This is a genomic window from Bradyrhizobium sp. MV1.5 (assembly GCF_055807615.1).
This window is the reverse complement of sequence record NZ_JBVVPL010000040.1, coordinates 1-55452: the sequence shown is the minus strand read 5'-3', so window position 1 is coordinate 55452 and position 55452 is coordinate 1. Positions and strand designations below refer to the sequence as shown.

51 protein-coding genes and 1 tRNA gene are annotated in these 55452 nt (G+C 64.6%); 25 read left to right on the top strand and 27 right to left on the bottom strand.

Features of this window, described 5'->3' with window-relative positions:
• Nucleotides 1-233 precede the first annotated feature (233 nt).
• From phnE (AC0L2J_RS28375) to phnC, 4 genes are all read right to left on the bottom strand, one after another.
• Entirely contained in the window at nt 234-1082 is an 849-nt protein-coding gene (gene phnE / locus AC0L2J_RS28375; RefSeq protein WP_007615544.1) for a phosphonate ABC transporter, permease protein PhnE, read from the bottom strand.
• On the bottom strand, nt 1079-1963 hold the full coding sequence (gene phnE / locus AC0L2J_RS28370) for a phosphonate ABC transporter, permease protein PhnE (RefSeq protein ID WP_035974504.1): 885 nt from the start codon (nt 1961-1963) through the stop codon (nt 1079-1081). Before phnE (AC0L2J_RS28370) ends, phnE (AC0L2J_RS28375) begins: the two co-directional genes overlap by 4 nt.
• Nucleotides 1964-2038: 75 nt before the next feature.
• Nucleotides 2039-2974 (bottom strand): phosphonate ABC transporter substrate-binding protein, encoded by a 936-nt coding sequence (gene phnD / locus AC0L2J_RS28365; RefSeq protein ID WP_063994193.1) that lies wholly within the window; start codon nt 2972-2974, stop codon nt 2039-2041.
• Between the two features lie 63 nt (nt 2975-3037).
• On the bottom strand, nt 3038-3847 hold the full coding sequence (gene phnC / locus AC0L2J_RS28360) for a phosphonate ABC transporter ATP-binding protein (RefSeq protein WP_473395191.1): 810 nt from the start codon (nt 3845-3847) through the stop codon (nt 3038-3040).
• A 183-nt stretch (nt 3848-4030) separates the two neighbouring features.
• Between phnC and AC0L2J_RS28355 the strand changes: the two genes are divergently transcribed.
• The 3 genes from AC0L2J_RS28355 to AC0L2J_RS28345 are packed head-to-tail and all read left to right on the top strand — an operon-like array spanning nt 4031 to nt 6621.
• Entirely contained in the window at nt 4031-4714 is a 684-nt protein-coding gene (locus tag AC0L2J_RS28355; protein ID WP_473395190.1) for a transferase hexapeptide repeat family protein, read from the top strand.
• Nucleotides 4711-5904, top strand: a complete 1194-nt coding sequence (locus tag AC0L2J_RS28350) for an alpha-D-ribose 1-methylphosphonate 5-triphosphate diphosphatase (protein WP_473395189.1) — start codon at nt 4711-4713, stop codon at nt 5902-5904. The genes AC0L2J_RS28355 and AC0L2J_RS28350 overlap by 4 nt, the downstream gene beginning before the upstream one ends.
• An 18-nt stretch (nt 5905-5922) precedes the next feature.
• Complete coding sequence (locus AC0L2J_RS28345; RefSeq protein WP_473395188.1) at nt 5923-6621, top strand: DUF1045 domain-containing protein; 699 nt, start codon at nt 5923-5925, stop codon at nt 6619-6621.
• Between the two features lie 203 nt (nt 6622-6824).
• Here the strand turns inward: AC0L2J_RS28345 and AC0L2J_RS28340 are convergent, their stop codons facing one another.
• The 11 genes from AC0L2J_RS28340 to AC0L2J_RS28290 all read right to left on the bottom strand — a co-directional run bounded on the left by AC0L2J_RS28340 (nt 6825) and on the right by AC0L2J_RS28290 (nt 22120).
• On the bottom strand, nt 6825-7766 hold the full coding sequence (locus AC0L2J_RS28340; protein ID WP_473395187.1) for a dihydrodipicolinate synthase family protein: 942 nt from the start codon (nt 7764-7766) through the stop codon (nt 6825-6827).
• Nucleotides 7767-7890: 124 nt separating this feature from the next.
• Nucleotides 7891-9972: a methyl-accepting chemotaxis protein gene (locus tag AC0L2J_RS28335; RefSeq protein ID WP_473395186.1), complete on the bottom strand. Its 2082-nt coding sequence runs from the start codon at nt 9970-9972 to the stop codon at nt 7891-7893.
• 126 nt (nt 9973-10098) lie between these two features.
• On the bottom strand, nt 10099-10869 hold the full coding sequence (locus AC0L2J_RS28330; protein WP_473247438.1) for an enoyl-CoA hydratase: 771 nt from the start codon (nt 10867-10869) through the stop codon (nt 10099-10101).
• 11 nt (nt 10870-10880) lie between these two features.
• Entirely contained in the window at nt 10881-11366 is a 486-nt protein-coding gene (locus AC0L2J_RS28325) for a MarR family winged helix-turn-helix transcriptional regulator (RefSeq protein ID WP_007615571.1), read from the bottom strand.
• A gap of 49 nt (nt 11367-11415) precedes the next feature.
• Nucleotides 11416-13077, bottom strand: a complete 1662-nt coding sequence (locus tag AC0L2J_RS28320) for a tannase/feruloyl esterase family alpha/beta hydrolase (protein ID WP_007615573.1) — start codon at nt 13075-13077, stop codon at nt 11416-11418.
• A gap of 82 nt (nt 13078-13159) precedes the next feature.
• Nucleotides 13160-14404 carry a phosphoglycerate dehydrogenase gene (serA, locus tag AC0L2J_RS28315; RefSeq protein ID WP_007615575.1) on the bottom strand — a complete coding sequence of 415 codons (1245 nt, stop codon included), beginning with the start codon at nt 14402-14404 and terminating at the stop codon, nt 13160-13162.
• 244 nt (nt 14405-14648) lie between these two features.
• Nucleotides 14649-15881, bottom strand: coding sequence for a rhodanese-like domain-containing protein (locus AC0L2J_RS28310; RefSeq protein ID WP_473395185.1), 1233 nt, complete (start codon nt 15879-15881; stop codon nt 14649-14651).
• Between the two features lie 143 nt (nt 15882-16024).
• Complete coding sequence (locus AC0L2J_RS28305) at nt 16025-17314, bottom strand: DUF1963 domain-containing protein (RefSeq protein ID WP_473395184.1); 1290 nt, start codon at nt 17312-17314, stop codon at nt 16025-16027.
• A 137-nt stretch (nt 17315-17451) separates the two neighbouring features.
• Nucleotides 17452-18639, bottom strand: a complete 1188-nt coding sequence (locus AC0L2J_RS28300; protein WP_473395183.1) for a PepSY-associated TM helix domain-containing protein — start codon at nt 18637-18639, stop codon at nt 17452-17454.
• A 63-nt stretch (nt 18640-18702) separates the two neighbouring features.
• On the bottom strand, nt 18703-21030 hold the full coding sequence (locus tag AC0L2J_RS28295; protein WP_063994201.1) for a TonB-dependent siderophore receptor: 2328 nt from the start codon (nt 21028-21030) through the stop codon (nt 18703-18705).
• Between the two features lie 205 nt (nt 21031-21235).
• Complete coding sequence (locus AC0L2J_RS28290) at nt 21236-22120, bottom strand: dihydrodipicolinate synthase family protein (protein WP_063994202.1); 885 nt, start codon at nt 22118-22120, stop codon at nt 21236-21238.
• Between the two features lie 179 nt (nt 22121-22299).
• Between AC0L2J_RS28290 and AC0L2J_RS28285 the strand changes: the two genes are divergently transcribed.
• A complete protein-coding gene (locus AC0L2J_RS28285; RefSeq protein ID WP_473395182.1) occupies nt 22300-23712 on the top strand; it encodes an FAD-binding oxidoreductase in 1413 nt (470 codons plus the stop codon).
• Nucleotides 23713-23720: 8 nt separating this feature from the next.
• Nucleotides 23721-24386 carry a GntR family transcriptional regulator gene (locus AC0L2J_RS28280; RefSeq protein WP_473395181.1) on the top strand — a complete coding sequence of 222 codons (666 nt, stop codon included), beginning with the start codon at nt 23721-23723 and terminating at the stop codon, nt 24384-24386.
• A gap of 6 nt (nt 24387-24392) precedes the next feature.
• On the opposite strand, the gene AC0L2J_RS28275 is transcribed toward AC0L2J_RS28280, so the two are convergent.
• Entirely contained in the window at nt 24393-24557 is a 165-nt protein-coding gene (locus AC0L2J_RS28275; protein ID WP_007615599.1) for a hypothetical protein, read from the bottom strand.
• 266 nt (nt 24558-24823) lie between these two features.
• Here AC0L2J_RS28275 and AC0L2J_RS28270 point away from each other — a divergent pair, with 266 nt between their 5' ends.
• On the top strand, nt 24824-26845 hold the full coding sequence (locus AC0L2J_RS28270; protein ID WP_473395180.1) for a YgiQ family radical SAM protein: 2022 nt from the start codon (nt 24824-24826) through the stop codon (nt 26843-26845).
• Nucleotides 26846-27143: 298 nt separating this feature from the next.
• On the opposite strand, the gene styB is transcribed toward AC0L2J_RS28270, so the two are convergent.
• Nucleotides 27144-27629 (bottom strand): styrene monooxygenase NADH-dependent flavin reductase subunit StyB, encoded by a 486-nt coding sequence (styB, locus tag AC0L2J_RS28265; protein ID WP_473395179.1) that lies wholly within the window; start codon nt 27627-27629, stop codon nt 27144-27146.
• Between the two features lie 45 nt (nt 27630-27674).
• A complete protein-coding gene (gene styA, locus AC0L2J_RS28260) occupies nt 27675-28925 on the bottom strand; it encodes a styrene monooxygenase subunit StyA (protein ID WP_473395194.1) in 1251 nt (416 codons plus the stop codon).
• Between the two features lie 107 nt (nt 28926-29032).
• Between styA and AC0L2J_RS28255 the strand changes: the two genes are divergently transcribed.
• The 5 genes from AC0L2J_RS28255 to AC0L2J_RS28235 all read left to right on the top strand — a co-directional run bounded on the left by AC0L2J_RS28255 (nt 29033) and on the right by AC0L2J_RS28235 (nt 32716).
• A complete protein-coding gene (locus AC0L2J_RS28255; RefSeq protein ID WP_473395178.1) occupies nt 29033-29962 on the top strand; it encodes a LysR family transcriptional regulator in 930 nt (309 codons plus the stop codon).
• Between the two features lie 30 nt (nt 29963-29992).
• Nucleotides 29993-31015 (top strand): LLM class flavin-dependent oxidoreductase, encoded by a 1023-nt coding sequence (locus AC0L2J_RS28250; RefSeq protein ID WP_473395177.1) that lies wholly within the window; start codon nt 29993-29995, stop codon nt 31013-31015.
• 130 nt (nt 31016-31145) lie between these two features.
• Entirely contained in the window at nt 31146-31610 is a 465-nt protein-coding gene (locus tag AC0L2J_RS28245) for a DUF2846 domain-containing protein (protein WP_063994212.1), read from the top strand.
• A 28-nt stretch (nt 31611-31638) separates the two neighbouring features.
• Complete coding sequence (locus AC0L2J_RS28240; protein ID WP_473395176.1) at nt 31639-32478, top strand: M48 family metallopeptidase; 840 nt, start codon at nt 31639-31641, stop codon at nt 32476-32478.
• A gap of 4 nt (nt 32479-32482) precedes the next feature.
• Entirely contained in the window at nt 32483-32716 is a 234-nt protein-coding gene (locus tag AC0L2J_RS28235) for a hypothetical protein (protein WP_473395174.1), read from the top strand.
• Between the two features lie 8 nt (nt 32717-32724).
• Here AC0L2J_RS28235 and AC0L2J_RS28230 read toward each other — a convergent pair whose 3' ends face one another.
• From AC0L2J_RS28230 to AC0L2J_RS28215, 4 genes are all read right to left on the bottom strand, one after another.
• A complete protein-coding gene (locus tag AC0L2J_RS28230) occupies nt 32725-34293 on the bottom strand; it encodes a hypothetical protein (protein WP_473395173.1) in 1569 nt (522 codons plus the stop codon).
• Between the two features lie 78 nt (nt 34294-34371).
• A complete protein-coding gene (locus AC0L2J_RS28225; RefSeq protein WP_473395172.1) occupies nt 34372-35436 on the bottom strand; it encodes a glycoside hydrolase family 5 protein in 1065 nt (354 codons plus the stop codon).
• Between the two features lie 101 nt (nt 35437-35537).
• On the bottom strand, nt 35538-37691 hold the full coding sequence (locus AC0L2J_RS28220; RefSeq protein WP_473395171.1) for a GumC family protein: 2154 nt from the start codon (nt 37689-37691) through the stop codon (nt 35538-35540).
• 267 nt (nt 37692-37958) lie between these two features.
• A complete protein-coding gene (locus AC0L2J_RS28215; RefSeq protein WP_007615614.1) occupies nt 37959-38444 on the bottom strand; it encodes a hypothetical protein in 486 nt (161 codons plus the stop codon).
• 235 nt (nt 38445-38679) lie between these two features.
• Here AC0L2J_RS28215 and AC0L2J_RS28210 point away from each other — a divergent pair, with 235 nt between their 5' ends.
• On the top strand, nt 38680-38904 hold the full coding sequence (locus AC0L2J_RS28210; protein WP_245313502.1) for a hypothetical protein: 225 nt from the start codon (nt 38680-38682) through the stop codon (nt 38902-38904).
• 259 nt (nt 38905-39163) lie between these two features.
• On the opposite strand, the gene AC0L2J_RS28205 is transcribed toward AC0L2J_RS28210, so the two are convergent.
• A complete protein-coding gene (locus AC0L2J_RS28205) occupies nt 39164-39712 on the bottom strand; it encodes a TetR/AcrR family transcriptional regulator (RefSeq protein ID WP_473395170.1) in 549 nt (182 codons plus the stop codon).
• A 152-nt stretch (nt 39713-39864) separates the two neighbouring features.
• Here AC0L2J_RS28205 and AC0L2J_RS28200 point away from each other — a divergent pair, with 152 nt between their 5' ends.
• Both AC0L2J_RS28200 and AC0L2J_RS28195 read left to right on the top strand, forming a co-directional pair.
• The gene (locus AC0L2J_RS28200; RefSeq protein WP_007615617.1) at nt 39865-40836 is read left to right on the top strand and encodes a quinone oxidoreductase family protein; all 972 of its coding nucleotides are present in this window, start codon (nt 39865-39867) and stop codon (nt 40834-40836) included.
• Nucleotides 40837-40841: 5 nt separating this feature from the next.
• Nucleotides 40842-41366, top strand: a complete 525-nt coding sequence (locus tag AC0L2J_RS28195) for a PaaI family thioesterase (RefSeq protein ID WP_473251203.1) — start codon at nt 40842-40844, stop codon at nt 41364-41366.
• Between the two features lie 192 nt (nt 41367-41558).
• Here the strand turns inward: AC0L2J_RS28195 and AC0L2J_RS28190 are convergent.
• Together AC0L2J_RS28190 and AC0L2J_RS28185 are read right to left on the bottom strand one after the other, a co-directional pair.
• A tRNA-Arg gene (locus tag AC0L2J_RS28190) sits at nt 41559-41635 on the bottom strand.
• A gap of 163 nt (nt 41636-41798) precedes the next feature.
• Nucleotides 41799-43298 (bottom strand): ATP-binding protein, encoded by a 1500-nt coding sequence (locus AC0L2J_RS28185; protein WP_007604696.1) that lies wholly within the window; start codon nt 43296-43298, stop codon nt 41799-41801.
• Nucleotides 43299-43681: 383 nt separating this feature from the next.
• Between AC0L2J_RS28185 and rpmH the strand changes: the two genes are divergently transcribed.
• The 11 genes from rpmH (at nt 43682) to dapE (ending at nt 53465) form a co-directional block, all read left to right on the top strand.
• Complete coding sequence (rpmH, locus tag AC0L2J_RS28180; protein ID WP_008542748.1) at nt 43682-43816, top strand: 50S ribosomal protein L34; 135 nt, start codon at nt 43682-43684, stop codon at nt 43814-43816.
• A gap of 27 nt (nt 43817-43843) precedes the next feature.
• Complete coding sequence (gene rnpA, locus AC0L2J_RS28175) at nt 43844-44284, top strand: ribonuclease P protein component (protein ID WP_007604695.1); 441 nt, start codon at nt 43844-43846, stop codon at nt 44282-44284.
• 13 nt (nt 44285-44297) lie between these two features.
• Nucleotides 44298-46145 carry a membrane protein insertase YidC gene (yidC, locus tag AC0L2J_RS28170; protein ID WP_007604694.1) on the top strand — a complete coding sequence of 616 codons (1848 nt, stop codon included), beginning with the start codon at nt 44298-44300 and terminating at the stop codon, nt 46143-46145.
• A 109-nt stretch (nt 46146-46254) separates the two neighbouring features.
• Nucleotides 46255-46908 carry a ribosome biogenesis GTP-binding protein YihA/YsxC gene (gene yihA / locus AC0L2J_RS28165; RefSeq protein WP_473395169.1) on the top strand — a complete coding sequence of 218 codons (654 nt, stop codon included), beginning with the start codon at nt 46255-46257 and terminating at the stop codon, nt 46906-46908.
• The gene (locus tag AC0L2J_RS28160; RefSeq protein ID WP_007604692.1) at nt 46908-47273 is read left to right on the top strand and encodes a DUF423 domain-containing protein; all 366 of its coding nucleotides are present in this window, start codon (nt 46908-46910) and stop codon (nt 47271-47273) included. The genes yihA and AC0L2J_RS28160 overlap by 1 nt, the downstream gene beginning before the upstream one ends.
• Before the next feature lie 177 nt (nt 47274-47450).
• Nucleotides 47451-48338: an acetylglutamate kinase gene (gene argB / locus AC0L2J_RS28155; RefSeq protein ID WP_007597683.1), complete on the top strand. Its 888-nt coding sequence runs from the start codon at nt 47451-47453 to the stop codon at nt 48336-48338.
• A gap of 155 nt (nt 48339-48493) precedes the next feature.
• The gene (locus tag AC0L2J_RS28150; protein WP_473395193.1) at nt 48494-49480 is read left to right on the top strand and encodes a DUF1036 domain-containing protein; all 987 of its coding nucleotides are present in this window, start codon (nt 48494-48496) and stop codon (nt 49478-49480) included.
• A 196-nt stretch (nt 49481-49676) separates the two neighbouring features.
• Nucleotides 49677-50366, top strand: coding sequence for a pyrimidine 5'-nucleotidase (locus AC0L2J_RS28145; protein ID WP_063994220.1), 690 nt, complete (start codon nt 49677-49679; stop codon nt 50364-50366).
• Between the two features lie 194 nt (nt 50367-50560).
• Entirely contained in the window at nt 50561-51406 is an 846-nt protein-coding gene (gene dapD, locus AC0L2J_RS28140; RefSeq protein WP_007604689.1) for a 2,3,4,5-tetrahydropyridine-2,6-dicarboxylate N-succinyltransferase, read from the top strand.
• 230 nt (nt 51407-51636) lie between these two features.
• Nucleotides 51637-52290 carry a DUF805 domain-containing protein gene (locus tag AC0L2J_RS28135; protein WP_473395168.1) on the top strand — a complete coding sequence of 218 codons (654 nt, stop codon included), beginning with the start codon at nt 51637-51639 and terminating at the stop codon, nt 52288-52290.
• On the top strand, nt 52287-53465 hold the full coding sequence (gene dapE / locus AC0L2J_RS28130) for a succinyl-diaminopimelate desuccinylase (protein WP_473251205.1): 1179 nt from the start codon (nt 52287-52289) through the stop codon (nt 53463-53465). The genes AC0L2J_RS28135 and dapE overlap by 4 nt, the downstream gene beginning before the upstream one ends.
• 157 nt (nt 53466-53622) lie before the next feature.
• Here the strand turns inward: dapE and truA are convergent, their stop codons facing one another.
• Together truA and fmt are read right to left on the bottom strand one after the other, a co-directional pair.
• A complete protein-coding gene (truA, locus tag AC0L2J_RS28125; RefSeq protein WP_473395192.1) occupies nt 53623-54360 on the bottom strand; it encodes a tRNA pseudouridine(38-40) synthase TruA in 738 nt (245 codons plus the stop codon).
• Nucleotides 54361-54480: 120 nt separating this feature from the next.
• Nucleotides 54481-55404, bottom strand: coding sequence for a methionyl-tRNA formyltransferase (fmt, locus tag AC0L2J_RS28120; RefSeq protein ID WP_473395167.1), 924 nt, complete (start codon nt 55402-55404; stop codon nt 54481-54483).
• Nucleotides 55405-55452: the final 48 nt, after the last annotated feature.

The window sequence follows — 55452 nt, the reverse complement described above, 5'->3', positions numbered from 1 at the left end:
GGGGTCCACCATTCTTGCGCGTTTGGCGGGGGGGGGGGTGTTGTTTGGGTGGTGGGGGGGGGGCGGGGGGCCCCCCCCCCCCCCCCCCGTGGGGGGGGGGGGGGCCCCGCCCCCCCCGCGCCCCCACGGGTGAGGGGTATGTCTCTGCACCCACCGATCTGAATGTGAGGATGCAGACCCCTCATCCGGCGCTTCGCGCCACCTTCTCCCACAAGGGGAGAAGGGAAGAAGACCTACGCGACTGCCCTTCGGCCGATGATGGCGAAGCGCAGTTTTCCCGAGACGAAATCGATCGCGGCGACCGCGACCAGGATCATCAGGATCAGGAACGACACCTTCTGCCATTCCAGCACGCGGATCTGCTCGGCGAGCTGGAGGCCGATGCCGCCGGCGCCGACGATGCCGATGATGGTGGCCGAGCGCGTGTTCGACTCGATGAAATAGAGCACCTGCCCCGCGATCACGGGCAGGACCTGCGGCAGCAGACCGAAGCGTATCTCGTGCAGCGCGCTGCCGCCGGAGGCGCGGATGCCCTCGACCTGCTTCTGGTCGGCGCCCTCGATCGCCTCCGAGAACAGTTTTCCGAAGGCGCCGAAATCCGACACGGCAATGGCGAGCACGCCGGCAAACGGGCCGAGCCCGACCACGTTGATCCACACCAGCGCCCAGATCAGCGTGTCGACGCCGCGGATCGAATCCAGGAAACGTCGCACCGGAAAGCGCAAGATTTTCGACGGCACCACGTTACGCGCGGCAAGAAGACTGACCGGCAGCGCGAACACCGCAGCCAGCGTCGTGCCGAGCAGCGCGATCGAGAGCGTCTCGCCGAGCGCCTTCAGATAGATCGGCAGCGACGAGCCGGGATCCGGCGGGATCATCAGCAGACTGATCCAGCCGAGCTGATTGAGCCCGTTGATGAAGCGCGACGGCGAAAAATCGAGATCGACGAGGCCGTAGATGAAGATGGCGAACGCCGCGACGATCATCGCGGGGACGGCAACCCGCGCCGAGGCGGGGCGGTGGAACACGTCCGGATAGCGCGCGCGAAGCGCCACGGTATCGATCTGCTGCGGTGCCGTCACGACCGCGCCTCCTTGCCGAACAGCCGGCCGCGCAGCCAGCCAGTGCTGATGTCGATGATGAAGACCGTGACGATGATGGTGAGCAGGATGGCGCTGACGTCCGAGTAATAGAACTTGCGGATGGCGACGACGAGCTCCTGGCCGATGCCGCCGGCGCCGACGAAGCCCATCACGGAGGCCTCGCGGACATTGATCTCGAAGCGCAGCAGCGCATAGCTGGCATAACCCGCGGTGACCTGCGGCAGGATGGCGAAGCGCATGCAAGCGAGCCAGCTCGCGCCGGTCGAGCGGATGCCTTCGACCGGCTTCATGTCCGCGTTCTCGACGATCTCGGAGAACTGCTTTCCGAGCGCGCCGGTGGAGTGAATCGCAATGGCCAGCACGCCCGCCATCGGTCCGAGTCCGAAGGCGATCACGAAGATCAGCGCAAACACGATGCCGGGCACCGTGCGGGCGAATTCGAGCAGGCGCCGCACCACGAAGCGCAGCCAGGGCGCGGGCGAGGTGTTTTCAGCCGCGAGGAAATTCAGGCAGAATGCAAAAGTCGCGCCGATCAGCGTGCCGACATAGGAGATCAGCAGGGTCTCGCCCAGCATCTTCAGCCATTTGCGCCAGCCCCAGAGCCATTCGCCGACATCGGTCCAGACCCGCTGTCCGCTGTCGAGTGTGAGGATGCGGTCGAAATAGCTGAGGAAGTTGCCGAAATACGTGAAGAGCGTACGCAGGTTCACTTCCGCGCCGATCGCGGCGAGAACCAGCGCTGCAGCAAACAGCGCGGCACCGAGCAGAAGGCGCAACCGCTTTCGCGCGACCGCCCGGCCATAGGCGGCATTGAGCACGGCCAGCTGCTGCTCGGGGAGGATAGAAACCGCGACTGTCATCTTATCAGGGAAGTGGTCGATCAAAAGAGAAAGAGCCGGGTCCATCGACCCGGCTCCAGTGAAATCGCCCCGAGATCAGGACGCCTTCTTCTTACGCAGCGCATCGACGAACTTGATCAGTTCGATCGTGCCATCCCAATCCTTGGTGGTGGCGGGGTGAAAGCCCTTCTTCTGGCCGTCGGAGAGACGGTCGAAGGCGGCCTTGTCCTTGGCCGGCGCATCGAAGAACGCCTTTGCGATCGCAGCTTTGGCGTCTTCCGGCAGATCGGAATTGTAGGCATAGGGGCCGTTGATGATCGGCGCCGACTTGTGGATGATGCGGAAATCGTCCTTCTTCATCGCCGAGCCGTCGGCGTTCTTCAGCATGTGCTTGGTCAGCATCTGCGCCAGCGTGGAATCGTCGTCGCTGGTCCACTGGTTGGCGGCAACGTCGACCGTGCCCTGTGCCAGCGCCAGGATCGCGTTCTCGTGGCTGCCGGTGAAAACGACCTTGCCGAAATAGCTGTCGGCGTCCGCGATGCCCATCTTGTCGAGCTCGAAGCGCGGCACGTTGTTGCCGGAGGTCGAATTCGGGTCGACCAGGCCGAGGTTCTTGCCCTTGAGCTGATCGACGCTCTTGTAGGGACTGTTCGCCTTGACGAAGAACACCGAGTAGTAGCCGGTCGAGCCGTCCGCGTTGATATCGTTGGCGAAGGCGTCGGTCTTGACGCCGGTCAGGCGGGCGCGGGCGAACGACGCCGAGCCGTAGCTGGCGATGTGGATGTTGCCGGCGCGCTGGCCTTCGATCACCGCGGCGTAGTCGTTGGCGATCCGCAGCGTGACCTTCACGCCGAGCTCCTTGGAGAGATAGCTCACGAAGGGCGCCCAGCGCTCGGTGACCCCGGAGGCGTTTTCGGCCGGGACGACCGCGAAGGTCAGTTCGGGATATTTGGCCTTCCAGTCCTCGGCGGAGGCTGACGTCGTGAACGCGAGCGCGGCGGCGCCGGCAAGAATCAATCTGCGAGTGATCATGATACCCTCTTCATCGGTTGGGGTCGGTTGACGCAAAACTGGTAACTATCGATGCGGCGCCACTCAGGCGGCCGCGGCCGTTCCAAGCGCCGGGATGCCCTCGGGCGCCGGCACAGGTGCACCACCCATGACATCGGTGGCTTCGAGGTCGTAAAGCTCGCGCGCAACGTGCTCGGTCAACTCGGCCGGCGCGCCGTCGAACACCACACGCCCCTGCGCCATGCCGATCAGGCGGTCGCAATAGCCGCGCGCCAGGTCGAGCGAATGCAGATTGCAGAGCACGGTGATGCCGAAGTGCTTGTTGATGCGCAGCAGCGCATCCATCACGATCTTGGTGTTGCGCGGATCGAGCGAGGCGATCGGCTCGTCGGCGAGGATGATGTCGGGCTGCTGCACCAGCGCGCGGGCGATCGCCACGCGCTGCTGCTGGCCGCCGGAGAGCTGGTCGGCGCGCTGGGCCGCGAGCGGGGCGATGTCGAACTGCTCGAGCGCGGACATCGCCAGCGCCTTGTCCTGCTCGGGCCAGGTTTGCGTCAGCGAGCGCCAGGCCGGCATCGTCGCAAGCCGTCCCATCAGGACGTTGGTGAGGACATCGAGCCGACCGACCAGATTGAACTGCTGAAAGATCATCGCCGAGCGCGCCCGCCACTGCCGCAGCTCCTTGCCGCGCAGCGCGGTGACGTCGAGGCCGTCGAACAGGATGCGGCCCTGCGAAGGGGCCGCAAGATGGTTGATGGTCCGCAGCAGGGTCGACTTGCCGGCGCCGGACCGTCCGATCACGCCGACAAAGCCGCCGGGAGAGACTTGAAACGAGGCACCGTCCACCGCGGCCTTCACGCCGAAGCGACACGTCAGACCTTCAACCACCAGCATGCAGGGCTCCAGAGTAGCTGGGATCCACCGCTAACGCCGGCGCTTGACACTTGTGTGACACGGACATTGCGGTGCGGCGATCCTACACACGTCATCCACTGTTCTTGCCCTGTCATCGCGTCGTCATGACATTGTCATCAAGCCGCTCGAAGAGAAACGCCCGCCCTCTCGTTCGGATGCAACATGGCCGCCAAAGCTCTTTCGGTCCAGCCGACTGTCGATCCCTCGGCGAAGCTGCACGACGCCAGGCTTGGGGCCTATACCGAGGTCGGCGCGCGCACAATCCTGCACGAAGTGACGATGGGCGATTACTCCTATGTCGTGAACGACGCCCAGATCACCTACACCACCATCGGAAAATTCTGCTCGATCGCGGCGATGACGCGGATCAATCCGGGCAATCACCCGATGCACCGCGCCACGCAGGCGCACTTCACCTATCGTTCGAGCGCCTATTTCGAAGGCGAAAGCGACGACACGGAATTCTTCGACTGGCGGCGCCAGCATCACGTCCATATCGGCCATGACGTCTGGATCGGCCATGGCGCGATCGTGCTGCCGGGCCGCAACATCGGCACCGGCGCGGTGATCGCGGCCGGCGCCATCGTCACCAAGGACGTGCCGGCCTACACCATCGTTGCCGGCAATCCGGCGCGCATCGTGCGCCGCCGCTTTTCGGAAGACATCGCCGGGCGGCTCGCCAGCCTCGCCTGGTGGGACTGGGATCACGACAAGTTGCGTGCAGCACTGCCCGATTTCCGCAAGCTCGGGATTGAAGATTTCCTCGCGACATATGAAGCACGAGGACGTTCTCTCAACAATTCTCTCAACAATTCTGTTGGCAGCAAATCAAGCGCGGTCGCGTGACAGACATTTTCCTTGAGGGCGGCCGGACCCTGATCGGCTCCGAGCTGGTCGAAACCTCTCTTGCCCTGTCCGGCCAGGACATCACCGAGATCGATGCATCGCGCAGCCGGGCACCGCTGGCGATCGACGCGCGCGAGCTGCTGGTGCTGCCGGGCATCGTCGATCTGCATGGCGATGCCTTCGAGCGGCAGATGATGCCGCGCGCCGGGGTCGACTTCCCGATCGACGTGGCGCTGGCCGACAGCGACCGCCAGGCCATCAGCAACGGCATCACCACGGTGTTTCACGCCACGACCTGTTCGTGGGAGCCGGGCCTGCGCAGCGCTGACAATGCGCGCGGCCTGATGGAGGCGATCGAACGGCAGCGTCCGCAATTCGCCGCCGACACCCGCTTTCACCTGCGCCACGAGACCTACAATCTCGACGCCGAAACCGAGATCAGCCAGTGGCTCAGCGAGGGCCGCGTCGACCTGTTCGCCTTCAACGACCACATGGACGGAACGGTGGGGGACATGGCCAAGCCCCGCAAGCGCAACCGCATGGTGGAGCGTACCGGCCTGTCGGGCGAAGAATTCGATCGGCTGGTCGGACACGTGCTTTCGCGCGCCAGCGAGGTCCCGGCTTCCGTGTCACGGCTGGCTGCGGCGGCCCGCGCCGCCGAGGTTCGGATGCTCTCGCATGACGATGCGACGCCGGCGGTGCGCGAGGGCTTTCGCGCGATGGGCGTGGCGATCGCTGAGTTTCCGATCAACGAGGAGACGGCGCGGGCGGCAGCAAGCCACGGAGACGCCATCGTCTACGGCGCGCCGAATGTCGTGCGCGGCGGCAGCCACACCGGCTGGACAAAGGCATCCGACATGATCGCCAAAGGGCTCTGCTCGGTGCTGGCCTCGGACTACTACTATCCCGCGCAGCTGCTCGCTGCGTTCCGCCTCGCCGCCGATGGCGTGCTGCCGCTGACCGAGGCCTGGAGCCTGGTCTCCGCCGCGCCCGCGCGCGCGACGGGTCTTGCAGATCGCGGCGTGCTCGCGGAAGGCCGACGCGCGGACATTCTGCTGGTCGACGACAGCGTGCCGCTGCGGCCGCGGTTGATCGCCGTGATATCAGGCGGCAAGCTCGTACATCTCACCGACGCGACACGGTTGCTTGGCATGGCAGCTACCCCGCGCGAAGCTGTCGTCGCGGCATAAACCCGCTATGCTCGAACGATGACAAATTTCCCCCGCTACGCGATCTATTTTGCCGCAGGCAGCGACAGCGCCCTCTCCCGCTTCGGCGCGGAGTTGCTCGGATACGATGCCTATACCGGCAACGAGCTGCCCTTTCCCGCCGAGGCATCGCATCTCGCGCCGGACTGGCGCGACATCACCGCAGATCCTCGCAAATACGGTTTTCACGGCACGCTGAAGGCGCCAATGGCGCTCGCGCCGGGCAAGACCGAAGCGGAGCTTTTGGCGGCCTGCGCGACCTTCGCTGGCGAGGCGCGGAAGATCCCGGTGATCCGCCCTATCGTCGATGCCATCAGCGGCTTCATCGCGATCATTCCGGCTGAGCCGGTCGGTGCGCTTCAAGAGCTCGCCGCCGATTGCGTCCGCGCGTTCGACGGCTTTCGCACCGCCCTGACGGCGGATGATCGCGCGCGTCGCAGGCCCGAGAAGCTCAGCGAGCGGCAGCGCGACTATCTCGATCGCTGGGGCTACCCCTACGTGATGGAGGAATTCCGTTTCCACATGACGCTGACGGGGCGGCTGGACGCGGAGCGCCGCGGCCCGATTCTGGAGATGCTGCGCGCGCGGTTCGCAGCGCTCAGGCTGGAGACGCTGGTGGTCGATCGCATTGCGTTGTTCAAGCAGGATGATGCGGGGGCAAGGTTTCGTATTATGGACGAGTGGGTGCTGGCGAGATAGCCGACACCGCTGCACATTCCCGGCGTCGTCCTGGCGAAAGCCAGGACCCATTACCCAAGGGAGCCGTCGTGGTACGAGCCCGAAGCCCCGAGTATCCGCCAAACGACATCCTGGGGTAATGGGTCCTGGATCTGCGCTCCGCTTCGCTGCGCTTGTCCAGGACGACGGCGGAGTTATATCGCGACCGCCGGGCAGACAGCTCCTTACTTCCCCCACCGCAAAGCCAGCGCATCCCGTTCTTTCGCGAGCTCCAGCAGCCCTGCCCGAGTCGCCGGGTGCAGCGGCTGCAGCGGATGCCGTACCGTGTCCGACTTGATCACGCCGCCGGCCTGCATCATCGCCTTGCAGGCGATCAGGCCGCATTGGCGGTTTTCGTAGTTGATCAGCGGCAGCCAGCGTTCGTAGGCGGCTTTGGCCTCTTCACGCTTGCCAGCGAAATAGGGATCGACGATCTGGCGGATGCCGTCGGGATAGCCGCCGCCGGTCATCGCGCCGGTGGCGCCGGCATCGAGATCGGCGAGCAGCGTAATCGCTTCCTCGCCGTCCCAGGGACCCTCGATATCGCTGCCGCCGGCCTCGATCAGGCTGCGCAGCTTTGCAGCCGCGCCCGGCACCTCGATCTTGAAATAGCGGATGTTGGAGAAGTCGCGCGCCAGCCGCGCGAGCAGCTCGACCGATAGCGGCGTGCCGGCGACAGGCGCATCCTGGATCATGATCGGAATATTGATCGCGCCCGACAGCACCTTGAAGAATTCGACGACGCCTTTCTCGGGCACGCGGAAGGTAGCGCCGTGATAGGGCGGCATGACCATGACCATGGCGGCACCGGCCGCCTCTGCCTGCTGGCTCCGCGCGGCGCAGACGGCCGAGCTGAAATGCGTGGTCGTGACGATCACGGGAACCCGGCCCGCGACATGCTCCAGCACCGCATGCATCACGGTCTCGCGCTCGGCATCGGTGAGCACGAACTGCTCGGAGAAATTGGCGAGAATGCACAGACCGTTCGAGCCGGCATCGATCATGAAATCGATACAGCGGCGCTGGCCGTCGAGGTCGAGCTCGCCGCGCTCGTCGAAGATGGTGGGTGCGACCGGGAACACGCCGCGATAGGGGCGCTGGGCCTTGTGTTGAGGCGTGACCGGCATCGAACTCTCCATCCCTGATATCTCGTACATCTGCCGCGACGCTCGCGCAGCGTCACAGATGTACCCGCCGCGCGCATCGGCGGCAATGCCGATCGCGCGACGCAGGGATGGAAGATTGTCGGTGCTATGCGGTCCTCACCGCGCCCAAAAAGCCCTCGACCGCCACGCGGAGACGATCGGCGTCGGCGGACATTTTCGTCACGGACACCGACAGCACCGAACCGGCATTGCCCGTTTCCTGGTTCAGCCTGGCGACGCTGCCGATGGTGTCGGTGACCTCGCGGGTTCCCTGCGCGGCCTGCTGGAAGTTGCGGGAGATCTCGGTGGTGGCCGCGCGCTGCTGTTCGACCGCGGCGGCGATCGCCGTCATCTTCTCGTCGATGCCGCCGATCGCACCGCCGATCGCGCGGATGGCGGTGACCGCCTGGCCGGTGGCGCCCTGGATCTCCGCGACCTGGCGGGAGATCTCTTCCGTCGCCGTCGCCGTCTGCGAGGCGAGGCTCTTGACCTCGCCGGCGACCACGGCGAAGCCGCGGCCGGCCTCGCCCGCGCGTGCGGCCTCGATGGTGGCATTCAACGCCAGGAGATTGGTCTGCCCCGCGATGGCGTTGATCATCTTCACGACCTCGCCGATGCGGCCAGCGGTCTGATCGAGGATCTCGACCGTCGCATTGGTCTGCGCTGCCTGCGACACGGCTTCGCGAGCCTCGCGGGCGCTGGCCTGCACCTGCGCGGAGATCTCGCCGACGGACGCCGAGAGTTCTTCGGTCGCGGCCGCGATAGTCTCGAGATTGTTGGTGGCCTGTTCGGCGGAGGACGAGACCGCCGCGGTCTGGCTGCTCGATTCCGAAACCAGCGAGCGCACGTCGGTCGCGGTGGCATCGAGCTCCTTGGTCGACGCCGCAACGCTATGAATGACGGCCTGCACGGTGTCGTCGAAACTGCGGCAGGCCGCATCGACGGTGCCGGAGCGGGCGAGCTGGAGCGCCTGCTGCGATTCGCGCTCTTGGCCCAGGCGTTCCGCGGTCGCAGCGCTCTCGCGCAGGCTTTCGAGCGCGGCCGCCATGGTGCCGAACTCGTCGGGATACCTGGATTGCGGAACGGGCGTCGCGTAGTCGCGGGCGCTGATCTTGGCGATGGCGTCCAGAATGGCACGCACGGGGCGCATGAGGCGGTTGCGGACCACGTACACGCCAGCCAGGGTCACGGCCAGCGCAAGCAGGAACGCGAGCGACTGCACGACGAGATTGGTGAGCGCCTTGGCCTGCACGGTCTCCGCCCGCGCGATCGACTGGTCGAGCGCCTTGTTCGCAACCGCGACAATGGACGCGAAGGGTGCCTGACACAACGTATTCCATTCCGAGGCGGGCATCGCGGGCTTGCCGCTGCCGTCGAAATTCTTGGTGAGGTCCCCGATCTGCTTGAGGGCCCCGTCGGTCTTGGCCTTCGCGTCCGTCGCTGCCGTCACGAGCTCCGCCGCCACGTCCGGCGCAGCCAGCAGCTCGGCCATGCCCGCCCAGCCGGAGGCGATCGTGCCATCCCATTGCGCCACTGACCGCTTCTGAGCGTCGTCGAGCGGCTTGCTGGCGTTGACGTTGGAGCGAAGCGACGAACAATGGATGCCATAACGGTCGCGCACCTGCCAGGCGAAGCGCCGGACCTGGATCATGCGGGCGATGAAGGGGTCGTTCATCCAGGCACGGTTCGACACCGCGGTGGAGGCCAGATTGGCCGTTTCGATCACCTTGGTGACGCCATCGTACCAGGAATTGGTGCGCTCGATCTTGCGCTCCGCGCGCGGACGCTTGGCTTCGTCGTAGAACAGCTGGAATTGCGGCGCGGCGGCGCTCCAGCCTTGCTTCAATGTGCCAGCGAGTTCGTCGCGGCGGGCGAAGTCAACGGTGGCAAGCGCGGCGCCGATGGCGTCATAGCCGCCCTGCTCGGCCTTCTCCGCCGCCTCGAGTTTTGCCCGAGGGTCGTCCTCACCGAGGATCGCGCTCTGCGCATCGCCGCGATTGTTGCGCAGCGCCAGCACGCCATGGAAGATCGTCTTGTCGGCGGCGGCAAGCCGCGCGGTCTCGAGGCTGTCGCTGTGGCGGCCGAACGCCCCGACCATCTGGATCGCCGTGGAGGCCAGCGCACCCGCGGCCAGCAGGGCCATCAACGTCAGGAGAAGCGAACTTACCGATTTCTTAAACATTGCCATGGTGTCGGGGGCCTGGGTCGGGGGCCTATTCTTCGAGCGCCACCTTGCCCCGCGACATGCCAATGTTCCGTTAAGTTTAATCGAATTGCTGTGAGCACCCCCCGGACGAGGCTCGGTGCCCCCATATCACGCAACCTTGGTGAAATCCGGCGGGCGGCGTTCTGCGAACGCCGTGAAGGCCTCGCGGGCCTCGGCGGTGCGCAGGCGCAGTCCGAACTGCTCGCCCTCGGCATTCATCTGTGCGACCAGCGCCTCGCCATTGCGCATCAGCTTCTTGGTGGCGGTGAGCGCGCCGGCCGGCTGACGGGCAAGACGCTGCGCCAGCGTGAGCGCCTCGGCATCGAGCCTGTCGAGCGGCACCACGCGGTTGGCGAGCCCCCATTCCAGCGCGGATTTGGCCGGCACGGTCTCGCCCAGCGCGAACATCTCGTAGGCCCGCGCGTAGCCGATGCGCGCCGGCATCAGCAGGCTGGAGGCGGCTTCCGGCACCAGCGCGAGGCTGACGAAGGGCGTCGACAATTGCGCGTTGTCGGCAAGCACGACGAGGTCGCAATGCAGCAGCATCGTGGTGCCGACGCCGACGGCGCGGCCCTGCACCGCGGCGACCAAGGGCCGGGTGCAGCGCGCCAGCGACTGGATGAAGCGCACGACGTTGCGGCTGCCTTCCGACTTGCCCGCCGCGACTGCGGCGAATTCGCCGACATCGTTGCCGGCAGTGAACATGTCGCCTTCGCCGCGGATCAGGATCACGCGTGCCGACGGATCGTGCTCGGCGGCTTCGATGGCGTCGGCGAGCTTGCCGTACATCGCATCCGTCAGTGCATTCTTCTTGTCGGGGCGCGCCAGCGTGAGCGTGAGAATTCCACTGTCGTTCTGGATCCGGACGTGCTCGGTCATCAGTCTCTCCTCTATTCCTCTGGATCTTTCGAAAGCTCTGTTGAAAGCTCTCTTGAAGGTTCTCTTGGAAACTTGTCTTGAATGCTCATCAGCCAGCGCGCGACGATATCGATCTCCGCACTGGTGAACCCGTCCGTCAACGCCGCGTTGACCTGTGCCGCGTTGGCCTTCGCCTGTCCGAGCGCTGCACGGCCCTTCGGCGTCAGCCAGACGCGCCAGGCGCGCCCATCCTCCCGATCGGCCCGCCGCTCGATCAGCTTTACAGCTGCCGAGCGATCGACGAGGCCGGAAATGCCGGCAGGCCCGAGATCGAGTGCGGCACCTGCCTCGCCCATCAGCACGCCGTCCTGCTTGCCGAGGATAAACAGGAGTCCTGCCTGCGCCGGCGTGACCTCGCTCGAAGGCTGTGCCGCCATCCAGCGCTGCACACGCCGCTGCGCAACGCTCAGCAGGTAGATCAGCCGATGATGCCCCGCGCCCGCCGCTTTATTTCGCATGCGAAATAGATAATGGGACGCAAGGCTCCTGTCAAACCTGTTGGTCTTGTTACGGCGAACAGGTAAAGCTCGACGCTTCCGTCACCGGACCGCTCTTGTAGTGCGGCCAGGCCGGCCAGCGGCACAGCGGCAGCGCGCGAAGGGTCGCAAACGACGGCGCCTCGACCTTCTGCTCGGTAACTTCCAGGTCGCCGGGCGCCTTGCCCTTTTCGACCCAGTCGACCAGCGCGCTCAGCATGTCGACATTGGCCGGCGCGCCGGAGCCGACATGGTCGACCCCGGGCGCGGTGTAGAGCCGCGCGAACTCGGCCGTCTCGGCCTTGCCGAGCTTGCGTTCGACGCTCTCGAAATAGCGGATGCCGGCATAGGGGCTCTGCGCATAGTCGGCCATGTGTTCGAGCATGATCAGCCGGCCGCCGCGGGCGCGGAAGCGGCTGAGGTCGGGGTTGGTGGAATCCATCAAGCTGGAGACCTCGAGCAGCCGCGCCTTGTGCTGTTCGGGCTTATACGTCGTCACGTCGAGCTTGGGATCGCGCGCGAACACGTATTGGATGCCGCCGGCGCCGTAGATCCAGGCGATGCCGTTATTGGGCGCGGGCGGCTGCGCGGGAGGCGCCGTGCCGAGCCACCACGCGACCCAGCCGCCGGTCGGGCCGACCGCCGGCGTGTCCTCGCCCGACACGCCCCAGCCCGGATAATCGTCGAGGCCGTTGGCGAGCGGGAACGGGAATTTGTAGGTCGCATGCAGGGTGTCGATCGCCTTGATCTGCGCGTCGGTGAGGCACTGATCGCCCGTCTTGCCGCTCGCGCAACGCAGCGTCTCCGGCTTGAACGCCGCCTTGCAGGACACGGGATCTTGCACCAGCGCGTCATCGGAGCCGTCGGCCTTATCGCAAGCGGCCCGCACGGCATCGCCCACGAGCTTCACCTGCGCCGGATTGATCCAGCCGTCACCCATGGTCACGAGCCCGGAACGCGTGCCGGCATGCTGCAAGCCGACCCAGTTGATGACGGGCACGCGGGCAAAGATGCCGTCGAAATCATCGGGGTAGCGCTGCGCCATGGTGAGGCCTTCGCGGCCGCCTTCGGACGATCCCATGAAGTACATCTTCTCAGGTCTCTTGCCGTAGGCGCGCTGCATCAGCGCGACGGCGGCATCGCGCACTTTCTTGTAGGCGCGATGGGCGAAATTCTCGAAGGCTTCGTCGTTGAGCGCGAACAGTTGCGGCGGCTCGCCCGGCTTGGACTCATGACCGGAATCGGTGCCGTAGGTGACGAAGCCGCGCGCGAGCGGCGACGGCTTGTCGAAGGGATAGGCCGGCGGCAGCGCCAGGCCCGTGATCAGCACGCCGTTGAATCCGCCGCCGCCATATTGCAGCGAGCGGCCGTTCCATTCGACGGGCAAATTGACCTGAAACTTGATCGGCGGCGCCTTGGCATCGGTGGGATCGATATGGCCGAGCAGCTTGCAGAAGCCGGGATTGGCGGGCGTGACGCGCCCCGAAGGTGTCGGGCCGCGTTCGGCGACGGCCAGTTGCGAGGGCGCCAGCAACGTCGCCGAATCGATCTTTACGGCGTCAATGCCGCCAACGAGGCCCTTGCAGACGGTGTCCGCATCCTCGGCCAGCGTCGCCGCCGAGGCGGAGCTCGCGCCCAGCGCAGCCACTGCGCCCACCAGCAATACACACAGCTTCGCACGCACTTGCGCCATCGTTTCCCCCTGCACTTTCTGTTCTCGTTCGTTCCGCCAGGAGGCCGTATTCAAGGCGACCTCCGGCCGGCCGTCAATGACGCTAGTGCTCGAACACCAGCCGCGCGCCGACTGTGCCCTCGAGGCTGCGGATCTGCTGCAGCAGCGCGCCTGAATCCTGGCCGCCGAGGTCGGCATCGAGCACGACGTAACCGAGGTCGCCGGAGGTCTCCAGATATTGCGCGGCGATGTTGATGTCGCGCTGGAGGAAGACCTCGTTGAGCCGGCGCAGCATGCCGGGAACGTTGCGATGGACGTGGCTGAAGCGCGCGCCGGAGGGACGCAGATGCAACTGCACCTCCGGAAAATTCACCGCCCCCGTGGTCGAGCCGGTGATGAAAAAATCGACCAGCTTGCGCGCCACCTCGCCGCCGATGCGTTCCTGCGCCTCCTCGGTCGAGCCGCCGATATGCGGCGTGAGGATGACGTTGCCGAGGCCCTGCACCGGGCTCTTGAAGCGGTCCGAATTCGAGGACGGCTCGACTGGAAACACGTCGATGGCGGCACCCGCGAGATGGCCGTCGCGCAGAGCTCCCGCCAGCGCATCGAGATCGACGACGGTGCCGCGGCTGTTGTTGATCAGGAGGGAGCCGGGCTTCATCGCCCGCAGCTCCTTCTCGCCGATCATCCCGGCGGTCTCCGGCGTCTCCGGCACGTGCAGGCTGACGACGTCGCTCTGCGCCAGCAGCTCTTCCAGCTTCTCGACCGGCTCGGTGTTGCCGTGGCGGAGCTTGTCGGTGCGGTCGAAATAGATCACGCGCATGCCGATCGCTTCGGCCAGCGTCGAGAGCTGCGAGCCGATATTGCCGTAGCCGATGATGCCGAGGGTGCGGCCGCGCACCTCGCGGCTGCCGGTCGCCGACTTGTCCCAGCCGCCCTCATGGGCCGACACCGAGCGCGGGAAGATGCGCCGCAGCAGCATCACGATCTCGCCGATCACCAACTCGGCGACGCTGCGCGTGTTGGAGAACGGTGCGTTGAACACCGGAATGCCGCGCTTGCGCGCCGCCAGCAGATCGACCTGGTTGGTGCCGACGCTGAAGCAGCCGACGGCGAGAAGCTGGTCGGCCGCCTCCAGCACCTCATCGGTGATCTGGGTGCGCGAGCGGATGCCGAGCAACGACACGCCCTTGAGCGCCCGCCGCAAATCCTCGCCGTCCAGCGCCTTGGTCAGGCGCTCGACATTGGTGAAACCCGCCGTTCTGAACAGGTCCACGGCGCTGTCGTTGACGCCTTCGAGCAGCAGCGCCTTCGCGTTCCGCTCAGGGCTTTGGCCTGGGGCTGACATGAAATCTCCGTGGGTCACAGCTTCGCCGCAGCTCATAGACCGCGGGGGACGCGCAGCACAATAGGGTTCGGATACGGGGAGAAGATGGCGCTCTGCCTGGCAGACCCGTCATCCTGAGGCGCGAGCCGCGCGGCGCAACGCGCCGTGCGGGAAGCCTCGAAGGATGAATGGCCCAGATGCAGCCGGGCCGTCGCCCTTCGAGGGCCGCTGAAGAGGCGGCCACCTCAGGGTGACGGTATTGGGATCAGATGACGTAAAACCCATGCGTTCCGTCCAGCCGCAATTGTTCGACAAGGCCATATTCCCAGTCGAGATAGGCCTGCATCGCGCGCTCGTCGACGCCGGTGCCTTCATAGGGGCGGCGGTAGCGGTGGGCGGGGTCAGGCTTTGGGAAGACGTGCGGCGGACCGATTTCGAGCGCGCCGTCATAGCCGCCTTCCTGTACATAGACCTCCCAACCCATTTGCCCGAGCCAGGACGCCGTCATGTCAGCGCGGACGCCCTTGTCGTCGGTCAGCACGATGCGCGCGCCGCGCACCGGTGCGGCCATGTCGGTTTCCTGGACGAGCTGGCCGCCGGGATAGTGGCGGAAGCCGGGGAGATGGCCGGCTCCATATTCTTCGGCATCACGCACGTCGAAGCGATAGAGCGTGCGATCGGTCTGCGCGACAAGCGCAGCCATCTCGCCCGCGCCGAGGTGGCGAACGCCGGCGCGATAGGCGACGTCGCGCGCATTGGCCGGGCCGCCCTCGAACGGCCCGATCGCACCACGCCTGTTAGCACCATGGTCGAGCGTATGCCGCGCCAGCGTCCAGCCGATGGTACCGTTGCGCAATGCGCGGACCTTGTTCGGTACGCCGGCATTGATCAGCGATTGGGTGCCGATGATCGAGCGGGTGCGGCCGGCGCAATTGACGATGATGGTGGTGTCGGCATCGGGTGCCGCCTGCCCGGCCCGCAGCACCAGCTCCGCGCCGGGCACGCTGACCGAGCCCGGAATATTCATGGTGGCATATTCGTCGAAGCGGCGGACGTCGAGGATGGCGATGTTGGCCTTGTCCGCGATGAGTTTTGCCACCTCGTCGGCACTGAACGACGGCGTATGCCTGCGCGATTCGACCAGCTCGCCAAAGGCTTTCGAGTAGGAGTTGACGTCCTCGAAGATTTGATAGCCGGCATCGCGCCAGGCCTTCAGCCCGCCATCGAGCGCGCGGACGTTGGTATAGCCGAGCGCGGCGAGCCGCTCGGCGCCGGCAGCGACGAGGCCCTCGCCGTCATCATAGAGCACGATCGTCACGTCCTTGCGCGGCAGCCGCACCTCGGCTTCGATCCCGATCCGGCCCGCAGCCAGGTTGGCAGCGAACAGCGGATGTCCCGTCGCGAAACCAGCCTCGTGCCTGAGATCGAGCAGCGCGATCTCCTCGCGGAGCAGCAATGCGCGGCGGATGTCGGCCGGAGTGACGGTGGTGAGCTTCATGGCACGGACTCTGGGAAGTGACCATGAGCTTTTGAACCATTGTTGCGGCATTGGCTAGCCATGCCGCGAACAATCAAGTTCGATAGCCCTTGTCGGACACATCATGGGTCGAGGAGGAAGATCCTGCGCGCGTCGGCGTCACCTCAATCACATTCGTATGTAGCGACCACTTTCGCAAAGTCGAGCCGATCGAGAGCATCGCGGTCGATCCAGAAATGAAGCGTGCATCCGATATTGGCGTGCCAGTCAAGAAACGCGCGATCACCTTGCATCTGGAGCAATAGTATATCTTCGAAGTGCTGCTCCGTCGCATCTTGCGGGCCACTGCCATATCCCAGCATCTGATGGAGGGCGGTGTTGAAATGGCGGTATTGGCCGTCTCTTATGGTCGGGGTCTTCCAATGATTTCGACGCGCGAAATTCGTAAGATAGCTGAGAGGCACTTCGTCGAGAGCTTCGACGTTCTGCTCCGCCATGCATCGGATCGTATGATTGATGGCATTGCCGAGGTCCGACGCGATTGTGGACGAATACGTATAGACGTATTGTTTGACATTCTCGTAGGTGTGCACGACGTCGGTCCACCAGGCCCGAAAGATCGCTCTTGTGTCCGCATCCACGTCATCCATTGGAGTCAGCGCCCGACAACGCTCAAGCCATCCGATTGCGCCAGCGCGAAGGCGCTTCAATTCCGCGACTCCCTCGTCGTTGAGCGGCTTGTAAGAGTATCTGGGTGTCAGGTCGCGAACGACGTGCGACAGCACGGACCGAACCACATGATTGATCAGGAGCCAGTTGAAAGGCCAATGATCGTCCTTCTCGTATTCGGAGGCCATTCTGAATTGCAGAAAATCAGGTCCTCGCGGCTCACCGGGACCCAACGCCTTGCATAATTCTGCGATCATGAGTTCGCCTCCGACGGCGTCCTCGTGGAAATAGAAGTCCCGGAATACCTGGAAAGAAAGTGGATATTTGAATTCGATCTTGGAATGAAAATCGAGCGCCGGATCGAGCCATTTGACCTGGGCGTCACCATCGGTCCCCGCCAGCGGCATTAGATCGGACGGTGGCGCGCGGTCGGGATATGCGTCACCCGCGGCAATACCGTAGAGAACGCGGCAAGGCGGACGTCCTTCGCCCACGAACACGGAGCTGCAGAAGAAATAGAGCGTGCCTCGTTTCGGCAGCGGCGACCAACCGGAGCCCGGGACTTCGGCCAGGTCGATCTGAGCGACGAAGGTGAGCGCGACGGTCTCCAAGGTTTCGTTTGCCCTGACTTCCGCCGTCGGCCACTCCAATTCTGGGGGCAGCCTGGGAAGTCCGCCGAAGAAACTTCGCGCTCTGTGCGTGAGCGGCACCGGCAGGTCACTGCGTTTCACCAGTATGGCAGGCAGCGCCGTCTCTTCGATCTCGTCGCGTTCAGATACCGCCATCAGAAAACCACCACTCCAGGATGCACCTCGCCAATCGAACCATTTTGCGAAAGCTCCGACAAGTGCTTCTTGCCCGCGGCGCCAATGCGATCAGTTGCCACTGCCATTCGGCGATCGCCGAACGGCAGTCGACGCGATCACTCGCCCGGCACGAGCTGTCCGAGCCGCGGCTGCGCAAGGCGCCGCAGCTTGCGGCGCGACAAATAGAGCAGGACGCCGGTGACCGCGAACAGCGGCATCAGCGCGGCCGCGACCAGGAACGCGAGCTTGCCGGGCCAACCCAGAATCGCACCGCGGTGGATGTCGAGCACATTCGCGATGATCTTCTCGCCGAACGTCTTGTCGGCGTAGCGGTCCGCAGAGACCAACTGACCGGTCACAGCGTCGATGCGGAATTCGTCGCGGGTAGTGTCGAGGGTGGAGTCTTTCCCCCATGAGCGGATCCGGATCACCGTGCCCGGACCGGCGGGCAACGTCAGCAACGCCTTGGAGAAGCGGCTGCCCTCTTCATGCAGAAAGGCCGCCCAGGCACGATCAAAGCCGATCGGCTGTGCCGTCTCGCTCGCGGCACGCGACGCCTTTGCAGGCATCTTCGGCTGCATCTTCGCCGCGGCGATCTGCGGGCGCGACAGCAACCAGACGACGCCATCCTTGTACCAGTCGAACGAGTACCAGAGCCCGGTGAACGTCATCACCAGATAGACCGGCAGGACCCAGGTGCCGATGACCGCGTGCAGCGAGCGGTGCAGCCCGCGCCCACTCAGCCCGAAATTTGGTTTCAGCCACATCTTCACGCTGCCCGCACGCCGCGGCCAGCGCAGCACGAGGCCCGAAACCAGCATGACGATGAGGCCGAGCGCGGCCGCGCCCGTGATCTGACCCCCCCAGCCCTTGGCATCGCCGGGGATGAGCAGCCAGCGGTGCAGCTTGCGCACCGTCGCGAAAAACTCTTCGTCGTGCGGCGTGCCCAGCACGCGCGCGTCATAGGGATCGACATAGAGCGAGGACGGCCGCGCGCCTCGTTCGTCACGGGCGAAGCGCACATGCACCGCGGCGGACGGATCACTTGCTAGCGTCACGGCGGAGACCCTGCCCACATCCTGCGCCGCCGTCAGGCGCGCAACCAGTTCGTCCGGCATCAGCGCCGGTGCCTGGCGCGGCGCGACCTGCATGATGCCGGCGTTGAGATGATCGACGATCTCATCCTCAAAACTCGTGATCGCACCGGTCAGTGCGATCACGGCGAGCAGCAGCGCGAGCACGAGGCCGGCGATGGAATGGACCTGAAGCAGAGCGGCCTTGATCGCGCGCCAGGGGTCACGCATTGGCACGGGCCCTTCTGGTCCGCACGACCTGCAGATCAGATTCCTCGCGCCACACCGTCATCGCTAGAACTTCACCGTCGCCGACAGGGATACCCTGCGCGTGTCGCCGATCGCGACGTTTAAAGCGTTTCCGGTGGTGGACGTATAGTAGACCTTGTCAAACAGGTTCTTGACGTTGAATTGATAGATCACCGGCAGATTGTCGATCTTGGTGTCGTAGGTCGCAAAGATGTCCGCGACGGTATAGGCCGGCAGGAAGAACGTGTTGAGGGAGTCGCCCGGCCGGTCGCCGACATAGTGCGCGCCGCCGCCGAGCCGCAGACGTCCGGGCAGTGCATCGCCGAAATCGTACACGAGATAGAGTGAAGCCGTGTTCATGGCGGCGTTCAGCAGCTTGGCGTTGCCGACAACGGGATCGTTGATCAGGCGTGCGTCGGTATAGCCGTAACTTCCAATCAGGCTCCATTGATCAGTCAGTTTGCCGGTCACGTCCAATTCGACGCCGCGTGACTTGGCCGCGCCGGAGGCGCGCGCCGCCGACTTGCCACCGCCGGTGTCATCCAGCACCAGGACATTCTTCTTCTGGATGTCGTACACGGCCAGGGTGCCCGACAGCCGCTTGTTGACATCGAACTTCAGACCGGTCTCCCATTGCGTTCCTTCTTCGGGCGCGATGGTGGAGTCGACGACAAAGCCGGTGGTGAACGCTGCGACGACCGATGTCGGCTTCAACGACTGGGTATAGCTCACGTAGTAGGAGAGCTGATCGTTCAGCTTGAAGATGACGCCGCCGAGCGGCAGCACCTTGTCACCCGCCAAATTGGTGTTTGTGATGAAGTTCGGCCGGCCTTTTCCCGCGAGCTGTTCGTATTCCATCCAGCGTACACCCCCGACCACCGACAGCCAGTTGGTCAGATGGAAGGTGTCCTGAGCGAAGAAGCCGCGGGTGCCGAGCTTGTCGGTCTGTTCGCTGTCCGTTGCCGAAACAGCCGTGCCCGGCGAGATCAGTCCGTAGACCGGGTTGTAGAAATTGAAGTTGGCGGTCGCCTGTCGGATCAGGTCGCGGCGATCGATGGTGCGATACAGCGCTTCGCCGCCGAACAGGATCTCGTTGCGGAAGCCGCCCACCCAGACATCACCCTGGAGATAGGAGGTGCCGTAACTGGCGTTGCTTAGCGAGTTCTGGGTGCCATCGTTGCTGCGTTTCTCGACGCCGGTTTTAGCGTCGACGCTGGTGATGCGGAGCTGGTTGGCACTATAGGTCTCGGTGTTGTAGCTGTAGGCCGCCGTGACCTTCCAATTGTCGTCGAGCTTCTGCTCGACCGAGGCCTGCACCAGGTCCGAGGTGCCCCACATGTTGTTGAAGGGCTCGTCGAGCCGGCGCGTCTTCGGGATCGCCAGCGGAGCACCCTTGACGAAGGCCGTGCCGCGGTCGAACGGAGTGATGAACTCGCGGTGCTCATAGGTGAGCTGGACCGTCGTGGTGTCGCCGTACCAGGCCAGCGACGGGTTCACCAGCATTTCCCTGTGGCGGCCGAAATTGCGCCAATAGTCCTCGCTGACACCATAACCGACGAAGCGATAGGCAAGGCCCTGGTCGCCGATCGGGCCGGTGATGTCGAGCGTGCCGTCGGCGCCATTGCGATTGTTCGCGAATGTCGAACCGAGCAGCGTGACCGAGCCGTGCTGGTAGAGCTCCGGACGCTTGCTGATGGTGTTGACGATGCCGCCGGGATCCATGATGCCGTAGAGCAGCGAAGCCGGTCCCTTCAGCACCTCGACGCTCTCGACTGCGGCGTTCAGGCTGCGGCCCTGCACCAGCGGCATGCCGTTGCGCATGATCGAGCCGTCGCGGTTGTCGCCGAAGCCGCGGCGGATGACGGCGTCCTGAGTGCCGGCGAGTGTGTTGGTCTGGGTGATGCCGCTGATGTTGACCAGTGCATCGTCGATATTACGCGGAAGCTGGTCCTTCAACACCTGTGCGGGCACGACGTTGACAGACTGCGAGGTGTCGAGCGGCGAGGCGCCGCTGCGCAACGTGGTCGCGCTCGGCATCGCGCGGTAGCCGAGCTTTGCGGCTTGTTGCGCAGCGGCGTCGGCCGCGGCGCGTTCCGACAAGGTCGGAGCTGCGGGCGCGGTAGCATTGCGGCTGCGCTGACGCGCGGCCGCTTGCGTCCGACGTTGAGACGTTTCTGATGCGCGCGCCGCTTTCGGCCGCGGTGCCGGCGCCTCCACCGTCACCGGCGGCAGTGCGGATTGGGCGTGCGCTGTCGCGGAGCTGGAGAGACATTCGGCGAGCAGCACGGCCGCTCCGATGAGAAGACCCGGGCGGCTGTCGCCGGCAGGCGTTCGACGACCGCTGACGCGCTGGCCGTCCAGATAGACACGCACTTTCGATTCACTTCCAAGTCAGACGCAGAAGCTGGCGCGTCTAACAGCCGCTGTACGTGAAGAGAACCGGAAGCGGACTTGAATCGCTCTAGTGTTGAATGGTTCTAGATTCCGATCGCGCTATTCGGCAATCCTCGATTGATTGCGCAGCGAGTGCGACACGCAGCGCGCGAATTCGCGGCTACGCGTCGCGGTTTGCGCGATCTCACGCGATGGCCGGAGCCGTCAGCTCGTCGAGCTTGCGCTTGAGCGCGGTGCCGTCGGACAAGGCTCGGAGCGGCGGCCGCACGCGCAGCCAGCTCGCATCGCCCGTCTGTGCCGCAAGGATGGCTTTCAGCGTCGCGAGGAAGGATGGTGATTTCACCACGATGTCCACGGCAGCCTGCATGCGTGCTTCGACATCCTTGCCGTCGATCATTGCCTTGACCAGCTCCGGCGCGATGTTGGCCATGCCGCAGATGGTGCCGGCACCGCCGGCGGCGATCGCGCGGGTGATGTCAACCTCGTTGCCGACGGTGATGGCGAGCTCGGGAGCGGCGGCGCGGAACGCCTGGAACTGCTTGAAGTCGCCGCTGGAGTCTTTCAGGCCTGCAACGACCTTGCCGTAGCGCTTGCGCAAATTCGCGGCGACGCCGGTCGGGATCGCAACACCCGAGATCTGCGGGATATGATAGAGGTAGGCACGCAGGCGATCGTCGGCGACGCAGTCGAGGATCGCCGCAAAGGCATCCTCGATGCCTTCAGCGGTGACGCTGCGGTCGAAGTAAGGTGGCAGATACAGCACGTGACGGAGGCCGAGGCCGAGCACGGCACGCGTCAGTGCGACGCTGTCGCTGATGGCGGGAAAGCCGCCGCCGATTCCGATTCGGTCCGGCGCGACACCGGCCTTGAGCACGGCCTCGATGGTCGCGACGCGTTCGGTGACATTGAACGAGGTGCCCTCGCCGGTTGTGCCGAACAGCACGATACCGCCGACGCCCTTGCCGAAGAGTTGCTTGGCGTGGGCGGCGAGCTTGGCGGAGTCCACGCTGCCGTCCGTCGCCAGCGGCGTCGCCGACGCCACCCAGAACCCGCGAATTGCCTCCGTCATCACACCATCCGTTGCTGTGGCTTCGGACCAGGCCTCTGATCTCGGACGATCGAACCAGAGCTTGGCAAGCCTTGTTTTTGCTTTACTTTCTGCCTTGTACCTTACATACAACAAAGGCGCAAATCCTTTCCATCGTCATGGCGCGCATGACACGCAGCCAGATTCCGAGGAGGTCTCGCATGGACATGGTGACCCCCGTTGAGCGGCCCGACCAACTGCTCGGCGACTTGCGTAACAGGCTCGGCGCGGCTGCCGTGCTTGTCGGCACCGAGGTGCCCGCACGCAATTGCAACGACTGGAGCGCGAGCCTGCCGCAGGCGCCGCTCGCGGTGATCCGCCCGGTCGACGCGCAAGGCGTTGCCGACGCGATTCTCACCTGCCGGCAGGCGCATCTGGCGTTCGTACCGCAGGGCGGATTGACCGGGCTGTGCCGCGGCGCATCGCCTGAAGCGGGCTGGGTCGCGATCTCGCTCGAGCGCATGAGCGGCATCGAGGAGATCGATCACGCCTCGATGACGATGACGGTGAAAGCAGGCACGCCGCTTCAGACGATCCAGCAGGCCGCCGACGAAGCCGGCTTCTTCTTTCCGCTCGATCTCGGCTCGCGCGGCTCCTGCGCGATCGGCGGCAATCTCTCGACCAATGCCGGCGGCAACCGCGTGATCCGCTATGGCATGACGCGCGAGCTGGTGCTCGGGCTCGAAGTCGTGCTGCCCGACGGCACCATCATCACCAGCCTCAACAAGCTGATGAAGAACAATGCCGGCTATGATCTGAAGCATCTGTTCATCGGCTCGGAAGGCACGCTCGGCATCATCACCCGCGTGGTGCTGCGGCTGTTTCCAAAGCCGCGCTCGACCATGGCCGCGCTCTGCGTGCTCGAGGACTATGCCGCGGTGATTGCGCTGCTCGGCGCCGCGCGAAGCGGGCTCGGCCCGCTGCTGTCGGCATTCGAGGTGATGTGGCCGGATTACTGGGACGTGATCACGACTCGCGCCGGCGTCAAGCCGCCGGTCGCCGCAGGCGACGGCCTCTACGTGCTGGTCGAAGCGCAGGGCACCGACGAGAGCCTGGATGCGCCGCGCTTCCAAAGCTGGCTCGAAGAGCTGATGGAGCGCGGGCTGCTCGCCGACGCCGCCGTGGCGCAATCGCTGGCGCAGACGCAGAGCTTCTGGCGGGTGCGCGACATCTGCTCCGAGTTCGGCCAGGTGCTGGGGCCGCACATCTCCTACGACATCGGCCTCGCCGTGGCGCGGATGGACGAGTTCGTCACGCGCTGCAAGGCGGCGCTCGCGGATGGCATCGAGGGCTGCGAGAGCGTCTATTACGGCCATATCGGCGACGGCAATCTGCATCTCGTCTCCTGGGTGACCGGCCTTGCCGTCGAGCAGCAGCCGAAGGAAGAGATGGACGCGATCATCTACGGCCTCGTGCGCGAGATGGGCGGCAGCGTCTCCGCCGAGCACGGCATCGGCACGCTGAAGAAGAAGTGGCTGGGTCATGCCCGCAGCGAGGCCGAGATCGCGCTGATGCGGACGCTGAAGGCCGCGCTCGATCCCGATCATCTGCTCAATCCCGGCAAGGTGATCTGAGAGAGCCGATGCGATCGCTCAAGCTCGATGCACCGAAATCTCTGTCGCAGCGGGTGATGCAGCGGCTGCGCCAGGCCATCATCGACGGCGAGTTCGCGCTCGGCGCCGCCATCTCCGAGGAGATGGTGGCAAACTCCTTCGGCGTCAGCCGCACCCCGGTGCGCGAGGCGATGGGCCAGCTGCAGGCGCAGGGCCTCGTCGTGATCCGGCCGCAAGTCGGCAGTTTTGTCTTTACGCCTAGCGCGGAAGATATCACCGCGCTCTGCATGTTCAGGATCGCGCTCGAACCCAAGGCCGCCGAGCTCGCCTTTCACCATGATCGCGCCGGTGCAACCACGACGATGAGCGAGGCGATCGCGGCGATGGAGCCGGCGATCGCGGCCAGGGACAACATCGCCTATGGCCGTGCCGATGCCGCTTTCCACGAGGCGCTGTTCGCCCATTGCGGCAACCGCTATCTCGCCGAATCCTATCAGCTCGCATCCAGCCGCGTCGCGGCACTCCGCACCAATTTGACTTCGCCGATCGACGTGCGCACGCGCACGTCCTTCGACGAGCATCGCAAGCTGCTCGATCTGTTCGCCCGCGGCGAGTTCGCCGCCTTCGCGACGCTGATGACCACGCACGTCACCAATTCTGGCGTGGTCTACGCCAAAGCGCTGAAGGTCGATTGAGCGCTGCTACCGCGCGCCTTTCGTGCCGGGCCTGTCCAGGAAATCCAACGCGGTGTTGATCTGTTCGAGCTGGTATTCGATTTTGTCGCGGTCCTCGACCGTGGGCGCCTTCTCGAGCTGCTCGACGAGCTTCTGCTTTCGGAGCAGCAAGTTCTCTATGACTGTACTCACGGCTCCCCCATCCGCCAGAGGCGAACATCGGGGCGATACTAGACCCCGGGCGCGAGCGCGCGCCAGCCGGGCCGGCGCAAACCCTGCATCAGAATGTTCGCGAGGGCAGTTGGTTCCTGCGCGTGATCCGGGAAGGTGCACACAGCTGATGGCGGCGCCCGCGAACGGTTGAAGCGGTCGCACGCCCGGGCTGCCGGCCACGGAACCGGATCTTTCACGTGCCCGTCGGTTGTATTCGCGGTCCCGGAGTCCTATGCGTAGGCGCCATGGACATCCAGATCATCGCCGCCGAAAAGCCCCTGATGGCGCAGGCACGACCGCACAAGCCGGCGCCATTCCTCCCGATGAGCCGCGCCGAGATGGATGCGCTCGGCTGGGACGCCTGCGACATCGTGCTGGTGACGGGCGATGCCTATGTCGACCATCCCAGCTTCGGCATGGCCATCATCGGCCGCCTGCTGGAGGCGCAGGGTTTTCGCGTCGGCATCATCTCGCAACCGGACTGGCATTCGGCCGAGCCGTTCAAGGCGCTGGGCAAGCCAAAGGTCTTCTTCGGCGTCACCGGCGGCAACATGGATTCGATGGTGAACCGCTACACCGCGGACCGCCGCCTGCGCCATGACGACGCCTATACCGCGGGCGGCGAAGGCGGCAAGCGGCCGGACCGCTGCACCGTGGTCTACGCGCAGCGTTGCCGCGAAGCGTTCAAGGGCGTCCCGGTCGTGCTCGGCGGCATCGAGGCCTCGCTGCGCCGGATCGCGCATTACGATTACTGGTCCGACAAGGTGCGCCGCTCGGTGCTGGCCGACGCCAAGGCGGACCTCTTGCTCTACGGCAATGCCGAGCGCGCCGTCGTCGAAGTGGCGAACCGTCTGGCCGCCGGCGAGGCGCCGCGCGAGCTCGACGACATCAGGGGCGTCGCGCTGTTCCGCCGCGTGCCTGAAGACTACGTCGAGCTGCACGCCGACGATATCGATTCCGCCGACGAAGGCGCTTCGCGGACGAAAGGCTTGACCGTGATTCGGCTGCCCGCTTTGGAACAGGTCGAGCAGGACAAGGAAGCCTATGCGCGCGCCTCACGCGTGCTGCACCGGGAGAGCAATCCCGGCAATGCGCGGCCGCTGGTGCAGCGTCACGGCGACCGCGACCTCTGGCTCAACCCGCCGCCGATCCCGCTGACCAGCGAGGAGATGGACGCGGTCTACGATCTTCCCTATGCGCGCGCGCCGCATCCGTCCTACGGTGACGCGAAGATCCCGGCGTGGGACATGATCAAATTCTCGGTGACGATCATGCGCGGCTGTTTTGGCGGCTGCACCTTCTGCTCGATCACCGAGCACGAGGGCCGCATCATCCAGAACCGCTCCGAGGGCTCGATCCTGCGCGAGATCGAGAAGATCCGCGACAAGACGCCCGGCTTCACCGGCGTGATCTCGGACATCGGCGGTCCCACCGCCAACATGTACCGGATGGCGTGCAAGGACCCGAAGGTCGAGGCCGCGTGCCGCCGGCCGTCCTGCGTGTTCCCCGAGATCTGCCCGAACCTCAACACCTCGCATGACGATCTGATCCGGCTCTATCGCAAGGTGCGCGAGACCAAGGGCATCAAGAAGGTGATGGTCGCCTCCGGCGTGCGCTACGACCTCGCGGTCGAGAGCCCCGAATACATCAAGGAGCTCGTCACCCATCACGTCGGCGGCTATCTGAAGATCGCGCCCGAACATACCGAGCGCGGACCGCTCGACAAGATGATGAAGCCCGGCATCGGCGCCTACAACCAGTTCAAGCGGATGTTCGATGCCGCGGCCGAACAGGCCGGCAAGAAATATTACCTGATCCCGTATTTCATCGCGGCGCATCCGGGCACGACCGACGAGGACATGATGAACCTCGCGCTGTGGCTGAAGAAGAACCGCTATCGCGCCGACCAGGTGCAGACCTTCCTGCCCTCGCCGATGGCGACCGCGACGGCGATGTACCACACCGGCGTCAACCCGCTGCGCGGCGTGCGCCGAGGCGGCAGCGACAAGGTCGAGGCGATCAAGGGCCTGCGCCAGCGCCGCTTGCATAAGGCGTTCCTGCGCTACCACGACCCCGACAATTGGCCGGTGCTGCGTGAGGCGCTGAAGGAGATGGGCCGCGCCGATCTGATCGGCTCGCGTCCGGACCAGCTGGTCCCCGCGCACCAGCCGCCCGGCACCGGCAAGGCCGCCGGCACGCGGCGGCCGGTTCGTCCAGACGGTAAGACCCAGCGGTTCACGACCAAGGGCCTGCGGGTGATGAAGTAGCGGGCGAGCCGGATCAGGTCCGATTCAACCTCGCACTGTCGTGCCCTCAAAACAGAAACCTCGAAAACAACCCCATGCACAGTAGCCGGCATGAGCGGGATCAATGGCTTAGACGCTTTGCGAATCCGCTGAATCCGGCGGGCGAGACAACGGAAAACTAAAATTAGTTTTTTGCGAAATATTGACTCGTCGGGCAAAACAGGCGCAGGGTGCCATTGTCGCGGCACGCGTGGCAGGGCGAGCCCCAACCGCTACTCCGTATCGATATCCTTCAGCTTCACACCGCGTCCCGCCCCCCTCACCTCTCCACCGGCACCCCCGCCCCTCGATGATACCGGCTGGAAAAGAACACCAGTGGCGTGGTGTCGCGGTGGTCGCAGGTCGAGACTTCGGCGATGATCAGCGTGTGGTCGCTGACATCGACGTGCCGGGTGACCTCGCAGGCGAACCAGGCGATGCATTCCCGAAGGCGCGGCAGGCTGTCGACGATGTCGTAGTCCGGACTGGCGCCGGTGTTCGGCTGGCTCGCGAAATGCCGCGACAGGTCGCGGCCATGGTCGGGCAGGACGTTGACGCAATAGCGCGCCGTGGCCGAGATCGCGCGGTGCATCCGGCCGGGCCTGATGGAAACCAGCACGGTCGGCGGCGACAGGCTGACGGTGACAAAGCTGTTCGCAGTCATGCCGCAGACACGGCCGTGCTCGTCCAGCGCAGTCAGCACCGCAACGCCGGTCGCAAAGCGCGAGGCGGCTTCGCGAAACGACGCGGGACTGGCGCGCTGCATCTCAGTATCCGCTCGTGAGGTGGAAGAGCGTCGCGCCATCGTTCGTCACGCAATCGCTCTGACGGGCTCGGGCGGCGCCGACATGCATTCGATCCAGGCCTGGATGCGCTGCGGTGTCGAGATGCGGTCCCATTGACGGTCCGGGAAGTTGAAGTTCTCGGTGAACTCGTTTGCCAGCGCGGGATTCTGGCTCATCGCGCCGATCAGCATGCCGAGCGCGTCCGTCGGCGGCTGCAGCATCACGTTGGTCCAGCGCGACGCCGCCAGCACGCGATCCTGCCGCTTCAGATCGATCTTCTCGCAAAGCCGAGCGTCGAGCGCGTCGGAATGGACGATTTCCTCGCCGAGCACGAAGGCGGCATAGGAAGCGATATTGGCGCCTTGGCCCATCATGGGATCGACAATGGCATGGACGTCGCCGAGCGCGATCGCGCATTTGCCGTCGTCGAACTCGACCACCGTGTTGCGCACCGTCGGCACCACGCCGCCTTGCAGCAGATCCTGCGGCTGGGCCAGATCGAACCGCGCCGTATCGATGCGGTCGTAGGTCGTCGGATGGTGCTTCTCCAGCTTGCCCAGCAGCACCTTCAAAAAGTGCTTCGGGTTCTCGTCGTAGCTGAGCGTCGCCAGCTCTTCCATGTCGCCGCCCGGCACGTTTTCCATCAGCAGCGCATTGGCAACACCGCCGAAGGTGACGGTCGGAATCACGATCATCTCGCCGTGCCCGGGTGACACCGAGAGAGTGACATTCATGGGATCGGGCTGCCGCACGCCGGTGTAGAGCCCCACGCATAGGCGCCGTTGCGGCTGCGAATAAGGCGTGTGCTCCGGACGGTAGGTGAAGAGCTGGCCGAGCGGTCCCTTGCCGGTCGAGACGACCAGCAGGTCGAAGCGGGCGACCAGCGGACGGATATCGCGCTCTTCGATGCGGCGGTATTCGATCCTGCCGCCGCGGCTGACGAAATCCTTCATCAACGCCGGAAGATAGATCCGGTAGTCGACGGCGCGACTTGGCTTCGAGAAGTCACCGCGAAAGCTCAGCGGCTGCGGGAAATTGAAGACGTGATCGTGGTAGTAATAGTGGTCCTTCGGATCGGTCCAGTGATTGACGCCGAGATAGTCCTCGCGCGCGATCGTCACGTGATGATGCGCGACGGTGTTGAGCAGCCGGATATTGCGATAATCCTCGGGCTGCCGGTCGGTGATGACAGTAGCGTCGACGCCATGCTTCTGCAGGTAGAGCGCGAGATGCAGCCCGGCGATTCCGGCGCCGATGATTCCGATGTTGCGTGCCACCGTCATGTCCTCCCCTGTGATTGTTCGTTTTGAGGAAGCCTAGCCGCCCGCTGTGTTGCACACCACGGAATAAATGGGATATAATTTATTCCAGATCGGAATGAATTATGGACCGGATCGATTGCCTCCGTGCTTTCGTTCGCACGCTCGAGAGCGGCAGCTTCTCGGCTGCGGCCAAGGAGCTCGGCATCGGCCAGCCCGCCATCAGCAAGCGTATCGCGATGCTGGAAGACGAATTCGGCACGCAGCTGTTCTTGCGCACGACGCGCACGCTGAAGCCGACGGCAGAGGCGCACCGGATCTACGATCTCGCGCGGCAGATCCTGGAGAGCTTCGACATGGCGCGATCGAGCGTCGAACAGGCAGCGCCCCGCCCCACCGGCACGCTCCGGATCGGCGTGCCGTCGTCGTTCGGACGACGCTACATGATGCCGGTCATCGCCGAATATGTCCGGAATTATCCGGAGGTTCGGGTCGACATCCGCTTCAGCGAGCGCTTCGTCAATCTGGTGGAAGAAGGCATCGAACTCGCGCTGAGGATCGGAAACCTGGAGGCGAGCACGCTTGTCGCCCGCCGGCTCGGCACCGTGCAGCGCTATCTGGTCGCGACGCCCACCTATCTGCACGGCCGCCTGATGCCGCGGACGCCGGATGACCTCGGCTCACACCAGTGCATCGTCTATTCGCGCATGACGCCGGCGCAGCAATGGGCCTTCGAATCCGAGCATGGCCGTCACGTCGCGTCCATCAACGGCCCCATCCACGTCGACGATGCCGACGCGATGCAGGAGGCGACGATGCATCATCTCGGCATCGCCATCCTGCCCGAGTGGAACGCGGCGGACGGCCTTCGCAGCGGCGAGCTCGAGCATCTGCTTCCGGACTACGCCATCGCCGCACTGCCCCTGCATGCGGTCTATCCGGAGACGCAGTGGATGTCGCTGCGCGCGCGAAGCTTCCTGAATCTCCTGGTCGAACGCGCCGGGCACTTCGCGCCGGCCTCGTCGCATACCCGTACCGCCGGCGCCGGCGGTTGACGCCACCCCTGCCATCATTAAATGACGCCCATGAAAAAAATCGGATTCCTCTCCTTCGGGCACTGGACGCCCTCGCCGCAATCGCAGACCCGCTCGGCTGCGGACACGCTGCTGCAATCCATCGAGCTTGCGGTTGCGGCGGAAGAGCTCGGCGCCGACGGCGCCTATTTCCGCGTGCATCATTTCGCGCGGCAGCTTGCCTCCCCCTTCCCGCTGCTGGCGGCGGTGGGCGCGAAGACCAGCACAATCGAGATCGGCACGGCCGTGATCGACATGCGCTACGAGAATCCGCTCTACATGGTGGAGGATGCAGGCTCCGCCGATCTCATCGCCGGCGGCCGGCTCCAGCTCGGCATCAGCCGCGGCTCGCCCGAGCAGGTGATCGATGGCTGGCGTTATTTCGGTTATCAGCCGGCCGAGGGCCAGAGCGATGCCGACATGGGTCGGCGCCATGCGGAGGTCTTTCTGGACCTGCTTCGCGGCGAGGGCTTTGCAAAACCCAATCCGCAGCCGATGTTTCCAAACCCTCCGGGGTTGTTGCGCCTCGAGCCGCATGCGCCAGGGCTGCGCGAACGGATCTGGTGGGGCGCCGGCTCGAACGGGACTGCGGTGTGGGCCGCAAAGCACGGCATGAATTTGCAGAGCTCGACGCTGAAGAATGACGAGACCGGCGAGGCCTTCCATGTGCAGCAGGCCGCCCAGATTCGCGCCTATCGCGCGGCGTGGAAGGAAGCCGGCCACAGCCGCGAGCCCCGCGTGTCCGTCAGCCGCAGCATCTTCGCGCTGATCGACGATCGCGACCGCGCCTATTTCGGCTCCGAGCGCGGCGGCGAAGACCAGATCGGCTTCATAGACCCGCGGACGCGGGCGATCTTCGGCCGGAGCTACGCGGCTGAACCGGATGCGCTGATTGAGCAGCTCCGGCAGGACGAGGCGATCGCGGAGGCGGATACGTTGCTGCTCACGATCCCGAACCAGCTGGGCGTGGACTATTGCGCGCATGCGATCGAGGCGATCTTGACGCATGTGGCGCCGGCGCTCGGATGGAGGTGACGGGAAGGGCAAAGCCAGGCCCGTGTGACCCCGACGGGAGCCGCAGTCGCACGACCTGAAGTCGCGGTTGACTTCAGTCACTACCCTGACAATGATGCCGCCGGGGATTTGGAATTCATCAGGGGCGAAAATGCGGGGTGGTTATCTGGGGGCTCTGGTCGTGGCCGCGTGTCTTGCGGGCTGCGCATCGGGGCCGATGGGCAGTGCGGCTCTCACTGACAACGTCAAGTCAAATACTGCACGGCTTGTGGTCTATCGGACCTCGGCGCTGGGATTTGCGGTTCAGCCCAACTATGTGGTCGATGGGCGCGTGATTGGCGGCAGCCAGGCCGCAGGTTTCGTGGCGTGCGAGCTGCCTCCGGGCCCCCACGAGGTCGCCGTCAACAATCTGCCGCTGAGCACGAATCTGTTCGGACAGGGCAGCGAGAAGATGAGCGTCGATCTGCGCGCCGGCAGCACGACCTATCTCTCCGCCCAGCCGCAGATGGGGATCGTGACACCAGGCGCGATCACGCTGATCCAGGTCACTGAGGACCAGGGTCGCGCGGACGTCGCCAGCCTGCATCAGAGCAACGGGTCGTGCGGCAAGGCGTGATTCGAATCGCTCCGCTCTCGAAGCGCTGATGAGACGCCTTGCCCTGACGATCATCCTGCGTCTTGGCCGCTACGCCGTTCTTCCGGTCGTGGCACTGGCCTGCGTGATGCTGGCTGTCTGGCTGATGGCAATGGATCGTTACACGGTCGCGACGCTGGCGACCGCACCAATCGTGTTCTCCATATTCACGGCCGCGGTGGCGGTCGCCATTGGCCTGCTGCTCCTGCCCACGCCAAAGCATCGGAGTTTCGAGGCGAGCGAGGAGACCGCCCCAGGCCTCTGGGCGGCGTGGAAGGAGCTCGACCATGGCTTCGTCCGATCCAACCGCAGCTTGCGGATCGACACCAATTTCAACGCATCGATCAGCGAGGTCAGCCGATACGCCGGGCTGTTCGGGCGTCAGATCACGATGATCGTCGGCCTGCCACTGCTGATCATCCTGGATGAGCGTGCAGTTCGCGCGGTCATCGCCCATGAAGTGGCCCATGCCCGGCTTCGCCATACCTCGGGAAGCATCAACCTTTCGGATTTCATCGCGGCCTCCGAGAACGTGCTGTTCTACGCCGATCCGAACCACACCATCACGGGACGCATTGCCCGAGCCCTGCTCCGCTCCATGCTCGAATGGCTCGAGAGGGAATATCGCACCCTGTCGCGAGAGAACGAGCTTTACGCCGATCTCGGGGCCGCCGAACAAGTTGGCCGCGCCGAGATGGCGCGGGCGCTGATCCTGATGGAGGCGTGCGGAACGCGTCTCACCGATCTCATCTACGCCCCTACTGGAGAAAGAGGTGCTGGGCGCCATCCATGCACCCCGCCCGCCTTTCGAGCGCGTCTTGAACCAGCTCGGGGACATCAGGGCGCCTGAGCCGATGACCGCGGCTGCCGTCGCCGGCCTGACGCGCGAGCACGATCCGGACGCGACGCACCCGCCCTTTGCCAAGCGGCTTGCCAATCTCGGATACACCGGCGTTCCCGATATTGGCGACATCGAGACATCCGCTATCGAGCAGCTTCTCTCGCACGACGCGGCAAAGGACATCGCGGCCCGCTTCGACGACGAATGGCGGAAAAAGGCGCAGGCTTGGGTGACCGTCGGCTGGTGAGCTACGGGCTACGTCGCGGCCTGGTAGTGTGCCAGCCGCTCCGGGTCGTCATCCGGAACGGAGACCGTCTGCGCCCTGATGTGGCTGCCGATGACCAGCCCGGTGAGCGAGAGCATGAGCCCCAGCGCCAGCGGCGCGAACAAGGCCTCTTCCTGAAACAATCCATTCAGCAGCACGACCATGACGCCGAAGCCCGCGAGCCCCTGCGTCAAATATCCAGAGAATGCATAAAGACGCCAGGCCTTCAGCGCCACCGCGAAATGAAACGCCAGCGGAACGAGGGCGGCGATGCCCATTTGGTATAGCAGGACGCCGATCGCACTCTCGACGGCGCCGTTCGTCGTTCCGGCGGCCTGCGCGGCGCTCCAATCGATCGAGAAATAGTCATCCGACAGATTGCCGCCAACGCCCAAGCCGCGGCCAAACGGCTTTTCGAGAAATCCGTTCAAGCCGCCCATGAGGCCGAGAACGTGATAGTCGCCGATCTGCAAGCCGACGCGGATCGCGGCAATTGCAAACACGATCAAGGCCACGAAGCCGAGCCATAGCGTCACCACGGCGCCGAGCAGACGGGTCGATATCCAGGCCGTGGCGACGAACACCACCACGATGAGCGCTCCCTTCACGCTGCAAACGATCAGCAGCGGCAACGCCACGAGGGCCAGAAACGGACGCCCTACCGAAAACAGGAAAAGCCCGAAAAACGCGATCCCGTACGCGAAGCTGATCGGGTGCATATTCGGTCCGTGGATGCGGAGGATCTTCGACAGGCCGAACCCTTCGAGCAGGGGCGTATTGAGAAAGTCGAAGCTGAAGCGATCCTTCAGATCGACCGGCACGTTGCCGGTGGCGCGCATCTCGGCTTCCCAAACGCCGGAACGGGCCGCCTTGAGCTCGTCGAAACCCCAGAACGTGTAGCCGTTCGTGATGGCCAGCCAGAAATCCCGAAACGCAAACTCGACGTATCCGCACAGGATCAGAATGGCTCCAAGCGTCACCAGGAACGGCGTGGCGCGAACCTCATAGGTCGCGGCCGTCAGCAGCGAGAGCTGGAACAGGAACAGCGGCAGCACGATATTGCGCAGATAGACCGTTGCCGCCTGGCCATCCTGGACGAAGCCGATCGCGAAATACAACGACACCACGGCGAGGGTCACGACACCCCAACGCATGATCTGATTGACCTCGGTCGACCGGCTCCTTTGGCCGGCGACATACAACCCAAATGTCGTCAGCCACATCACGGAGCAGACGAGAAAATTATAGCCTTTGATGAAGTCCAGGTCGGACGGCGCCGAAATCAGCGGCGACAGGATCGAGACGAACAGGTTCTGGAAGAACAGGACGAAGACCGCGATCGCCGGCGCGTAGGTTGGAACCGCAACCACGATGGCAATGGCGACGAGAACTTCGACGGTCAGAGACAGGACCGGGCTCGCCACGTGCAGGACCGGCACAAAGCCGATCGTTGCGATGGCGATGCAGAGCGTCGGGATCAGCTCGCGCCAAGGCGAACGCGAAGGCTCGGGACAGCCCGCCTGCACAGTTTGAAGATGGGGTGAGGTCCCGCCACTCATGACTCGTCCTTTGGCGCAGCGCGGCGGCCACGATAGCGGCAGGATGGGTAAGGATTCGTTAACGATGGCGGACCGGGTTCAGCGCCGGCCCGGCTTCGCGGCGCCGAGCAGCGCGCGCATGACGTCGGGATCGGGCTTGCCGGTGCCGCTTTCGAGCAGGCCGAATCCCTGCGCCAGCTCCCAATGCGCCCAGCCCCAGCAATGCGCCCGCGCATGTGCGGTCACAGCCGCGAGCCAGCGCACGCGGCTGTCCCGGGGCGCTGCGGCTTTCAACACGCCAAATTCGTTGATGATGATCGGCCGCGGAAATCGTTGCTGCCACGCGACCGCGGGCGCGAGCCAGCGGCTGACATCCGGCTTGTCCCTGGCGGCGGCAATCGCCGTGTCGAGCATGCCGAGCGCCTTCGTCGCCCCTCTGTCCTGCAAGTCCCGGCGGAGCGCCTGAACCCCGGGATCGCCGGCGCTGATCGGATAAGGCAGATCCGTGATGTCGTGCAGCGGATCCTGCACGTCCCAGTGGCCCTGGTGTGTGAACACCATGGGATCGTAGAAATGGATGGCGTAGACGACGTTTGGATCCGGCAACGGGCGAAACCGCGGCAGCGAGTCCGCGCGTTGCCAGTCGACCGGGCCGACGATCAGCGTCGTCGCGGGAAGCAATTGGCGAACGAAGGCGGCGAGCGTTTCGACCTGCTTTTGCCATCTGTCGGCTTCGATGTCGGGCTCATTGAGCAGCTCGGCGAAGACGCGGTCGGCCGGAAAAGATTGAATGACCCGGGCGAGCGTGCCCCACGCATCCTCGAGCTCGCGCAGCGACGCGTCGGCGTCGTCCTTGTGCAGGCGATTGAAACGATCGCCGGGATGAAGATCGACGGAGATTGAATAGCCGAGCGAGATGAGCAGCTTCAATGCCTTGTCGAGCGCCCGCAGCGTCTCATCGCGGTCCGCTTTCGAGGCGAAACGCAGCATCACGCGCTCGGCCGGCACCGGCAAGCGGACATGACTCATCCCCGCCTTGCGAAGCTGCTGCAGCAACTCGCGCGTTGGAGGCGCGGATTTTTCGCCATTGATCCAGCCGTCGGCATTGAACCCGCGCGACAGCGCGGCGAGCCTGTCCGGCGCAACAGTCTGCGGAACAGGCACGCAAGTTTCGGCCGATGCCGCTGAGGCAAGCGGCGTTGGCATCAAGAACGTGGACAGCAAGATCGTGGCAAGGAGCAGACGACGGCACGGCGTCGCCATCGTCAAACCGCCCTGCTAAGCGCGCCGCCGTCGGGATGAGGCGCGGCAGAGCCCGCGGGCGCATGATTGACGACGAGGCCGGTCGCGATGGTGTCGTACTTCGCCAGCGCGGCGGTCACCCGTCGCATCGCCGCCGAACCGAGCTCGCCGGCGCGCACCACCGGGATGATCAGGTCCGCGTGCGCGGCGAGCGCGATCGCATCTGGCTGCAAGGCAAGATTGTTCGCATGGACGATGATCAGGTCGAACTCCGAGCGAATGTCGTCCTCCGGCCGCGCATTGGCCTTCCTGCCGGCGCTCAGCAGCTCGTCGATCGACTGGAGCCCCGCAGTGGTGGAGCCGTCCTGCCATTCGGTCACCGGTGGCTGGGCGCCCGCAAATTCCGGCTGCAGCCTTATCAGCACGCTCATCATCCCGCGATTGACCGCCGCGCGGTTGAGGGAGCGCGCAACGGTGTTGCCGCCGGCGCTCTTGCCGACCGACAGCACGAGTGCGACCTTGCAGCCGCGCACCGGGGCATGATCGATACGCTCGAGCAGCGGACGCAAGTAAGCGCCGAGATCGAGCTCGGCTGTTGCGGCAATCGGTCGTTGCCACACAGTGTTGGGCGCCGCTCCCGACACCAGTTCGGGAATGCGGGACCAGACCGGAAGGTTCGGCATCGCCTCGGGTTGCTGCACGGCCGGAGCCGGACGCTGGGCTTGCCGCTTGGACCTCTCCCTCGCCTCCGCTCGCGCGGGCGTTGGAGCCGGAGCCTCGGCAGGATCGGACTTGTCGGACATGCTCGTCATTGCCGCAACCGCAGCGGTTGACGTCAGCAGCGAGCCGATCGCGAGCGCGGCGAGCAGCAGCGCGAGCGGCGGACGCGTCGAGCGCAGCGGCGGGATTGCGGGCGAAGCGATCTTGGTCTGCGAGCTCTGAAGCTGACGCTGCTCGTTGGTCGTCTTGAACCGCGACAAAAACTGCTCGTAGATGTTCTTGTTGGCGTCGGCATCGCGCTGCAGTTCCTGCAGCTTCACGAGCGCCTGGCCGTCCACCAGCATCTGCGTCTCGACCGCCTTGAGCTGCTTTTCCAGCGCGGCCTGCTGCTCGAGCTGGGCCTCGTATTCGGACTTCGCGGTGTCGATGTTCTTCTTCCGCTCGACCTCGATCTGTCTGTTGATGTCAGCCAACTGGCTGTAGGAAATCGCAAGATCAGGATGGCGGTCGCCGTAGACCGCCTTCTTCTGTGCGATCTGGTCGTTCAGGGTCGAGCGCTGCGCGCGCAGCATGCTCAGGAGATCCTGCTTCACCGGACCTTCGACATTCGCCTTGAGATCGCGCTGCACCTGCTCGTAACGCGCCTTGGCTTCCTCGGTGCGCGCGCGAGCCGCGGAGACCTGCTGGTTCAGGTCAGTCACCCGCAATTGCTGGGTGGTGGAATCCTTGCCGGCATTGAGGATCTTGTGCTCGAGCCGGAAGGCTGCGACGGCGTCTTCCGAGACGCGCAGGCGCTCGTTCAGCGCCTTCAGCCGGTCCTTGAGCCAGTCGGCCGCCTCGTCCGTCGCATCGCTGCGGACGCGGCTTTGGGTCGCGACGAACGCCTCTGCGATGGCGTTGGCATAATAAGCCGCCCGCTCCGCACTGTTCGAGGTGAACGAGATGGCGATGACGTAAGTCAGGCCGCGACGCGAGATATCGAGACGGCTGCGGAGTTTTTCGAGCAGGCGCGTCATGTCGGTATGACCGCCTGCGATATCCTCGTCGTCGGCGATCTTGAGCTTCTCGATCAGGGGCCGGAGAAAGCCGTCCGACTTGGCGATCTCGATCTGGCTCTGAAGCGCAGCGGCGTCCTGGCCGATGCCAGGCAGCACGTCCTGATCCGTGGTCACGCGCAGCTCGCGGGGATCGACCACGACGAGCGCCGTCGCGGCATACCGGACCGGCAGCACCATCAGCACGACGAGGCCGAGCGCGAAAAGTGCCAGCGCCAGCATCAGGATGCGCCGGCCGTTCTCGCGCAGGAAAGAGAACGCGCCGGTGAGGGTCAGCGATCCCTTGATCAGCGCGGGTGCGGTGTTGTCGGGCGTCGCCGCCGCAGCCCGCGGCGCTTCCCACGAAGCCGCGGGCTCCGTCGGGGCGATGCTTCGCGGAGATGCGCTTCTACCGAACGCCATGGAATTGGACTCGAAATCAACTGACAGGCACAGCCTAGAGACTTGCTACACCGTAAATATCCATGGTTAACCCGCGGTTACGGCGACCGCGTAGCTCCGTAAACGGTTCGTTAAGAGACGACGCACGGCCCTGCGCGGAGAGCGGTCAGATTACAGGTGACCTTGCGTGCTGAACCTCACACGGCAGCGATGCGCGAACGAGATCCAACCGGATTGTCCCGCCTTCGCGCCATGATGCCGCGGGCAAACAAACGCCGGATCCGGCCGTCAAATCCCGCCGGGAAGCTCGACGCCCGCTTCCGTCAGGTCACGGAGGAATTTCCGCACCAGGAGCATGTTGGTTCTCTGCAGCTCGTGATTATTGCCGAACTTGAACTGGTTGGCTTCGGTTACGATCAGTCCCTGGTCGGTCTCGCGGAAAATGCCTTGCTTCTTCAAGCGATCGGCGCGCCGCCGGACGGTTTCGATAGGCAGACCGAAAAAGCGGGACAGGGCAGCACGGGAAACGCCCTGCTTGATCTTGTCCGGCTCAACCGCCTGGATGCTGCCAAATTGCCGGTCCAGTTCGGGGTTCTTCATGATCTTGAGAACGTTGGCGTTCAAGACCGCATGAATGATCATCAAGTCCAGCGGATCGAAATCGTAGTGGCGGAACATTTCGCTGGCTGCGCACAGCATGTAAGCCAACGAGTGGCGGGAGACGGTTCGGATCAAGTCCGCCGCGATGTCCTCGTCTTTCGCCGTACCAACCATCACCAGTGCCCGCTTCTACGGATTTCCGGTCCAACGCCCACAAGACGGTTGCAAGCCGGTTATGTCTCCGTGGCGCACCGCGTGAGGCAGGACCGGTCTGCTGTTTCCCCCAATATGGGTATGGCCGCGGTTCCATCGGGTCAATAGCTGGCTTGTCGGGAATATCATTTTCACCGATACGAGGTTGAGTTGCCCGGCGCGCAATTGGCGCGTGCCAATTGTGGTCATGGGCCAAATGACATTTATTATCGAAGCTATTAAAGACGACTGCCGCACCGTGGATTTCCGTGACAGCGCGATCGTTGCGGTGATCCTGGCCCGCAAGCACGCGGTGAATGGTTTTGTGGTTTCGATCACGGCGCCGAACGGGCAGCTTTTCTTCGCGGATCAGTTCAACCGTTTGCTGACGAGCAAGGGGCTCGGTTCGGATCCGGCGGCGCAGGAAGTTGGACGGCGCTAAAGCGGGCTTTGTTACGGCACGCGCAATCCTGGAAGCAGTGCAGCGAGTTGTAATCGCGAAATCGCGGACGCCGCTGGGGATGAAACCGAACGGGTCGGGTGGGGAAATCGGCGCTGATCGCGTATTCCGAAATGGCGCGCCACGGCCGATGAAGATGGGCACTATTGCTTCGCCGCGGCGCAATGATGCTGTATCCAAAATCACGTCAGAACCCGAAGACATGTGATCGCCTGTGATTTAGCGCGCTCAAGCGATGAAATCATTGGACCAATAACTTGATGACGGCATCGGTGAGGTCGCCCCTCAGATCAGCCGGTTGTGCGATGAGGCCCGTGACGTATGCGCCGTTAATGATCAGCGCTATTTGTGACGCGGTGCGGTTGGGATCACCGACGCCAAGTTTGCCAAGCACGACCGCGAGCCTCGTCCGCATTTCCTTCTTGTTGCGCCGGGCGATGACCCGGCCCGGATGGTTTTCGTCAGGAAATTCCGTCGCTAGGTTGAGGAACGGACAACCGCGATAGGCGGGGTGCGTGATCCGCTTTGCGATACCGGATAGCAAAGCCTCGAAAATAGCGCGTGGATCACCCGCGTGCTGGTCTTCAATACGATCCCACCACGCCCAGAACAACCGATCCTGTTCGGCGGCGAAGGCAGCAATCAAGGCGTCCTTCGATTCAAAAAGGCGATAGAGACTCGTCTTCGAGACACCGGATCGCTCGACGACCGTGTCTACGCCGATGGCGCGGATGCCTTCGCGGTAAAACAATTCGCTTGCCGTCGCAAGGATACGCTCGCGGGCGCTCACTTCGCCCTTTGGCGGGGCGCCCCGCCGGGGTCGGATTACTGTCTCCATATCCGCTTGCTCTCGCTTTGATGACTTATCGTTTGACAAAGTTACAGACCTGTCCGTAATATAAAAGTTACTAACAGGTCTGTAACTTTAATGGAGAAATATCGATGCGTGCGATGCAGGCGGAAACGTTCTCCGGCTATGGCGGGCTGCGGCAGATCGAATTGCTCAAACCGAAACCCGCAAAGGACAGGTTGCTGGTTCGCGTCACGGCCGCCGGCGTCACGCCGCTTGATCACACAATTCTGTCGGGTGGGCTGCCCCGGGCGAAGGCGCCATTGGTGCTCGGCAATGAAGGTGTCGGCGTGATCGAGGATGCCGGCGACTCCGGTTTTGCGGTGGGAAGTCGCGTGATGTTCGCCGGTCCCTATGGCGTTCGCGAAAATGGCGCATGGCAAGAATGGCTGCTGGTGAGCCCCAAAGATGCAACGCTCGTGCCCGACGCGATCGACAATGTCGTCGCGGCCAGCCTCCCGGTGGCCTATCTGACGGCGCAGATCACGCTGACGCTCGCAGGGTTCAAACCGGGCAAATCGGTGCTGGCTCCGGCAATCGGTGGGTCGGTGGGCAACGCGACCTATCAGCTCGCGCGGGCACAGGGCGCCGGCAAGGTGATTTCAACGGCCGGCAGCGCTGCGAAAGCTGCCAGAGCACGCGAGCTTGGCTTCGAAGACGTGATTGACCTTTCCGCGGAAGATCTTGCCGACGGCGTACGCCGGATAACGGACGGCAAGGGGGTCGACATCGTTATCGATGGCATCGGCGGCACCGTGACCAGTGAGGCGCTGAGCACCCTCACACTCGGCGGTGTCCTGATTACGCTGGGCTATTCCGCCGGACGCAAGACCACGATCGATGTGACAGACCTGATCTGGAAAGGCGCGCGTATGAGCGGTTTCTCTTTGTTCGCCCAGTCACCGCTCGTCGTTGCCGCGGCATGGCGGGACATCATTCCGTTGATCGTGGGCGGATCAGTCAAACCTGTCGTCGAGCGGGTCTATCTCCTCGGTGAAGCGGGCGAAGCCCTGCGCCATCTGATCGAGGATCGACCGTTTGGTAAAGTCGTCCTGGCTGGATGATCGACATGCCAACGCTATCCGCACAGCTCCCGCGCGAGCGCACAATTCGCTGGGACGATCCGCAAGCCTTGGCCGCAGCAGGTCAGACGATGAGCGGGCGAGATTTCCTCGAAGCTATGCTTCGAGGCGACGTTCCGCTCCCGCCGATCTGCCGTCTGGTCGAGTTCAGCATCGACCGAGTTGGGGATGGCAGCGTTGAAATGGTTCTGAAGCCGCAAGAGTCGCAATACAATCCGATCGGCTCAGTCCATGGCGGCATAATCGCCACGGTTCTCGACTCGGCAATGGGCTGCGCCGTCCACACCAAGCTTCCCTTCGGACGGGCGTACACGACGCTGGAGATCAAGGTGAATTACCTCCGGGGCGTCGATCGCGACTCCGGACCAATGAAGGCGGTGGGGCGCGTCATCCATCTGGGCCGCCAGACAGCGATGGCGGAAGCGAGCTTGACGGATGCGAGTGGCAGGCTTTTCGCCCAGGCGAGCACGACCTGCCTGATCTTCGAGGTGGTACCGCATAGAGAACCGTGACGTCGCATGATCGCGGCCGCCGTGAAAGGTCGGTTGCGGCGAGCTAATGACTGCTACTTCAGCGCCAACCAGACCAAATCAGAGCTATATAGCTGGTCAAACAGCGCGCGAGCTGCGGGAAAAATGGCGGAGATCAAGAGCGTTTGCGTCGAACGGTAGCCGCAGGCTGTCCATATCGTGCTTTGGCGTAAATGGCGCGCCCGGAACGATTCGAACGTCCGACCCTCAGATTCGTAGTCTGATGCTCTATCCAGCTGAGCTACGGGCGCGTTTTTCGCTGACAGTGCGGGCATGGCCCGCAGGCAGCCCCCGGCTACGCCGGAGGGGTGCGAAAGAGCGCTTTGACTAACCGCTCTTGCCCCAATTGGCAAGGTCCGGATTGGGGAGATTTTGCTGGGACATGACGGTTTCCGCACTCGGCCGCTGGCCGACCTACGCCCGCGCCCGCTCGTTGCGGACGGAGAGCAGTTCTACGGGGCGGTCGGGGATGACGATCCGGAAGGTGGCACCGATGGTGCCTTCGACCAGATGGATGTCGCCGCCATGGGCGCGGACCAGCTCGGCGGCGATGGCAAGGCCGAGTCCGCTGCCGCCGGGACGGCCGGAGGTCTGGAACGCCTCGAACAGATGTTCGCGGGTCCTCTGCGGCACGCCAGGGCCGGTATCGGAGACCTCGATGATGGCGACCGCGCCCTCGCGTTTTCCCGTGATCCGGATCTGCTGCGCGCCGCCCTCAGCGGACGCATGGCTTTCCAGCGCCTGGGCGGCGTTGCGGACGAGGTTGAGCAGCACGCGGAAGAGCTGGTCGGGATCGGCGTCGACCGCGAGCCCGCGCTCGATCGCGGCGACCCAGGCGATCGAGGCGTCGGAGGCAAGGCCAGCGGTCTCGCGCACCTCCAGCACCACCGGCTCGATCATGATCATGCGCCGGTCGGGCGCGGCTTCCTGGGCGCGGCCGTAAGACAAGGTCGACTGGCAGAAGGCGATGGCGCGCTCGAGCGAACGGACGAGTTTTGGCGCAAAGCGCTGCACCCGCGGATCCGGCACGCTGGCGAGCTGGTCGGACAGGAGTTGCGCCGAGGCCAGCAGGTTGCGCAGATCGTGATTGATCTTGGAGACGGCGAGGCCGAGGGCGGCGAGCCGGCTCTTCTGATGCAGCATCGACATCAGGTCGCGCTGCATGTCCGACAATTCGCGCTCGGCAACCCCGATCTCGTCGCTGCGCTGGCTGGGCACGATGATCCCCGCCGAACTCTCGGGATTTTCGTGGAAGCCGACCAGGCTCGCGGTCAGCCGCCGCATCGGGCGCACGAAGAGATAATGCATGGCGAGATAGACGAGGCCCGCGGTCAGCACCGCGATGATCAGCGCGACCACCACGACGTTGCGGGAGAAGCGGTACATCGACTGCCGCAGCGGCAGCTCGTCGGTGACGATCTCCATGAACTGGGCGTTGCCGACGCCCGGCCCGACGATCCGGATGGCCTGGTTGCCGGTCTCCAGCATCATCCGGAACGAGCCGGTGATCGCCTCCCACGCCGTCATGTCGCGCAGGTCGATGTCGTGCTCGATCGCCGCGGGCAGATTGTCACTGGCGAGCAGACGGCGCTGCTGGCCCATCTTGATGGCGACGGCGCGCGCATTGATGCTTTTCAGGATCTCGCGCGACAGCGAATCGGGAACCATGCCGAGCGGCGCCGCATCGAGCACCAGCGCCGCCGTGTTGGCCGCGGCGACGCGGTCGTTGAGCCGGTTGACCCAGAAGTTGGCGATGGCCGGTACGTAGAGCAGGATGGCCGCGATCATCACCAGGGGAACGGTGAGCAGCAGCAGCTTGCCGGACAGCCCAAGTCCGCGCGTCCCGCGCGGCAGCGCCGCCGGCGGGTCCCGCTGATCCCCATCCTGGATCGGCTGGAGGTCTGTCGCTGCCACGAAATTCGCCCTCGCTGCCTTTGCCGGATGAAAGATGTCGCCGGGTGAAGGGTGTTGGCGCGTATGAAGATGCGGCCCGCCCCCAGCGCGGTCAAATTACAGATCGTCAATCTGCCAAGGTCGGATGTAAGCGCAGATCTGGCGAGTCGCTACCTCAAGGGTTAAAAACCCCGCACAAACAGCGATATTCGCCGGAATTGAGCTCTTGTGCGGCGTTGACGAAAAGAAGGCGCTCGCTTATAAGCCGGCCAATTGTCCGCGATGACCCGGTGTGACGCCGGGAGCGGCTCTCTTGGGGCCGAAAAAGGCCCATTTTGGGCAGCATCTTCCGGACTTTATCATCAATTCTACAGGCAAATTGCCCGGTCAGCGGAGAAAAACCCGTGAAGCGGACTTATCAACCCAGCAAACTGGTGCGCAAGCGCCGTCACGGCTTCCGTGCCCGTCTCGCCACGGCCGGCGGCCGAAAGGTGCTCGCCGCCCGCCGCGCCCGCGGCCGCAAGCGTCTGAGCGCCTGAGCCGGACCCCCTTTTTGGGATTTCATCATGGATCGGCTGAGGCAGCGAGCGGATTTCCTCGCCGTTGCCAATGGCGCGCGGGTGAATAGTCCCGCGTTCGTCCTGCAAAGCCTTGACCGCCAAAGCCTTGACCGAGACGACAGCGGTCCGATCCGGATCGGCTTCACCGTCACCAAAAAGAACGGCAACGCTCCCCAGCGCAATCGCATCCGGCGCCGGCTTCGCGAACTGGTGAAGCGGCTCGATCCGGTGTCAATGCAGCCCCATCATGATTATGTGCTGGTCGGCCGAAGGGACGCGCTCTCGCGCGACTTCGCCGCCATGCTCGACGATCTGCGCATGGCGTTCGCGAAGCCCGCGCGGCATACGCACAAGGGACGCGGCCCAAGAAGCAGCCCAAAAACCGACTCAAGAACCGACGGCTTAAAGCCCGGCCCCGCTCCTGCGACCAGCCGCAAACCGGATTGATGACGAGAGAATGATGACCGACAACCGCAATACCATCCTCGCCGTCATTCTGTCGGGCTTCGTGCTGATCGCCTGGCAGTATTTCTACAACATGCCGGCTATGGAGAAGCAGCGCGCCCAGCAACAGGCGCAGGCCGAGCTGCAGAAGACCACGCCGCAGCCGACGGCTTCCGCGACGCCGGGCGCCACGCCGCAGGCCGGCAGCACGGCCCAACCGGCGACGCCGAGCGCGAACCAGCAAGCCCAGCCGGTCGTTGCGCGCGACGTTGCGATTGCCGCCAGCCCGCGCGTGAAGATCGAGACGCCGCGGATCGCCGGCAGCATCTCGCTGAAGGGCGGACGCATCGACGATGTCGCGCTGGTGCAATTCCGCGAAACGGTCGATCCGAAGTCACCCCCGATTATTCTGTATTCGCCCTCGGGGACCGCGGAGCCCTATTACGCCGAGTTCGGCTGGGTGCCGGCCACGGGCGTGACGGCGAAACTGCCGGACGCGCAGACCGTCTGGCAGCAGGACGGCAGCGGCAGCCTGACGCCGACCACGCCGGTGGTGCTGAAATGGGACAATGGCGAAGGCCTCAGCTTCCGCCGCACCATCGCGGTCGACGACCACTACCTCTTCACCGTCAAGGACGAGGTGAGCAATGTCGGCAACGCGCCGGTCACGCTCTATCCGTTCGCGCTGATCTCGCGCCACGGCACGCCGCAGGTCTCCGGCTACTACATCCTGCATGAAGGCCTGATCGGCTATCTCGATGGCTTGCAGGAATACGCCTACAAGAAAATCGACGAAGCCAGGACGGTGAACTTCAAGGCCACCAATGGCTGGCTCGGCATGACCGACAAATACTGGGCCTCGGCGCTGCTGCCGGACACCAGTGCGCAGATTCAGGCGCGCTTCTCGTCGAACCCGAGCGGCAACGTCCACACCTACCAGACCGATTATCTGCTCGATCCCGTCACCGTCGCGATCGGCGGCTCCGCGACCGCGAACGCGCGGCTGTTCGCCGGCGCGAAGGAAGCCAGCGTCGTCGGCATCAACTTCCCGCTCGCCGGCCATGGCGGCTACAACAAGGAACTCGGCCTCAACCATTTCGATCTGTTGATCGACTGGGGCTGGTTCTACTTCATCACCAAGCCGATGTTCCTCGGCCTCGACTTCTTCTACCGCTTCTTCGGCAATTTCGGCATCTCGATCCTGCTCGTGACCGTGATCGTGAAGCTCCTGTTCTTCCCGCTGGCGAACAAGTCCTACGCCTCGATGGCGAAGATGAAGTCGGTCCAACCGCAGCTTCAGGCGCTGAAGGAGCGCTACCCCGACGACAAGGTGAAGCAGCAGCAGGAGATGATGGAGATCTACCGCAAGGAGAAGATCAATCCGGTCGCCGGCTGTCTTCCCGTGGTGATCCAGATCCCGGTGTTCTTCTCGCTGTACAAGGTGCTGTTCGTCACCATCGAGATGCGGCACGCGCCGTTCTTCGGCTGGATCAAGGATCTTTCCGCGCCGGACCCGACCAACCTGTTCACTCTGTTCGGGTTGATCCCGTTCGATCCGACCACGATCCCGGTGTTCGGCCACTACCTGGCGCTCGGCATCTGGCCGATCATCATGGGCATCACGATGTGGTTCCAGATGAAGCTGAATCCGACGCCGCCGGATCCGACGCAGCAGATGATCTTCAACTGGATGCCGCTGATCTTCACCTTCATGCTGGCGGGTTTCCCGGCAGGCCTCGTGATCTACTGGGCCTGGAACAACACGCTCTCGGTGCTGCAGCAGAGCTTCATCATGCGCCGCAACGGCGTGAAGGTGGAGTTGTTCGATAATCTCAAGGCGACGTTCGCGAAGAAGGCGACGTAGCTCCACTCTGTCATTCCGGGCTGGTGCGAAGCACCAGACCCGGAATCTCGAGATTCCGGGTTCGATGCTTCGCATCGCCCCGGAATGACAGCAAGCAAAGAGCCTTCGCATGACTGACGACAAAGATGCGAAGCTGATCGAGGTCGGGCGAAAGCTGTTCACGCGCGACTGGCAGTTCATCTGGGCCTCGCCCTCGACTGAAACGCTGCCGCCAATGGCGGGACTGGAGATCGCCTTTGCCGGCCGCTCCAATGTCGGCAAGTCCAGCCTGATCAACGCGCTGACCGGCCGCAACGCGCTGGCGCGCACCTCGCATACGCCGGGCCGCACCCAGGAGCTGATCTTCTTCGAGGTCCCCGGGAAAAGTGACCTGCGCCTCGTCGACATGCCCGGCTATGGCTATGCCAAGGCGCCGAAGAGCCAGGTCGCGTCCTGGACCGAGCTGATCCACAAATTCCTGCTCGGACGCGCCAACCTCGCGCGCGTCTACGTGCTGGTCGACGCGCGGCACGGCCTCAAGGACGTCGATCTCGAAGTCCTGAAGACACTCGATCGCTCCGCGGTCAGCTACCAGATCGTGCTGACCAAGGCCGACCAGATCAAGACCACCGAGCTTCAATCGCGCATCGTCGAGACCGAGGCCGCGCTCGCCAAACGTCCGGCCGCGTTCCCGAACGTGCTCGCGACCTCGTCACGGAGCGCGACCGGCATGGCCGAGCTGCGCGCCGCGATCGCAAAGCTGCTGGAAGAGCGGACCTCGTGATGGCGGCATTCCGCCTGCTGATCGGGCTTGCCGGTGTGATGGGCGCCGCCGGCGTCGCGCTGGCCGCGGCTTCCGCGCATGGCGGCGATGCGAGCCGGCTCGCCGCCGCAAGCGCCATGCTGCTGTTTCATGCAACCGCCATACTCGCGGCCGTCGCCCTGCTCGGGCGTGGCCTTCTGCACGACGGAATTGGCATCGTCGCCGCGTCCGGCTTCGCAGCCGGCGCCGCGCTGTTCGCGGGCGACCTCACCTTGCGGCAATATGCCGGCCATTCGTTGTTTCCATATGCGGCGCCGACGGGTGGGTCGGTGATGATCTTGAGCTGGCTGGCGGTGACGCTCGCGGCGGTGGTGGGGCAGCGGTGATCCGTAGCCCGGATGAAGCGAAGCGCAATCCGGGAGAGCTTGCATGAGCAGATTCCCGGATTACGCTTCGCTCCATCCGGGCTACGCGGCTGCGTCGGGGGTACGAAGACCACTTTGCGCCCCACGCGCCAATCGGATAGAACGCGGCCCGAGTATCCCGCCAGCGAGATCCGCCTCATGACCGAAATCTCCCCGCTCGACCAGGCCCGCATCCTGTCCGAAGCGCTGCCGCACATGCAGCAGTATGACGAGGAAACCATCGTCATCAAGTATGGCGGCCATGCCATGGGCGACGAAGAGACCGCGAAGAATTTTGCCCGCGACATCGTGCTGCTCGAGCAGACCGCGATCAATCCGGTGGTGGTGCATGGCGGCGGCCCGCAGATCGCGACCATGCTCAAGCGACTCGGCATCGTCTCGGAATTCGCCGCCGGCCTGCGCATCACCGATGCCGCGACCATCGAGATCGTCGAGATGGTGCTCGCCGGCTCCGTCAACAAGCAGATCGTCGGCTACATCAACGAGGCCGGCGGCAAGGCGGTCGGGCTATCCGGCAAGGACGCCAACATGGTGAAGGCGTCCAAGACGACGCGCACCATCATGGATCCGGACTCGCACATCGAGAAGGCGGTCGATCTCGGCTTCGTCGGCGATCCCGAGAAAGTCGATCTCACGCTGCTCAACCAGCTGATCGGCTACGAGCTGATCCCGGTGCTCGCGCCGCTCGCGACCTCGAAAGAGGGCCAGACGCTGAACGTCAACGCCGACACTTTCGCAGGTGCCGTGGCCGGCGCGCTGAAGGCGAAGCGACTGCTGCTGCTCACCGACGTGCCGGGCGTGCTCGACAAGTCCAAGAAGCTGATCCCGCAGCTCTCGGTCAAGGACGCGCGAAAGCTGATCGCCGACGGCACCATTTCCGGCGGCATGATCCCGAAGGTCGAGACCTGCATCTACGCGCTCGAACAGGGCGTGGAGGGTGTCGTCATCATCGACGGCAAGATGCAGCACGCGGTGCTGCTCGAGCTCTTCACCAACACCGGCACGGGCACGCTGATCCACAAGTGATGAAGAGCGGGCCAAAGAAAGCCGTCATGGCCGGGCTTGTCCCGGCCATCCACGACCTTTTGTCCCGCGCCAAGAACGTGGATGGCCGGAACAAGTCCGGCCATGACGAGCGGAGCGCGAGGCGGCAGCGCCGCTCCGTCCTGACGCGCTTCCTGATGACCCTCCCTGCCGCGGCCATCTCGTTCGTGTTCTCCTCCGCACCGGCCTTCGCCGACCTGAAGATCTGCAATCGCATGTCTTATGTCGTCGAGGCCGCGATCGGCATCGACGACAAGGCGGCGACCGCGACGCGCGGCTGGTTCAGGATCGACCCCGCCACCTGCCGCGTGGTGGTGCAGGGCACGCTCTCCGCCGACCGCATCCTGCTCAACGCCCGCGCGCTTGGCGTCTACGGCGCATCCCCGATCCCGCAGAACGGCAGCGACACGCTGTGCGTCGCGCAGGACAATTTCGTCATCGCGGCCGCGCGGCAGTGCCGCAGCGGCCAGACCCAGGCCGCCTTCACCCAGATCACGCCGACGCAAGGCGCGGACGGTAATTTCGTCGCCTATCTCGCCGAGGACTCCGAATATGACGACGAGCAGGCCCGCCTTGCCGGCATCCAGCGGCTTTTGGTGATCGCAGGCTACGACGCCGCGCCGATCGACGGCGTCGACGGGCCGAAGACGCAAGGCGCGCTGGCCGCCTTCCTGAAGAGCCGCGGATTGTCCTCCGACATCCTTTCGTCGCCGAACTTCTTCAAGACCATGGTCGATGCCGTGCAGACCCCGTCTGCGACCGGCCTCACCTGGTGCAACGACACCACGCACAAGGTGATGGCGGCGGTCGCCACCGACGACGGCAAGGCGGTGACCAGCCGCGGCTGGTATCGCATCGACCCCAAGACCTGCCTGCACCCTGATGTCAGCGGCCAGCCGAGGCAGATCTTCAGCTTTGCGGAAGCCATCGACGCCGACAACCGAATCGTCAAGCTGAAGGACAAGCCGCTGAACTGGGGCGGCGACAGGCAGCTTTGCACGCGCGAGACCAAGTTCGAGACCAACGAGCAGACCGACTGCGGCGCGCGCGGCTTCGCGGCCACGGGCTTTGGCGCGGTGGACATGTCGAGCGGCGGCAAGACGCTGCGGTTTGCGATGCCGTGATTGGTGGTGTTGTGATCAGGACGCGCACTCCGCTGTCGTCCTGGCGAAAGCCAGGAGCCATGACCGCAGGATTGGGTTTGGCAGAGAACGACGACCAGAGTGCCCCAATGATCCGTCACGGCCTATGGGTCCTGGCTTTCGCCAGGACGACGATTGAGGGTGGAGCGCCGCCGCGGTCAACGGATAGAGAGTGAAAATGAAATCTCCCCGCGCCTTCGCCCATGTCGACACCTGGGTGTTCGACCTCGACAACACGCTCTATCCGCACCACGTCAATCTGTGGCAGCAGGTCGATGCGCGGATCACCGAGTTCGTTTGCAACTGGCTGAATCTGACGCCGGTGGAAGCGCGCAAGATCCAGAAGGATTATTACCAGCGCTTCGGCACCACCATGCGCGGCATGATGACCCTGCATGGCGTCCGCGCCGACGACTATCTCGCCTACGTCCACAAGATCGACCACTCCCCGCTGGAGCCGAACCCGGCGCTGGGCGAGGCCATCGCAAAACTGCCGGGACGAAAGCTGATCCTGACCAACGGCTCGGTCGATCATGTCGATGCGGTGCTGGCCCGGCTCGGCTTTGCCACGCATTTCGACGGCGTGTTCGACATCATCGCCGCCGACTTCGAGCCGAAGCCGGCGCCGCAGACCTACCGCAAGTTTCTCGCCGACCACGCGGTCGATCCGACTCGCGCCGCGATGTTCGAGGACCTCGCCCGCAACCTCACCGTCCCGCACGAGCTCGGCATGACCACCGTGCTGGTGGTGCCGGACGGGACGAAAGAGGTCGTGCGTGAGGACTGGGAGCTCGCGGGCCGTGACGCCGCCCATGTCGACCACGTCACGGATGATCTGGCGGGGTTTTTGGGCAGGCTGTCGCATTGAACGGTAGCCCGGATGGAGCGCGAGCGAAATCCGGGGCTTTGTTGCGGTGAGACCGCCCCGGAATGCGCTTCGCTCCTTCCGGGCTACGGTCTTCGCGGGTGATGACACCGAACCAAGCTTGACTCCGTCCCCCCAAATCCCGAAAAAGCGCTCCAAATCACCGCAAATTCCCGCCTGCCTGTGAGGAAATCCCGATGTCCCTGTCCGCCCTCGAATCCACCATCAACGGCGCCTTCGAGGCGCGCGACGGCGTCTCGACCTCGACCAGGGGCGAGGTCCGCGAGGCCGTGGATCACGCGCTGGAGATTCTGGACAAGGGTGAGGCCCGCGTTGCCGAGCGAGGCACCGACGGCAAGTGGAAGGTCAATCAATGGTTGAAGAAGGCGGTGCTGCTCTCGTTCCGCCTCAACGACATGGGCGCCATTCCCGGCGGCCCCGGCAAGGCGGCCTGGTGGGACAAGGTGCCCTCGAAGTTTGACGGCTGGGGCGAGAACCGGTTTCGCGACGCCGGTTTCCGCGCCGTCCCCGGCTCTATCGTGCGCCGCTCGGCCTTCATCGCCCGCAACGTCGTGCTGATGCCGTCCTTCGTCAATCTCGGCGCCTATGTCGATGAATCCACCATGATCGACACCTGGTCGACCGTCGGCTCCTGCGCGCAGATCGGCAAGCGCGTGCACATCTCCGGCGGCGTCGGCATCGGCGGCGTGCTCGAGCCGCTGCAGGCCGAGCCTGTCATCATCGAGGACGATTGCTTCATCGGCGCGCGCTCCGAGGTCGCCGAGGGCGTGATCGTGCGCAAGGGCGCGGTGCTGTCGATGGGCGTATTCCTGGGTGCCTCGACCAAGATCGTCGACCGCGAGACCGGCGAGATCTTCATCGGCGAGGTGCCGGAATATTCGGTCGTCGTTCCCGGCGCGCTGCCCGGTAAGCCCATGAAGAACGGCCAGATCGGCCCGAGCACCGCCTGCGCCGTCATCGTCAAGCGCGTCGACGAGCGCACGCGCTCCAAGACCAGCATCAACGAGCTGCTGCGGGATTAGGGACTAACTATCTCACCGTCACCCTGAGGTGCTCGCCTCTTCTGCGAGCCTCGAAGGGCGACGGCCCGGCTGCCAGCAGCATCGTGGCCGCTCATCCTTCGAGGCTCCCCTGCGGTGCTCTGCACCGCAGGGGAGCACCTCAGGATGACGGGTCTGGCAGCGGCATCGAACCCACCCTTCCCCCATCGCGACCAACATCCGGGCGGCCTCTCCCGCCCGGAGCCTTTGGCATGGACTGGACGTGGTATCTCTTCCGCTTCGACGGCCGCATCAACCGCGCCCTGCTGTGGCAGGCGCTGCTGATCGTCATGTTGCTGGCCTGCATGCTCGGGATGATCGACCAGGCCATCAAGGTGCTGAACGGGGCCGCAACTTTCGCCTTCAACTTCAAGGTCGACTTCGATTTCGGTGTCGACGACATCTTCAACGTGGTCGATCCCAGGGCCTACCGTCTGCTGGCAACCACCGATCGCGCGACCCTCATCCTCAAGGTGCTCGGCAGCTCGCTATTCCTGTGGATCTACCTCGCAACCGCGACCAAGCGACTGCACGATCGCGACCGGAGCGGGTGGTGGCTGGTTCCGTTCTTCGTCGTGCCCGCGTTGTTCGACCAGTTCTCGGACCTGCTGCCGACCGAATCAAACTGGGTTCTTGCCCTCGCCTGGGCCGTGCACATTCCGTGGTTTTGGGGCCTCGTGGAAATGTTCATTGTCCCCGGCACCTCCGGCGACAACCGGTTCGGCCCCGATCCGTTGGCCGAGGTTGAAGATGACTCCGCGCCCGCCCCGCCTGCGACGAAAAGCTGGGACCAGCAGAGCGAGATCGAATTTGTCCCGCCCAGTGCTAGCCCGCCCGGCGGCATGCATGTTAAGCGGGGTGCATGACCGATGCTCTCTCGATTGCCCGCGATCTCATCCGCTGCCCCTCGGTAACCCCGGCCGATGCCGGTGCGCTGGGCGTGCTCGAACAGGTTCTCACCGCAGCCGGCTTCACATGCCACCGCGTCACCTTCAGCGAGCCCGGCACCGCCGACGTCGACAATCTCTATGCTCGGATCGGCACTGACGGGCCGCACATCACCTTTGCCGGCCACACCGACGTGGTGCCGCCGGGCGACGAGAGCGCCTGGAGCGTCGGCGCGTTCTCCGGCGAGGTGAAGGACGGCTTTCTGCATGGCCGCGGCGCAGTCGACATGAAGGGCGGCATCGCCTGCTCGGTCGCCGCGGTGCTGGAGCATCTCGCCGCGAACGACGGCAAGCCGCGCAGCGACGGCCAAACATCAGGCTCGGGTTCGATCTCGTTCCTGATCACCGGCGACGAGGAAGACGTCTCCATCAACGGCACCATCAAGCTGCTGAAGTGGGCCGCCGAGCGTGGCGAAAAATTCGACCATTGCGTGCTCGGCGAGCCGTCCAACGTCGAGACGCTCGGCGACACCATCAAGGTCGGCCGCCGCGGCTCGCAATCCGGCACGCTCTACGTGGACGGCGTGCAGGGCCACGTCGCCTATCCGCACCGCGCCGCCAATCCGGTACCTGATATCGCGCGGCTGATCGTGGCGATCTCGGACGAGCCGCTCGACCATGGCAGCGCGGCGTTCCAGGCCTCCAATCTCGAATTCACCTCGGTCGACGTCGGCAACACCGCCAACAACGTCATCCCGGGACAAGCCCGCGCAAAATTCAACATCCGCTACAACGACAATCACACCCAGGCGAGCCTGCGCGAGCTGGTCGAGACGCGGCTGACAAAAGCCTGCGGCAACCGCATCCGCGCCCGCATCGTCTGGGAGCCCTCGAACTCGAACGTGTTCGTGACCAAGCCCGGCCCGTTCACCGAACTCGCGGTGTCCGCGATCGAGGAGGTGACGGGCCGCAAGCCGGAGCTGTCGACCTCAGGCGGCACCTCGGATGCGCGCTTCATTTCGAGCTATTGCCCGGTGATCGAATTCGGCCTGGTCGGCCAGACCATGCACCAAATCGACGAGCGTGTGCCGGTCAGGGACCTGGAGCAGCTGACGAAGGTGTATCGCGGGATTTTGGCGAGGTATTTTGGGTAGGCCACGACTGCCGCGCGATTCTCCGCTGTCATCGTCCGCGAAGGCGGACGATCCAGTATTCCAGAGACAGCGCTGATTGAGCCGAGACGCCGCGGCGTACTGGATGCCCCGCCTGCGCGGGGCATGACGCCGGTGGGGAGGCGAGAACTCCCCGCTCCTAATAATCCACCTGCATCAGGTACAGCCCGTCCGGCGGGGCGACGATGCCGCAGGCGGCGCGGTTGCGCGCGGCGAGCGCTGCGGAGAGATCGTCGGCGGTCCAGCGGCCCTCGCCGACCCACATCAGTGACCCCACCATCGAGCGCACCTGGCTGTGCAGGAACGAGCGCGCCGAGGTGAGAATCGTGATCTCGCGCCCATCGCGCAACACGTCGAGCTGATCGAGCGTCTTCTCCGGCGATTTGGCCTGGCACTCGGTGTCGCGGAAGGTGGTGAAATCGTGCTTGCCGAGCAGCCGTTGTGCCGCCGCATGCATCGCATCGGCGTCGAGCCGGCGCGGCACGCGCCAGGCGTGGCCGGCATCGAGCGCGAGATTGGCGCGGGTGTTGACGATGCGATAGCGGTAGTGGCGCTTCACGGCCGAGAAGCGCGCCTCGAAAGTCTCCGGCACAATCTCGGCTTCGAGCACGGCGATGGGATGCGGGCGCAGATGCGCGTTCAAGCCATCGCGAAAACGGCCCTGCGGAAACTGCTTGTCGATATCGACATGCGCGACCTGGCCACGCGCATGCACGCCGGCATCGGTGCGCCCGGCACCGTGCACGCGCGCATCCGCGCCGGTCATCGCCTTCACGGCCGCTTCCAGCGCGCCCTGCACCGAGGGCAGCGTCTCCTGCACCTGCCAGCCGAAGAACGGCGCGCCGTCATATTCGATGATGAGCTTGTAGCGGGGCATCTTGTCCAGTTTCGCTGTCATCGCCCGGCTCGACCGGGCGATCCAGTACTCCGCAGCCTATCCGTTCGACCGAGAAGCCTCGGCGTACTGGATACCCCGCCTTCGCGGGGTATGACAGCGTCACTTGAATTGGGCGCCTGCCTTCAACGGCACGCCACGCAGGAAGTCCGCGGCCTGCATGCGCGCCTTGCCTTCGCGCTGGAGCTCGAGAAGGCGGATTGCGCCCTCGCCGCACGCGACGGTGAGGTGATCGTCGAGCACCTCGCCAGGTGCGCCCGTGCCGTTCGCCAGCTCGCAGCGCAGAATCTTGACCCGCGCATTCTCAAGCTCGGCCCAGGCGCCGGGAAACGGCGACAGGCCGTGGATATGGCGCAGCACCTCGCGCGCGGGCCTGGTCCAGTCGATCCGCGCCTCGGCCTTGTCGATCTTGGCGGCATAGGTGACGCCGTCCTCGCTCTGCGGCTTAAGCTGGAGCCCGCCGCGATCGAGCGCGGCCATGGCGCGCACCATCAGATCGGCACCGAGCCGGGACAGACGATCGTGCAGATCGCGCGCGGTCATATTGTCCGTGATCGCGAGCCGTTCCGCCATGGCGACGTCGCCGGTGTCCAGCCCGACATCCATCTTCATCACCATCACGCCGCTCTCGGCATCGCCGGCCATGATCGCGCGGTTGATGGGAGCCGCACCGCGCCAGCGTGGCAGCAGCGATGCGTGCAGATTGTAACAGCCGAGCTTTGGCGCATCGAGGATCGCCTGCGGCAGGATCATACCATAGGCGACGACGACGGCCGCATCGGCATCGAAGGCGCGAAATTCTTCCAGCGCCTCCGGCGTTTTCAAAGTCTTCGGCGTCAGCACGGGCACGCCGAGCTTTCGCGCGGCCTCTTCCACCGGGGTCGGCTGCAATTGCAGGCCGCGCCGGCCGCCGGGCTTCGGCGCGCGCGTGTACACGGCCACGATCTCGTGGCCATGCGCGATGAGCTCGAGCAGCGTCGGCACGGAGAAATCGGGCGTGCCCATGAAAATCAGGCGGAGGGACATGACAAGGACTCGGTACGTTCCCTCCCCCCTTGTGGGGGAGGGTGGGGG

What these genes read in the sequence shown, in the direction of transcription:
- dapD (WP_007604689.1), top strand. Translation starts at nt 50,561, where the DNA reads ATGTCCCTGTCCGCCCTCGAATCCACCATCAACGGCGCCTTCGAGGCG.
- truA (WP_473395192.1), bottom strand. Translation starts at nt 54,360, where the DNA reads ATGCCCCGCTACAAGCTCATCATCGAATATGACGGCGCGCCGTTCTTC.
- AC0L2J_RS28320 (WP_007615573.1), bottom strand. Translation starts at nt 13,077, where the DNA reads ATGGCGCAAGTGCGTGCGAAGCTGTGTGTATTGCTGGTGGGCGCAGTG.
- rnpA (WP_007604695.1), top strand. Translation starts at nt 43,844, where the DNA reads ATGGATCGGCTGAGGCAGCGAGCGGATTTCCTCGCCGTTGCCAATGGC.
- AC0L2J_RS28135 (WP_473395168.1), top strand. Translation starts at nt 51,637, where the DNA reads ATGGACTGGACGTGGTATCTCTTCCGCTTCGACGGCCGCATCAACCGC.
- AC0L2J_RS28245 (WP_063994212.1), top strand. Translation starts at nt 31,146, where the DNA reads ATGCGGGGTGGTTATCTGGGGGCTCTGGTCGTGGCCGCGTGTCTTGCG.
- AC0L2J_RS28150 (WP_473395193.1), top strand. Translation starts at nt 48,494, where the DNA reads ATGACCCTCCCTGCCGCGGCCATCTCGTTCGTGTTCTCCTCCGCACCG.
- AC0L2J_RS28195 (WP_473251203.1), top strand. Translation starts at nt 40,842, where the DNA reads ATGCCAACGCTATCCGCACAGCTCCCGCGCGAGCGCACAATTCGCTGG.
- AC0L2J_RS28160 (WP_007604692.1), top strand. Translation starts at nt 46,908, where the DNA reads ATGGCGGCATTCCGCCTGCTGATCGGGCTTGCCGGTGTGATGGGCGCC.
- AC0L2J_RS28285 (WP_473395182.1), top strand. Translation starts at nt 22,300, where the DNA reads ATGGACATGGTGACCCCCGTTGAGCGGCCCGACCAACTGCTCGGCGAC.
- AC0L2J_RS28255 (WP_473395178.1), top strand. Translation starts at nt 29,033, where the DNA reads ATGGACCGGATCGATTGCCTCCGTGCTTTCGTTCGCACGCTCGAGAGC.
- phnE (WP_035974504.1), bottom strand. Translation starts at nt 1,963, where the DNA reads ATGACAGTCGCGGTTTCTATCCTCCCCGAGCAGCAGCTGGCCGTGCTC.
- yidC (WP_007604694.1), top strand. Translation starts at nt 44,298, where the DNA reads ATGACCGACAACCGCAATACCATCCTCGCCGTCATTCTGTCGGGCTTC.
- AC0L2J_RS28340 (WP_473395187.1), bottom strand. Translation starts at nt 7,766, where the DNA reads ATGCCGGTCACGCCTCAACACAAGGCCCAGCGCCCCTATCGCGGCGTG.
- AC0L2J_RS28300 (WP_473395183.1), bottom strand. Translation starts at nt 18,639, where the DNA reads ATGCGTGACCCCTGGCGCGCGATCAAGGCCGCTCTGCTTCAGGTCCAT.
- AC0L2J_RS28235 (WP_473395174.1), top strand. Translation starts at nt 32,483, where the DNA reads ATGACCGCGGCTGCCGTCGCCGGCCTGACGCGCGAGCACGATCCGGAC.
- AC0L2J_RS28335 (WP_473395186.1), bottom strand. Translation starts at nt 9,972, where the DNA reads ATGGCAATGTTTAAGAAATCGGTAAGTTCGCTTCTCCTGACGTTGATG.
- AC0L2J_RS28305 (WP_473395184.1), bottom strand. Translation starts at nt 17,314, where the DNA reads ATGGCGGTATCTGAACGCGACGAGATCGAAGAGACGGCGCTGCCTGCC.
- AC0L2J_RS28290 (WP_063994202.1), bottom strand. Translation starts at nt 22,120, where the DNA reads ATGACGGAGGCAATTCGCGGGTTCTGGGTGGCGTCGGCGACGCCGCTG.
- AC0L2J_RS28270 (WP_473395180.1), top strand. Translation starts at nt 24,824, where the DNA reads ATGGACATCCAGATCATCGCCGCCGAAAAGCCCCTGATGGCGCAGGCA.
- AC0L2J_RS28220 (WP_473395171.1), bottom strand. Translation starts at nt 37,691, where the DNA reads ATGGCGTTCGGTAGAAGCGCATCTCCGCGAAGCATCGCCCCGACGGAG.
- AC0L2J_RS28230 (WP_473395173.1), bottom strand. Translation starts at nt 34,293, where the DNA reads ATGAGTGGCGGGACCTCACCCCATCTTCAAACTGTGCAGGCGGGCTGT.
- AC0L2J_RS28330 (WP_473247438.1), bottom strand. Translation starts at nt 10,869, where the DNA reads ATGACCGAGCACGTCCGGATCCAGAACGACAGTGGAATTCTCACGCTC.
- argB (WP_007597683.1), top strand. Translation starts at nt 47,451, where the DNA reads ATGACCGAAATCTCCCCGCTCGACCAGGCCCGCATCCTGTCCGAAGCG.
- AC0L2J_RS28355 (WP_473395190.1), top strand. Translation starts at nt 4,031, where the DNA reads ATGGCCGCCAAAGCTCTTTCGGTCCAGCCGACTGTCGATCCCTCGGCG.
- serA (WP_007615575.1), bottom strand. Translation starts at nt 14,404, where the DNA reads ATGTCAGCCCCAGGCCAAAGCCCTGAGCGGAACGCGAAGGCGCTGCTG.
- AC0L2J_RS28200 (WP_007615617.1), top strand. Translation starts at nt 39,865, where the DNA reads ATGCGTGCGATGCAGGCGGAAACGTTCTCCGGCTATGGCGGGCTGCGG.
- AC0L2J_RS28145 (WP_063994220.1), top strand. Translation starts at nt 49,677, where the DNA reads ATGAAATCTCCCCGCGCCTTCGCCCATGTCGACACCTGGGTGTTCGAC.
- AC0L2J_RS28280 (WP_473395181.1), top strand. Translation starts at nt 23,721, where the DNA reads ATGCGATCGCTCAAGCTCGATGCACCGAAATCTCTGTCGCAGCGGGTG.
- AC0L2J_RS28310 (WP_473395185.1), bottom strand. Translation starts at nt 15,881, where the DNA reads ATGAAGCTCACCACCGTCACTCCGGCCGACATCCGCCGCGCATTGCTG.
- AC0L2J_RS28325 (WP_007615571.1), bottom strand. Translation starts at nt 11,366, where the DNA reads ATGCGAAATAAAGCGGCGGGCGCGGGGCATCATCGGCTGATCTACCTG.
- AC0L2J_RS28250 (WP_473395177.1), top strand. Translation starts at nt 29,993, where the DNA reads ATGAAAAAAATCGGATTCCTCTCCTTCGGGCACTGGACGCCCTCGCCG.
- AC0L2J_RS28345 (WP_473395188.1), top strand. Translation starts at nt 5,923, where the DNA reads ATGACAAATTTCCCCCGCTACGCGATCTATTTTGCCGCAGGCAGCGAC.
- phnD (WP_063994193.1), bottom strand. Translation starts at nt 2,974, where the DNA reads ATGATCACTCGCAGATTGATTCTTGCCGGCGCCGCCGCGCTCGCGTTC.
- dapE (WP_473251205.1), top strand. Translation starts at nt 52,287, where the DNA reads ATGACCGATGCTCTCTCGATTGCCCGCGATCTCATCCGCTGCCCCTCG.
- AC0L2J_RS28210 (WP_245313502.1), top strand. Translation starts at nt 38,680, where the DNA reads ATGACATTTATTATCGAAGCTATTAAAGACGACTGCCGCACCGTGGAT.
- AC0L2J_RS28215 (WP_007615614.1), bottom strand. Translation starts at nt 38,444, where the DNA reads ATGGTTGGTACGGCGAAAGACGAGGACATCGCGGCGGACTTGATCCGA.
- phnC (WP_473395191.1), bottom strand. Translation starts at nt 3,847, where the DNA reads ATGCTGGTGGTTGAAGGTCTGACGTGTCGCTTCGGCGTGAAGGCCGCG.
- styB (WP_473395179.1), bottom strand. Translation starts at nt 27,629, where the DNA reads ATGCAGCGCGCCAGTCCCGCGTCGTTTCGCGAAGCCGCCTCGCGCTTT.
- yihA (WP_473395169.1), top strand. Translation starts at nt 46,255, where the DNA reads ATGACTGACGACAAAGATGCGAAGCTGATCGAGGTCGGGCGAAAGCTG.
- fmt (WP_473395167.1), bottom strand. Translation starts at nt 55,404, where the DNA reads ATGTCCCTCCGCCTGATTTTCATGGGCACGCCCGATTTCTCCGTGCCG.
- AC0L2J_RS28240 (WP_473395176.1), top strand. Translation starts at nt 31,639, where the DNA reads ATGAGACGCCTTGCCCTGACGATCATCCTGCGTCTTGGCCGCTACGCC.